Annotated in this window: 55 protein-coding genes (1 of these 55 running past the window's edge); 26 read left to right on the top strand and 29 right to left on the bottom strand. The window is 64.0% G+C overall.

All coding sequences use genetic code 11. From position 1 onward, the window contains the following. Together hutC and IVB47_RS02490 are read right to left on the bottom strand one after the other, a co-directional pair. Positions 1-518, bottom strand: the 5' portion of a protein-coding gene (gene hutC / locus IVB47_RS02495; RefSeq protein ID WP_247459640.1) for a histidine utilization repressor. The gene continues 211 nt to the left of window position 1, outside the view; only the first 518 of its 729 coding nucleotides appear in the window; it begins with the start codon at positions 516-518; the stop codon falls past the left edge of the window. After that, positions 515-1,873, bottom strand: a complete 1,359-nt coding sequence (locus tag IVB47_RS02490; RefSeq protein WP_247459638.1) for a formimidoylglutamate deiminase — start codon at positions 1,871-1,873, stop codon at positions 515-517. The genes hutC and IVB47_RS02490 overlap by 4 nt, the downstream gene beginning before the upstream one ends. An 84-nt stretch (positions 1,874-1,957) precedes the next feature. On the opposite strand from IVB47_RS02490, the gene hutI reads away from it, so the two are divergent. From hutI to hutU, 3 genes are read left to right on the top strand one after another with little or no spacing between them, the layout of a single operon-like run. After that, positions 1,958-3,172, top strand: coding sequence for an imidazolonepropionase (gene hutI / locus IVB47_RS02485; RefSeq protein ID WP_027566505.1), 1,215 nt, complete (start codon positions 1,958-1,960; stop codon positions 3,170-3,172). After that, positions 3,169-4,728, top strand: a complete 1,560-nt coding sequence (gene hutH, locus IVB47_RS02480; protein ID WP_247459636.1) for a histidine ammonia-lyase — start codon at positions 3,169-3,171, stop codon at positions 4,726-4,728. The genes hutI and hutH overlap by 4 nt, the downstream gene beginning before the upstream one ends. Positions 4,729-4,741: 13 nt before the next feature. Beyond that, positions 4,742-6,412 carry a urocanate hydratase gene (gene hutU / locus IVB47_RS02475; RefSeq protein ID WP_247459634.1) on the top strand — a complete coding sequence of 557 codons (1,671 nt, stop codon included), beginning with the start codon at positions 4,742-4,744 and terminating at the stop codon, positions 6,410-6,412. 6 nt (positions 6,413-6,418) lie between these two features. Here the strand turns inward: hutU and IVB47_RS02470 are convergent, their stop codons facing one another. After that, the gene (locus tag IVB47_RS02470) at positions 6,419-7,039 is read right to left on the bottom strand and encodes a TetR/AcrR family transcriptional regulator (RefSeq protein ID WP_027519406.1); all 621 of its coding nucleotides are present in this window, start codon (positions 7,037-7,039) and stop codon (positions 6,419-6,421) included. Positions 7,040-7,293: 254 nt separating this feature from the next. Between IVB47_RS02470 and IVB47_RS02465 the strand changes: the two genes are divergently transcribed. The 8 genes from IVB47_RS02465 to IVB47_RS02430 are packed head-to-tail and all read left to right on the top strand — an operon-like array spanning position 7,294 to position 15,656. Continuing rightward, positions 7,294-8,154, top strand: a complete 861-nt coding sequence (locus tag IVB47_RS02465) for a xanthine dehydrogenase family protein subunit M (protein WP_247436412.1) — start codon at positions 7,294-7,296, stop codon at positions 8,152-8,154. Continuing rightward, positions 8,151-8,675 (top strand): (2Fe-2S)-binding protein, encoded by a 525-nt coding sequence (locus tag IVB47_RS02460; RefSeq protein ID WP_247459631.1) that lies wholly within the window; start codon positions 8,151-8,153, stop codon positions 8,673-8,675. The genes IVB47_RS02465 and IVB47_RS02460 overlap by 4 nt, the downstream gene beginning before the upstream one ends. Beyond that, positions 8,672-11,047 (top strand): xanthine dehydrogenase family protein molybdopterin-binding subunit, encoded by a 2,376-nt coding sequence (locus IVB47_RS02455; RefSeq protein ID WP_247459630.1) that lies wholly within the window; start codon positions 8,672-8,674, stop codon positions 11,045-11,047. The genes IVB47_RS02460 and IVB47_RS02455 overlap by 4 nt, the downstream gene beginning before the upstream one ends. 22 nt (positions 11,048-11,069) lie before the next feature. Then, positions 11,070-12,311, top strand: coding sequence for an ABC transporter substrate-binding protein (locus IVB47_RS02450; RefSeq protein WP_027566512.1), 1,242 nt, complete (start codon positions 11,070-11,072; stop codon positions 12,309-12,311). 10 nt (positions 12,312-12,321) lie between these two features. Beyond that, complete coding sequence (locus IVB47_RS02445; protein WP_027519401.1) at positions 12,322-13,197, top strand: branched-chain amino acid ABC transporter permease; 876 nt, start codon at positions 12,322-12,324, stop codon at positions 13,195-13,197. After that, a complete protein-coding gene (locus tag IVB47_RS02440; RefSeq protein ID WP_247459629.1) occupies positions 13,194-14,192 on the top strand; it encodes a branched-chain amino acid ABC transporter permease in 999 nt (332 codons plus the stop codon). The genes IVB47_RS02445 and IVB47_RS02440 overlap by 4 nt, the downstream gene beginning before the upstream one ends. Next, positions 14,189-14,944, top strand: coding sequence for an ABC transporter ATP-binding protein (locus IVB47_RS02435; protein ID WP_247459627.1), 756 nt, complete (start codon positions 14,189-14,191; stop codon positions 14,942-14,944). Before IVB47_RS02440 ends, IVB47_RS02435 begins: the two co-directional genes overlap by 4 nt. Then, positions 14,937-15,656 carry an ABC transporter ATP-binding protein gene (locus IVB47_RS02430; RefSeq protein WP_247459625.1) on the top strand — a complete coding sequence of 240 codons (720 nt, stop codon included), beginning with the start codon at positions 14,937-14,939 and terminating at the stop codon, positions 15,654-15,656. The genes IVB47_RS02435 and IVB47_RS02430 overlap by 8 nt, the downstream gene beginning before the upstream one ends. A gap of 2 nt (positions 15,657-15,658) precedes the next feature. Here the strand turns inward: IVB47_RS02430 and IVB47_RS02425 are convergent, their stop codons facing one another. Both IVB47_RS02425 and blaBJP read right to left on the bottom strand, forming a co-directional pair. After that, positions 15,659-17,668 carry an EAL domain-containing protein gene (locus tag IVB47_RS02425; protein ID WP_247459623.1) on the bottom strand — a complete coding sequence of 670 codons (2,010 nt, stop codon included), beginning with the start codon at positions 17,666-17,668 and terminating at the stop codon, positions 15,659-15,661. 319 nt (positions 17,669-17,987) lie between these two features. Continuing rightward, positions 17,988-18,872, bottom strand: a complete 885-nt coding sequence (gene blaBJP, locus IVB47_RS02420; protein ID WP_247402730.1) for a BJP family subclass B3 metallo-beta-lactamase — start codon at positions 18,870-18,872, stop codon at positions 17,988-17,990. Positions 18,873-19,150: 278 nt separating this feature from the next. On the opposite strand from blaBJP, the gene IVB47_RS02415 reads away from it, so the two are divergent. Then, a complete protein-coding gene (locus IVB47_RS02415) occupies positions 19,151-20,467 on the top strand; it encodes an alpha/beta hydrolase-fold protein (RefSeq protein WP_247459621.1) in 1,317 nt (438 codons plus the stop codon). Between the two features lie 10 nt (positions 20,468-20,477). On the opposite strand, the gene IVB47_RS02410 is transcribed toward IVB47_RS02415, so the two are convergent. The 3 genes from IVB47_RS02410 to IVB47_RS02400 all read right to left on the bottom strand — a co-directional run bounded on the left by IVB47_RS02410 (position 20,478) and on the right by IVB47_RS02400 (position 22,417). Continuing rightward, on the bottom strand, positions 20,478-20,750 hold the full coding sequence (locus tag IVB47_RS02410) for a TonB-dependent receptor plug domain-containing protein (RefSeq protein WP_247459619.1): 273 nt from the start codon (positions 20,748-20,750) through the stop codon (positions 20,478-20,480). Between the two features lie 62 nt (positions 20,751-20,812). Continuing rightward, positions 20,813-21,850, bottom strand: coding sequence for a hypothetical protein (locus IVB47_RS02405; protein ID WP_247459617.1), 1,038 nt, complete (start codon positions 21,848-21,850; stop codon positions 20,813-20,815). A 294-nt stretch (positions 21,851-22,144) separates the two neighbouring features. Next, positions 22,145-22,417: a hypothetical protein gene (locus IVB47_RS02400; RefSeq protein ID WP_247459615.1), complete on the bottom strand. Its 273-nt coding sequence runs from the start codon at positions 22,415-22,417 to the stop codon at positions 22,145-22,147. Between the two features lie 173 nt (positions 22,418-22,590). On the opposite strand from IVB47_RS02400, the gene IVB47_RS02395 reads away from it, so the two are divergent. Next, positions 22,591-23,400, top strand: a complete 810-nt coding sequence (locus IVB47_RS02395; protein ID WP_247459613.1) for a substrate-binding domain-containing protein — start codon at positions 22,591-22,593, stop codon at positions 23,398-23,400. On the opposite strand, the gene IVB47_RS02390 is transcribed toward IVB47_RS02395, so the two are convergent. Together IVB47_RS02390 and hisC are read right to left on the bottom strand one after the other, a co-directional pair. Next, a complete protein-coding gene (locus IVB47_RS02390; RefSeq protein ID WP_027566524.1) occupies positions 23,374-24,072 on the bottom strand; it encodes an ABC transporter permease in 699 nt (232 codons plus the stop codon). The two genes, IVB47_RS02395 and IVB47_RS02390, sit on opposite strands and share 27 nt — an antisense overlap. Before the next feature lie 237 nt (positions 24,073-24,309). After that, positions 24,310-25,362, bottom strand: a complete 1,053-nt coding sequence (gene hisC / locus IVB47_RS02385; RefSeq protein ID WP_247459610.1) for a histidinol-phosphate transaminase — start codon at positions 25,360-25,362, stop codon at positions 24,310-24,312. Between the two features lie 223 nt (positions 25,363-25,585). Here hisC and IVB47_RS02380 point away from each other — a divergent pair, with 223 nt between their 5' ends. The 5 genes from IVB47_RS02380 (at position 25,586) to IVB47_RS02360 (ending at position 31,542) form a co-directional block, all read left to right on the top strand. Beyond that, on the top strand, positions 25,586-27,064 hold the full coding sequence (locus IVB47_RS02380) for an FAD-binding oxidoreductase (RefSeq protein ID WP_247459607.1): 1,479 nt from the start codon (positions 25,586-25,588) through the stop codon (positions 27,062-27,064). Positions 27,065-27,264: 200 nt separating this feature from the next. Then, complete coding sequence (locus tag IVB47_RS02375; RefSeq protein WP_346730780.1) at positions 27,265-28,176, top strand: 3-hydroxybutyryl-CoA dehydrogenase; 912 nt, start codon at positions 27,265-27,267, stop codon at positions 28,174-28,176. A 137-nt stretch (positions 28,177-28,313) separates the two neighbouring features. Further along, positions 28,314-28,778, top strand: a complete 465-nt coding sequence (locus tag IVB47_RS02370; protein WP_247359099.1) for a group III truncated hemoglobin — start codon at positions 28,314-28,316, stop codon at positions 28,776-28,778. 266 nt (positions 28,779-29,044) lie between these two features. Further along, entirely contained in the window at positions 29,045-29,698 is a 654-nt protein-coding gene (locus IVB47_RS02365; protein WP_247459603.1) for a Rieske 2Fe-2S domain-containing protein, read from the top strand. A 116-nt stretch (positions 29,699-29,814) separates the two neighbouring features. Continuing rightward, on the top strand, positions 29,815-31,542 hold the full coding sequence (locus IVB47_RS02360; protein ID WP_027566530.1) for a methanol/ethanol family PQQ-dependent dehydrogenase: 1,728 nt from the start codon (positions 29,815-29,817) through the stop codon (positions 31,540-31,542). Between the two features lie 305 nt (positions 31,543-31,847). Here IVB47_RS02360 and IVB47_RS02355 read toward each other — a convergent pair whose 3' ends face one another. The 7 genes from IVB47_RS02355 to xoxF5 form a co-directional block, all read right to left on the bottom strand. Continuing rightward, positions 31,848-32,108: a hypothetical protein gene (locus tag IVB47_RS02355; protein WP_247459601.1), complete on the bottom strand. Its 261-nt coding sequence runs from the start codon at positions 32,106-32,108 to the stop codon at positions 31,848-31,850. A 57-nt stretch (positions 32,109-32,165) separates the two neighbouring features. Beyond that, positions 32,166-34,478 (bottom strand): molybdopterin cofactor-binding domain-containing protein, encoded by a 2,313-nt coding sequence (locus IVB47_RS02350; protein WP_027566532.1) that lies wholly within the window; start codon positions 34,476-34,478, stop codon positions 32,166-32,168. A 1-nt stretch (position 34,479) separates the two neighbouring features. Beyond that, complete coding sequence (locus IVB47_RS02345) at positions 34,480-34,932, bottom strand: (2Fe-2S)-binding protein (RefSeq protein ID WP_007601363.1); 453 nt, start codon at positions 34,930-34,932, stop codon at positions 34,480-34,482. 653 nt (positions 34,933-35,585) lie between these two features. Further along, positions 35,586-36,149 (bottom strand): S-(hydroxymethyl)glutathione synthase, encoded by a 564-nt coding sequence (gene gfa, locus IVB47_RS02340; protein ID WP_027519384.1) that lies wholly within the window; start codon positions 36,147-36,149, stop codon positions 35,586-35,588. A gap of 33 nt (positions 36,150-36,182) precedes the next feature. Beyond that, complete coding sequence (locus tag IVB47_RS02335) at positions 36,183-37,292, bottom strand: S-(hydroxymethyl)glutathione dehydrogenase/class III alcohol dehydrogenase (RefSeq protein ID WP_247459599.1); 1,110 nt, start codon at positions 37,290-37,292, stop codon at positions 36,183-36,185. Between the two features lie 61 nt (positions 37,293-37,353). Then, complete coding sequence (locus tag IVB47_RS02330; RefSeq protein WP_027566534.1) at positions 37,354-37,842, bottom strand: c-type cytochrome, methanol metabolism-related; 489 nt, start codon at positions 37,840-37,842, stop codon at positions 37,354-37,356. A gap of 109 nt (positions 37,843-37,951) precedes the next feature. Next, positions 37,952-39,757: a lanthanide-dependent methanol dehydrogenase XoxF5 gene (xoxF5, locus tag IVB47_RS02325; protein ID WP_027566535.1), complete on the bottom strand. Its 1,806-nt coding sequence runs from the start codon at positions 39,755-39,757 to the stop codon at positions 37,952-37,954. Positions 39,758-40,268: 511 nt separating this feature from the next. On the opposite strand from xoxF5, the gene IVB47_RS02320 reads away from it, so the two are divergent. Then, a complete protein-coding gene (locus tag IVB47_RS02320) occupies positions 40,269-41,237 on the top strand; it encodes a helix-turn-helix domain-containing protein (RefSeq protein ID WP_027566536.1) in 969 nt (322 codons plus the stop codon). Between the two features lie 56 nt (positions 41,238-41,293). On the opposite strand, the gene IVB47_RS02315 is transcribed toward IVB47_RS02320, so the two are convergent. The 6 genes from IVB47_RS02315 to IVB47_RS02290 form a co-directional block, all read right to left on the bottom strand. Beyond that, positions 41,294-41,719 carry a hypothetical protein gene (locus IVB47_RS02315; protein ID WP_027566537.1) on the bottom strand — a complete coding sequence of 142 codons (426 nt, stop codon included), beginning with the start codon at positions 41,717-41,719 and terminating at the stop codon, positions 41,294-41,296. Positions 41,720-41,849: 130 nt separating this feature from the next. After that, positions 41,850-42,839 carry a tripartite tricarboxylate transporter substrate binding protein gene (locus tag IVB47_RS02310; RefSeq protein ID WP_247290613.1) on the bottom strand — a complete coding sequence of 330 codons (990 nt, stop codon included), beginning with the start codon at positions 42,837-42,839 and terminating at the stop codon, positions 41,850-41,852. A 110-nt stretch (positions 42,840-42,949) separates the two neighbouring features. After that, the gene (locus IVB47_RS02305) at positions 42,950-43,960 is read right to left on the bottom strand and encodes an FUSC family protein (protein WP_247459597.1); all 1,011 of its coding nucleotides are present in this window, start codon (positions 43,958-43,960) and stop codon (positions 42,950-42,952) included. Between the two features lie 126 nt (positions 43,961-44,086). Further along, entirely contained in the window at positions 44,087-45,010 is a 924-nt protein-coding gene (locus IVB47_RS02300; protein ID WP_247459595.1) for a transporter substrate-binding domain-containing protein, read from the bottom strand. Further along, positions 45,007-45,363: a cytochrome c gene (locus IVB47_RS02295; RefSeq protein ID WP_247436598.1), complete on the bottom strand. Its 357-nt coding sequence runs from the start codon at positions 45,361-45,363 to the stop codon at positions 45,007-45,009. The genes IVB47_RS02300 and IVB47_RS02295 overlap by 4 nt, the downstream gene beginning before the upstream one ends. Positions 45,364-45,373: 10 nt before the next feature. Then, a complete protein-coding gene (locus tag IVB47_RS02290; protein ID WP_247459593.1) occupies positions 45,374-47,038 on the bottom strand; it encodes a methanol/ethanol family PQQ-dependent dehydrogenase in 1,665 nt (554 codons plus the stop codon). Between the two features lie 343 nt (positions 47,039-47,381). Here IVB47_RS02290 and IVB47_RS02285 point away from each other — a divergent pair, with 343 nt between their 5' ends. From IVB47_RS02285 to IVB47_RS02270, 4 genes are all read left to right on the top strand, one after another. Next, positions 47,382-47,774 (top strand): EF-hand domain-containing protein, encoded by a 393-nt coding sequence (locus IVB47_RS02285; RefSeq protein WP_247459591.1) that lies wholly within the window; start codon positions 47,382-47,384, stop codon positions 47,772-47,774. A 170-nt stretch (positions 47,775-47,944) separates the two neighbouring features. Continuing rightward, a complete protein-coding gene (pqqA, locus tag IVB47_RS02280) occupies positions 47,945-48,025 on the top strand; it encodes a pyrroloquinoline quinone precursor peptide PqqA (RefSeq protein ID WP_018460299.1) in 81 nt (26 codons plus the stop codon). A gap of 36 nt (positions 48,026-48,061) precedes the next feature. Next, the gene (locus IVB47_RS02275) at positions 48,062-48,967 is read left to right on the top strand and encodes a hypothetical protein (RefSeq protein ID WP_247459589.1); all 906 of its coding nucleotides are present in this window, start codon (positions 48,062-48,064) and stop codon (positions 48,965-48,967) included. A gap of 132 nt (positions 48,968-49,099) precedes the next feature. Continuing rightward, positions 49,100-49,309, top strand: a complete 210-nt coding sequence (locus IVB47_RS02270; RefSeq protein ID WP_027566545.1) for a hypothetical protein — start codon at positions 49,100-49,102, stop codon at positions 49,307-49,309. 169 nt (positions 49,310-49,478) lie between these two features. Here the strand turns inward: IVB47_RS02270 and IVB47_RS02265 are convergent, their stop codons facing one another. Genes IVB47_RS02265 through IVB47_RS02250 form a run of 4 tightly spaced genes read right to left on the bottom strand, consistent with a single transcriptional unit; the run spans position 49,479 to position 52,298 of the window. Then, positions 49,479-49,832 (bottom strand): hypothetical protein, encoded by a 354-nt coding sequence (locus tag IVB47_RS02265; RefSeq protein ID WP_007601387.1) that lies wholly within the window; start codon positions 49,830-49,832, stop codon positions 49,479-49,481. Between the two features lie 46 nt (positions 49,833-49,878). Beyond that, complete coding sequence (locus IVB47_RS02260; RefSeq protein ID WP_247459588.1) at positions 49,879-50,589, bottom strand: ABC transporter ATP-binding protein; 711 nt, start codon at positions 50,587-50,589, stop codon at positions 49,879-49,881. Beyond that, positions 50,579-51,316: an ABC transporter permease subunit gene (locus IVB47_RS02255; RefSeq protein WP_027566548.1), complete on the bottom strand. Its 738-nt coding sequence runs from the start codon at positions 51,314-51,316 to the stop codon at positions 50,579-50,581. Before IVB47_RS02255 ends, IVB47_RS02260 begins: the two co-directional genes overlap by 11 nt. A gap of 1 nt (position 51,317) precedes the next feature. Then, the gene (locus IVB47_RS02250; protein ID WP_247459646.1) at positions 51,318-52,298 is read right to left on the bottom strand and encodes an ABC transporter substrate-binding protein; all 981 of its coding nucleotides are present in this window, start codon (positions 52,296-52,298) and stop codon (positions 51,318-51,320) included. 87 nt (positions 52,299-52,385) lie between these two features. Between IVB47_RS02250 and IVB47_RS02245 the strand changes: the two genes are divergently transcribed. Next, on the top strand, positions 52,386-52,745 hold the full coding sequence (locus IVB47_RS02245) for a hypothetical protein (RefSeq protein ID WP_027566550.1): 360 nt from the start codon (positions 52,386-52,388) through the stop codon (positions 52,743-52,745). Positions 52,746-52,812: 67 nt separating this feature from the next. Here the strand turns inward: IVB47_RS02245 and IVB47_RS02240 are convergent, their stop codons facing one another. Together IVB47_RS02240 and IVB47_RS02235 are read right to left on the bottom strand one after the other, a co-directional pair. Next, positions 52,813-53,631, bottom strand: coding sequence for a quinoprotein dehydrogenase-associated SoxYZ-like carrier (locus tag IVB47_RS02240; RefSeq protein WP_247402766.1), 819 nt, complete (start codon positions 53,629-53,631; stop codon positions 52,813-52,815). A gap of 50 nt (positions 53,632-53,681) precedes the next feature. Then, positions 53,682-54,608, bottom strand: coding sequence for a quinoprotein relay system zinc metallohydrolase 2 (locus tag IVB47_RS02235; RefSeq protein WP_247459587.1), 927 nt, complete (start codon positions 54,606-54,608; stop codon positions 53,682-53,684). 130 nt (positions 54,609-54,738) lie between these two features. Between IVB47_RS02235 and IVB47_RS02230 the strand changes: the two genes are divergently transcribed. After that, a complete protein-coding gene (locus tag IVB47_RS02230) occupies positions 54,739-55,620 on the top strand; it encodes a substrate-binding domain-containing protein (RefSeq protein ID WP_247459586.1) in 882 nt (293 codons plus the stop codon). Positions 55,621-55,630: 10 nt separating this feature from the next. Then, the gene (locus tag IVB47_RS02225) at positions 55,631-56,188 is read left to right on the top strand and encodes a PQQ-dependent catabolism-associated CXXCW motif protein (RefSeq protein ID WP_247359118.1); all 558 of its coding nucleotides are present in this window, start codon (positions 55,631-55,633) and stop codon (positions 56,186-56,188) included. Positions 56,189-56,197: the final 9 nt, after the last annotated feature.

Below are 56,197 nucleotides of genomic sequence, written 5' to 3'. Positions count from 1 at the left end.
AGCCACGAGCCGGGTGGCTCACGCGAAAAATCCGCGGTCGCTGCGTCCGGCACCGACGCGAGATCGATCAACCTGTCCTCGACGGCGAAAGGTACGTTGTCGGCGCTGTGGCGGCAGGTGATCGCGACCACCTTGTCGGCCTTCTTGACTCCCAGGCGGTCACGGTCGGCCGCGGTCGCGGCGCGGAGCTTGCGACCGATCAGCTCGTAACCGTAAGCGCGCCCGAGCGCGGTGATCTCGGCGCGCATGTCGGCGATCTTGAGCACGGCAGACTGATGTTGCGGCCGGCGCACGAAGGAGCCGGCACGTCGCCGTCGCTCGATCAGGTCGGCTTGCGCGAGCTCCGACAGCGCCTTGTTCACGGTCATGCGCGAGCAGCCGTAACGCGCGACCAGTTCATGCTCGAACGGGATGCGATGCCCGGGCGGCCATTCGCCGGTCAGGATGCGCTTCTCGATGTCGGCGCGAATCCGTTTGTAGAGCGTCGGCTGGTCCGGTGTATCAGTGGCGAGACTCATGCAACGAGCCTCCGCACCGATGCGTTGAAGTGTTCGCGCGCGGCCTGGCGCAGTCTGTGCCGGCCGCCTTCGACGACCTTGTCGCCGCCGGCCCAGACGCAATCGATCGCGCCGCTGCCCGCAGCAAAGATCCAGCCGTCGATGGCGGCGTCGCGCGCGCGCCCCGCCAGCGAGGGATGCGTGGTGTCGAGCGTGACGATGTCGGCGCGCGCACCTGAGGTGAGACCGATGGACATCTGTGCCAGTGCCCGCGCGCCGCCTGCAAGCGCATGATCGAACAGCGTGCGTCCCGTCGAGCGCCCCGCGCCGGCAGAGAGCACGTTGCGCTCGCGGTGCTTGAGCCGTTGGCCATATTCGAGCTGGCGCAGCTCGTCGGCGACGCCGACCAGCACGTTGGAATCCGTGCCGATGCCAAAGGCACCGCCGGTACCGACGAATTCGCGAGCCGGGAAAATGCCATCGCCAAGGCTCGCCTCGGTAACGGGGCAGAGGCCGGCGACCGCGCCGGTCTTGGCGAGGGCGGCCAGTTCCTCATTCGTCGTATGGGTGGCGTGAATGAGGCACCAGCGTTGATCGACGGGCGCGTGCTCCAGCAACCATTGCACCGGACGTCGTCCGGACCAGGCCAGGCAATCCTCGACTTCCTTCACCTGCTCGGCGGCATGAATATGGACCGGGCCGCCGTCCGCGAGCGGAAGGATTGCCGCAAGCTCGGCCGGCGTCACAGCGCGCAAACTGTGCGGCGCGACGCCGATGTTGGCACCCGGCAATGTTGCGAGCGCCTTGCGCGAGGCGCTCACCAGCGCGGCGAACTGATCAACCGTGCAGATGAAGCGGCGCTGGCCGGCATGCGGTGCTGCGCCGCCAAATGAGCCATGCGCATAAAAACTCGGCAGCAACGTCAGCGCAATACCCGAGGCTTCGGCGGCCTGCGCGATGCGTGCGGCCATTTCGCCGATGTCGGCGTATGGCGAGCCGTCGCGATCGTGATGCAGATAATGGAATTCGCCGACGCGGGTAAAACCCTGCTCCAACATCTCGACATAAAGCAGTGTCGCGACCGCTGCGACGTCGTCAGGCGTCATCGCCAGCGCAAAGCGATACATCGTCTCGCGCCAGGTCCAGAAAGTGTCGGTGCTATCGCCGCGCAGTTCTGCGAGACCCGCCATGCCGCGCTGGAAGGCGTGGCTGTGCAGGCTCGCAAGTCCCGGAAGCGCGATTTGGTGGCGTTCGTCGCCGGTGGCCGGGGCCACGCCCGGCGTCACCTCGGCGATCGCGCCGGCGGTGATCACCACCTGCACGTCATTGGCCCAGCCCGAAGGCAGGAGCGCGGAGGCGAAATGCAGTCGTGTCATGTTTCCATGCCGGCTGGACAGAACCGCGACACGATTATATGTCTAGACATATAAGTCAAGCATCCCACGCGAAGGGACAGTTGCATGGCAGAACGCTTCGACCGGATCTGGCATAACGCCCGGCTCGCCACGATGCGGGCCGATCGTCCCGATCTCGGCGAAATCGAGCACGGCGTGATCGCCTCGCGCGCCGGCCGTATCGTCTATGCGGGTGCGCAGGCCGATTTTCCGGCGAATGCCGATACAGCCGAACGCATCGATTGCGAAGGGCGTTGGATCACGCCCGGTCTCGTCGATTGCCACACGCATCTGGTCTATGGCGGCAACCGCGCTCATGAATTCGAGCTGCGCCTGAAGGGCGCGAGCTACGAGGAGATCGCGCGGGCCGGCGGCGGCATCGTCTCGACAGTGGCCGCGACGCGCAAGGCAAGCGAGGCCGAGCTCGTAGCACTCGCGCTGCCGCGGCTCGATGCGCTGATTGGCGAGGGCGCCACCACGGTCGAGATCAAATCCGGCTACGGCTTGGACACCGAGACCGAGATGCGGCAGCTGGCCGCCGCGCGAAGCCTGGGTCGTCAGCGGTCGGTCGCGATCCGAACCTCGTTTCTCGGTGCGCATGCCCTGCCGCCGGAGGCCGATGGCGACAAGGATCGCTACATCGATCTCGTCTGCAGGGAGATGTTGCCGGCGGTCGCGAAGGCGGGTTTGGCCGATGCCGTCGATGCCTTTATGGAGGGGATCGCATTTTCCGGCGAGCAGACGACGCGGGTGTTCGAGGCAGCGAGGCGGCTTGGCCTGCCGGTCAAGCTGCATGCCGACCAGCTCTCGAACCTCGGCGGCGCTGCGCTCGCCGCAAAATTCTCGGCGCTCTCGGCCGATCACCTCGAGCACACCGACGAAGCCGGTGCAGCGGCGATGGCAAAAGCTAAAACGGTGGCCGTGCTGCTGCCCGGCGCCTTCTACTTCATCCGCGAGACGCAAAAACCGCCGGTCGAGGCATTCCGCAAGCACGGCGTTGCCATGGCGCTGGCGACCGACTGCAATCCGGGCAGCTCGCCGCTGACATCGCTCCTGCTCGCCATGAACATGGGCGCGACGCTGTTCCGGATGAATGTGACCGAGTGCCTTGCCGGTGTCACTCGCGAAGGCGCGCGAGCGCTCGGCGTGCTCCATGATATCGGCACCCTCGAGGCCGGCAAATGGTGCGACCTTGCGATCTGGCACATCGAGCGCCCTGCCGAGCTGGTCTACCGCATCGGCTTCAATCCGCTGCACCGCCGGGTGTGGAGGGGACAGTGACGGAGCCGCGCGCGCCGATCGTTGTCAAGCCGGGAACGGTCAGCCTCGATGATCTCGCGCGCGTGCTCGAAGGCGCATCTGTCGTTCTCGATCCCTCGTTCTGGCCGCGCGTCGACGCGGCCGCGGAGATCGTAGCAAGGGCCGCGCGAGCGGATGCTCCCGTCTACGGCATCAACACCGGCTTCGGGAAGCTGGCGTCGAAGCGCATCCCGCCCGATCAGACCGCGCTGCTCCAGCGCAATCTTATCGTCTCGCATTGCTGCGGCGTCGGTGCGGCGACGCCCGAACCGATCGTCCGCCTGATGATGGCGCTGAAGATCATCTCCCTCGGGCGCGGCGCCTCCGGCGTGCGCCGCGGGGTGATCGAGCAGCTGCAGGCCATGCTGGCGCGGCGCGTCTCACCGCTGGTGCCGCAGCAAGGTTCGGTCGGTGCTTCCGGCGATCTCGCGCCGCTCGCGCATATGACCGCTGTGATGATCGGCGAAGGGCAGGCGATCGTCGACGGCAAGACAGTGTCGGGCAGCGAGGCGCTCGCGGCCGCCGGCCTGCCACCACTGACGCTCGGTCCCAAGGAAGGGCTCGCGCTGATCAACGGCACGCAATTCTCCACCGCCTACGCCGTCTCCGGCGTGCTGCGCGCATTTCGCATGGCTCGCGCTGCGCTGGTCACCGGCGCGCTGTCGGTCGATGCGGCGATGGCCTCGACGGCGCCGTTCCGCCCCGAGATCCAGTCGCTGCGCGGCCATTCCGGACAGGCCGCGGCTGCGGCAACCCTGATGGCGCTGCTCGACGGCAGCGACATCCGCCTGTCGCATCTCGAAGGCGACGAGCGCGTGCAGGATCCCTATTGCCTGCGCTGCCAGCCGCAGGTTGCGGGCGCGGCGCTCGACCTGATCGTGCAGGCGGCGCGGACGCTTGTCGTCGAGGCCAATGCCGTCACCGACAATCCGCTCGTGCTGGTCGAGACCGGCGAGATCGTCTCCGGCGGCAACTTCCATGCCGAACCGGTGGCTTTTGCCGCGGATACCATCGCGCTCGCGCTGTCGGAAATCGGTGCGATCAGCGAGCGGCGCATCGCGACGCTGGTCGATCCCGCGCTCAATTTCGGCCTGCCGCCGTTCCTCACTCCCGATCCCGGTATCAATTCCGGATTCATGATCGCCGAAGTGACGGCGGCCGCGCTCTATGCCGAGAACAAGCAGCGCGCCGCCGCCTGCTCGATCGACTCGACCCCGACCAGTGCCAACCAGGAAGACCATGTCTCGATGGCCGCGCATGCTGCGCGGAGGCTGTCGGACATGGCCGACAATCTCGCCACCATCCTGGGCATCGAGCTGCTGGTCGCCGCCCAGGGCATCACGCTGCGCGCGCCGCACGCAACCAGCGCGCCGCTCGCTGCCGTCATCGCCGCACTTCGCGAGCAGGTGCCGCCGCTCGGCGCCGACCGCTACATGGCCGGCGATCTCTCCAAGGCTGCAGCGCTGGTCGAGGCCGACGCGCTGCCGGCTGCGGCGCTCGCCGTGCTTTCAACCGACCCGTTTCCGACACTTGCCTGACGAGGTGTTCCGCATGAACCGCCGACTGGACAATGACCGCACCATCCGCGCACCCCGCGGCAGCGAAATCAGCGCCAAGAGCTGGTTGACGGAAGCGCCCCTGCGCATGCTCATGAACAATCTCGATCCCGACGTTGCAGAACGTCCGAGCGAGCTCGTGGTCTATGGCGGCATCGGCCGCGCTGCGCGCGACTGGGAGAGCTTTGACCGGATCGTTGCTTCGCTGCGCGAGCTCGAAGATGACCAGACGCTGCTGGTCCAGTCCGGCAAGCCGGTCGGTGTGTTCCGCACCCATGCCGACGCGCCGCGTGTCCTGATCGCCAACTCCAACATTGTGCCGCACTGGGCGACGCTCGACCATTTCAACGAGCTCGATCGAAAGGGCCTGATGATGTACGGCCAGATGACGGCCGGTTCCTGGATCTATATCGGCAGCCAGGGCATTGTGCAGGGCACCTACGAAACCTTCGTTGAAGTTGGCCGCCGCCACTATGGCGGCAGCCTTGCCGGCAAATGGATTCTGACCGCCGGTCTCGGCGGCATGGGCGGCGCGCAGCCGTTGGCCGCGACCATGGCCGGGGCTTCGATGCTGGCGGTCGAATGCCAGCCGAGCCGCATCGAGATGCGTCTGCGCACCGGTTATCTCGATCGCCAGGCCGCGACGCTCGACGAGGCGCTTGCGATCATGGCGGAGGCGACGAAGACGATGAAGGCCATCTCGGTCGGCCTGCTCGGCAACGCCGCGGAGATTTTTCCCGAGCTGGTCCGCCGCGGTGTCAGGCCCGACATCGTCACCGATCAGACCAGCGCGCACGATCCGATCAACGGCTATTTGCCGAAGGGCTGGACACTCGCCGAGTGGGAAACCAAGCGCGCCGCCGACCCCAAGGCCGTGGAGCGCGCCTCAAAGACCTCGATGGTCGAGCACGTCCAGGCCATGCTGGATTTCCATGCGCAGGGCATTCCGACGCTCGACTATGGCAACAACATTCGCCAGATGGCGCAGGACATGGGCCTGAAGAACGCCTTCGATTTTCCCGGCTTCGTCCCCGCCTATATCCGTCCCTTGTTCTGCCGCGGCGTCGGACCGTTCCGCTGGGCCGCGCTGTCGGGCGATCCCGAGGACATCTTCAAGACCGACGCCAAGGTCAAGGAGCTGATGCCTGACGACAAGCACCTGCACAATTGGCTCGACATGGCCAGGGAGCGCATCAAGTTCCAGGGCTTGCCGGCGCGGATCTGCTGGGTCGGGCTCGGCGATCGCGATCGCCTGGGCCTTGCCTTCAACGAGATGGTGGCGCGTAGCGAATTGAAGGCACCCATCGTGATCGGCCGCGACCATCTCGACAGCGGCTCGGTGGCGAGCCCCAACCGCGAAACCGAAGCGATGAAGGACGGTTCGGACGCTGTGTCCGACTGGCCCTTGCTCAACGCGCTGCTCAATTGCGCCAGCGGCGCGACCTGGGTGTCGCTGCATCACGGCGGCGGCGTCGGCATCGGCTATTCCCAGCATGCCGGCATGGTGATCGTCGCCGACGGTACGCCGGAAGCGGCGAAGCGGATCGCGCGCGTGCTCTGGAACGACCCTGCCAGCGGCGTCATGCGCCACGCCGACGCGGGTTACGAGACCGCGATCGAATGCGCCCGCGACAAAGGGCTCAATCTGCCGAGTCGGGCGACGTAGCCAGGCTCAGTCGCGCGCCAGGAGCCTCGGCATTGTGGTCTTCGCGCCATCCATGAAGGTCTGGACGGCATCGCGAACGATCGCGTCGAGATCTGCCGGGATTGGCGTCGCGTAGATGAATTTGCGGATGGCGAGATAGAAAATCCGGCCGTGCAGGCCCCAGAACAGCTCAGTCTCGCGCTCGCCGAGCGGATGTGTCTTTGCTTCGGGCAGTTTCAGATCGTGGCGCAGTTCGCCGGCCGCCGGCTCGATGATCTCGCGCCTGATGATGTCGAGATAGCGGCCGGTGATGCCGAACGACTTCATGCCGGAGAAGACGAAGATCCGCACCCAATTGTATTCGAACACGCGTTCGACATAGTCGAGATAAAAGCGCGTCAGCCGGGCCTCGAGCGATAGCGAGCGGTCGCGGATCATCGGACCCCAATCGGGCGACCAGCGGCTGAGATAAACCTCTTGGTAGACACGCTCGATCAGCGCTTCCTTGCTCGGGAAGTGGCGGTAGATCGCCGAATGCGTGATTCCCAGGCGCTTGGCGAGCTCGCGCGTCTGCCCCTCGAAGCCGCGCTCGGCAAAGAATCGGATTGCCTCGTCCAGGATGGCGCGCTCGCGGTCGGCCGCACGCATGTTGCGGCGCTTTGGCGCGGACTTGCTGCCTGTCTCGGCCCGCTTCCGGACCGGTCGCTTCGCCGTTTTCTGCGCTTTGCGGGCCATTTCGTCGCTGAATCGCACGTCCCGTCGTCTTCATAGCCCAACGCGCATTTGTAACCAAATGGTCATTTCCTGTTGACCGACTTCCGATGGCGTGTCAGGATTTTGAGACCAGATGGTTACAAATCTGGCGTCCCGGCTGATGAGCCGAGGAATCCGAGGAAACGGCGGTGAAGGCGAGGGCTTTCAGCTATTTTCGCGCTGCGACGATCGACCAGGCGTTGGATGCTCACGCGCGCGCCGGCGACGATGCGCGTTTCATTGCCGGCGGCCAGAGCCTCGTGCCGGCGTTGTCGCTGCGGCTGCAGGCGCCGCGGCTGCTGATCGACATCACTCATATCTCCGAGCTGCGTGGCGTCAGGCGTGCGGGCGGATATTTGCGCATCGGTGCGTTGACGCGCCATTGCGAGATGCTGAGCGAGCCGCTGATCGCCGAATTCGCGCCGCTGTTGCATGCGGCTGCGCCCTTCGTCGCCCATCCCGCGATCCGCAACCGCGGCACGTTCGGCGGCAGTGTCGCGCAGGCCGACCCGGCTTCCGAATTTCCGGCGATGACGCTGGCGCTCGATGCCGAGATCGAGATTGTCGGCCCTTCGGGCAGCCGGCGCGTCAAGGCCGACGACTTCTTCGTCGACCTGTTCGAGACGGCTTTGCAGCCCGGCGAGCTCATCACCGCGGTCTTCGTCCCGCTGTTCAAGGCCGATCAGCGCTTTGCGTTTGACGAATTGGCCCGGCGGCGCGGGGACTATGCCCTGGTCGGTTGCGGCATGCTCGCAACCTGCACCGGCGAGCGCATCGATGACATAAGAATCTCGTTCTTTTCTGTCGGCAATACGCCGACGCGGGTGAAGGGAACGGAGGCTACGCTCATCGGCTCGAGCCTTGGCACCGAACGCATCGCCGCCGCGCAAGCTGCGCTAGAAGGTGATCTGACGCCACCGGATAGCGACGAGGTGCCGCCGGCGATGCGGCTGCATCTTGCCCGCGTATTGCTCGGACGCATGCTCGGACGTCTCGGAGCGGGCGGATGAGCGGCTTCGAGGGATCCCTCCTGGATGATGCGGACGAGACCGTGCGCGTTAGCTTCACCGTCAACGGCCGCAAGGTGGCCTGTGAGGTCGCGCCGCGCGAGACGCTGGTCGATTGCCTGCGCAACGCGCTCGAGCTGACAGGCACGCATGCCGGCTGCGAGATGGGCGCCTGCGGCGCGTGTCTCGTCCAGCTCGACGGCAAAGCCGTGCACGCCTGTCTGATGTTCGCGGTGCAGGCTGACGGCGCCACTATCGATACGATCGAAGGTCTCACGGAGAGCGGCGTGATCGCCGACCTCCAGGCCGAATTCCACCGCCGCAACGCTCTGCAATGCGGCTTTTGCACGCCGGGCATGCTGGTCAACGCGCACGAACTCCTCTCGCAGGTGACGCGGCCAAGCCGCAAGGACATTCGTGACGCGCTGTCGGGCAATTACTGCCGCTGCACCGGCTATGAAGCCATCGTAGATGCCATCGACGCGGTGGCAAAAGCCCGCAGCGAAAGCGGAGGCGTGACATGAGCGCGCCGCTGACCTCACTGGATCGCCCGAATTCCTATATCGGCCGCTCCGTGCCGCGCCCGAACGCCAAGCGGCTGCTCGCCGGGCGCGGGCGCTATGTCAGCGATCTCAGGCTGCCGCGGATGCTGTATGCCGCGTTCCTGCGCAGCCCGCACGCGCATGCGAAGATCATCTCGATCGATGCCGGGCGGGCGAGCGCGCTCGAAGGCGTGCATCTCGTTGCGACCGGTGCCGATCTCGCCAAGATCTGCTCGCCCTGGACCGGCACGCTCGACCATTTCAAGGGGATGATCTCGGCACCGCAATTACCGCTGCCGCTCGACCGCGTGGTCTGGGCCGGGCAGGCGGTGGTTGCAGTCGTTGCCGAGAGCCGTGCGATCGCCGAGGATGCGCTGGAACTGATCGAGATCGACTACGAAGACCTTCCGATCGTCGCCGATATCGATAGCGCGCGTGAGGGCGGCGGGCCGCTGATCAATCCTGGCAGTGCCAACAATGTCTGCTTCCGCAGCCAGCTCGACAACGGCAGCGTCGACGACGCCTTTGCGCATGCTGCCCATGTGGTGGAGGAGGAGTTGTCCTTCGGCCGCCATACCGCGGTGACGCTGGAGCCGCGCGCCATCGTTTCCGATTACGATCCTTCGGCCGAGATGCTCACCGTGCATCACGCGACACAGACGCCGTATCAGTTCCAGGACCTCTATTCGCGCCACTTCGGCATTCCGGAGGCCCGCGTTCGCGTGATCGCGACCGACATCGGCGGCTCCTTCGGGATGAAGCTGCATGTCTATCATGAGGACATGGCCGTGGTCGGCCTCTCGATCCTGCTCGGCCGGCCCGTCAAATACGTCGCCGACCGCATCGAATCGTTCGTCTCCGACATCCATGCCCGCGACCACCGCGTCCGCGCCCGGATGGCGCTTGACGCCAAGGGCGAGATCCTTGCGATGGACGTGCTGGACCTGACCGCAATCGGGGCGTTTTCGACCTATCCGCGTACAAGCGTGGTGGAGGGCAACCAGGTCATCCGCCTGATCGGCGCGCCCTATCGCTTCAAGAACTACCGCGCGACGCTCGAAGTGCTCTTCCAGAACAAGGTGCAGACCAGCCAGTATCGCGCGGTCGGCCATCCCATCGCCTGCGCCGTCACCGAGCGGCTGGTCGACATGGCCGCGGCGAAGCTCGGTCTCGATCCCTTCGCGATCCGAGCGCAGAATGTCATCGCCGATGAGGCCTATCCGCAGACCTCGCCGACCGGCTACCGTTTCGAGGCGTTGTCGCATCAGGCCTGCCTGAAGCGGCTGCACGAGATGATGGATTATGACGGGCTGCGCGCCGAGCAGGCGGAGTTGCGCAAGGGCGGCATCTATCGCGGGATCGGCATCGCGGCCTTTGTCGAGATCACTAATCCAAGTCCCGCGTTCTATGGTGTTGGCGGAGCCCGTATCTCCTCGCAGGACGGTGCGATCATCAGCCTGACGCCATCAGGCGAAGTGCGCTGCCTGATCTCGGTCACGGAGCAGGGGCAAGGCACCGAGGCGATCATCAGCCAGATTGTGGCAGACCAGCTCGGCCTCGCGCAGGAGCACGTCAAGGTCATTACCGGCGATACCGAGGTGACGCCGCATGGCGGTGCGACCTGGGCCTGCCGCGGCGCCGGCATCGGCGGCGAGACTGCGCTCCAGGCCACGCGCGCGCTCAGGCGCAATATCCTGGAAATCGCCGCGCTCATCCTCCAGGAGCAGCCATCGGCACTCGACATCATCGATGGCGAGGTCGTCGATGCTGGCACGCGAAACCAGCGGATGCCGATCTCCGAGATCGCGCGCATTGCCTATTTCCGTTCCGATACGCTACCGCCGGGCACGCAGGCCCAGCTCACCGTGAGCCATCACTTCGCGCCACAGGGCTATCCGTTCGCCTTCACCAACGGCATCCAGGGCTGTTCGCTGGAGGTGGACGTCGAGACTGGCTTCATCAAGATGTTGAAGCATTTCATCGTCGAGGATTGTGGCCGGGTCATCAATCCGATGCTGGTAGACGAGCAGCTCCGCGGTGGCATCGTGCAGGGATTGGGCGCGGCGCTGTTCGAGGAGTGTCGCTACAGCGAGACCGGCCAGCTCGTGAACGGCTCGCTCGCCGACTACCTCGTCCCGATGCCGATGGAGATGCCTGACATCGTCATCGCCCATGTCGAGACACCGACCGCCGACACCGAGCTTGGCGCTAAGGGATGCGGTGAGGCGGGGACGGCGGCGGCGTCGGCCTGTGTGCTGAACGCCGTCAACGACGCGCTCACACCGTTCGATGCGACGATCAATTCGATCCCGATCACGCCTACAAAAATCCTGAAAGCCCTGAAGCGATTCTAGAAAAAGACAACTGGAGGAAATCATGCCCAAGTCCGCTTCCACCTCGAAAATATCCCGCCGCACCGCGCTCGCCGGTCTCTCGGCAAGCGCGGCACTGCTCGCCATGCCGCGGCTCGGGCGCGCTGCCGACGAAACGATCCGCATCGGCTTTCCGACCCCGCTGACCGGCCCGTTCGCTGCGGAGGCGCGCGACCAGGTCAAGTGCGCCGAGCTCGCGGTCAAGCTCGCCAACGACAAGGGCGGCATCGGCGGCCGCAAGGTCGAGCTGTTGGTGCGCGACGACAAGCTCAATGCCGGCGAGGCCGCGACCCGTACGCTGGAGCTGATCGAGAAGGACAAGGTTCACGCCGTGGTCGGCGCGCTCTCCAGCGCCGTGCAGCTCGCGGTCAACGAAGTCACCCGCGCCCGCGGCGTGATCTACGTTTCGATCAGCCAGTCCGACACCATCAACGAGGTCAAGGATTTCAGCAAATACACCTTCCACGAGGCGCTGAACCCGCACATGACGACCGCCGCCGTGGCACGGCAGACCCTGAAGAAGGGCATGAAAGTTGCCCATCTCGTCGCAGATTACGCGTACGGGCATGAGATGCTGCGCGGCTTCAAGCGCGCGCAGGCGGCGATCGGCGCGGATAGCGTCGGCGAGATACTGCATCCGTTTGGCGCTGCCGACTATTCCACCTTCATGCCGCGCCTGATGTCGCTGCGGCCCGACGTGCTCTGCATCTCCAATTTCGGCCGTGATCAGGCCAATGCGATCAAGCAAGCGGTGGACTTCGGCGTCAAGCAGCAGATGAAGATCGTCGTGCCGGTGATCCTGCACAACCAGCGGCTCGCGGTCGGCCCCGACGTGTTCGAGGGCGTGGTTGGCGGCGCCAACTATTACTGGGGCCTGGAGACGCAGAGCAAGTCCGCCGCCGCTTTCAACGCCGCCTTCAAGGCAGCCAATGGCGGCGCCATCCCGACCGACTACGGCGCCTACGGTTATGCCGGCGTCGGGTCGCTGCTGGCGGCCATGCAGACCGCGGGTGGCACCGATACCGACAAGGTGGTCGATGCGCTGGAGAAGCTGCAATACGACCTGACCAAGGGTCCGCAGCATTACCGCAAATGCGATCACCAATCGGTGCAGCCGGTGCTGGTGCTGGAGTCCAAGAAGAAGTCCGCCATGGCCAACGACAACGATCTGTTCGCCATTCTCGCCAACGACACTGGCTCCGACGACATGCTGCGCAGTTGCAGCGAGCTGGGCCACGCGACCTGAAGCCCGGGCAATGGACCTGTCGCTGATCATCATGCAGCTTCTTTCCGGGATCGCTCTTGGGGCGGTCCTGGTAATCACTGCGCTTGGACTGACGATCGTGTTCGGCATGCTCGGGGTGGTCAATTTCGCTCATGGCGCGCTGTTCATGATCGGGGCCTATGCGGGGCTGTATCTGGCGTCTCTCACCGGAAGCTTCTGGTGGGGATTGCTGCTGGCGCCCATCCTGATCGGCGCCTTTGGCATGCTGATCGAGTTCGTCCTGATCCGAAGGCTCTATGGGCGCTCGATCGACGATCCACTGCTCCTCACTTTCGGCCTCAGCTACATCCTGGTCGAGGGCGTCAGGATCGTGTTCGGCAGCGACGGCATCCCGTTTCCGACCCCGCCGCAGCTGATCGGTGTGCTCGATCTCGGCATCGGCTTCTTCCCGCGCTACCGCCTGTTCGTCATTGCGCTGGTGGCGGTGGTGCTCCTGGTGCTCTGGCTGACGCTGGAGAAGACGCGGATCGGCTTGATCGTGCGTGCGGGCGCCCGCGATCCCACCATCATGCAGGTGCTCGGTGTCGACATCGGCCGGGTCTGGCTCGCGATCTTCGGGCTAGGCGTCGGGCTGGCCGCGCTCGGCGGCGTGCTCGCGGGTCCTATGCGCAGCGTCAATCCGGAGATGGGATCGCTGGTGCTGGCGGAAGCCTTCGTGGTGACCGTGATCGGCGGTCTCGGGTCGATCGTCGGGGCTGTCGTCGCAGGCCTCATGGTCGGCATCTCGATCAGCCTGGTCGCGCTGTTCGCGCCGGAGATGGCGACCATCGTCATGTTCGCACTGATGGCCGTGGTGCTGCTGATCCGCCCGCAGGGCTTGTTCGGCATCAGAGGGAGGACCGCGTGACCTCACCATCGAGCGGCGAAGCGGTCGCCAAACTCTCGTCCGTCGGGCTCGGCCGGCTTCTCGACCAACGCGTGTTGCTCTCGATCGCGGTGCTGGCTGTGTTGCCTTGGCTGTTGCCGTCCCAGGCGCTGGCCGTCAACGTCCTGATCTACGGCGTCGTGGTGATGGGCTACAATCTGCTGTTCGGCTACACGGGGTTGTTGTCGTTCGGCCAAGCCGCGTTCTTCGGTGCGGGCGCCTATTTCACCGGCATTGCGATCGGCCGTTACGGCGTGCCCTGGTTCGCCGCGGTCCCGATCGCCGTCCTCCTCAGCACAGGCCTCGCCGCCGCGATCGGCATCGTCTCGACGCGCACGCGCGGCATCTATTTCTCCATGGTGACGCTTGCGCTGGCTCAGCTCGTTTATTACGTCGCGCTCCAGGCCTCGTCCTTCACCGGTGGCGAGAATGGCCTGCGCGGCTTTACCGTCGATCGCATCAGCCTGTTCGGCTTCCCCGTCAATTTCCTCGACCCCGTCAACAAATATTATGTGCTGGTGGCCTTCGCCGCATTGGCGATGTGGTTCCAGTCGCGCATCCTGAACTCGCCCTTCGGCGCCGTGATCGAGGCAATCCGCGAGAACGAGCAGCGGGCGCGGGCCTGCGGCTATGACGTCGAGCGCAGCAAGCTGATCGTGTTCATGCTGTCAGGCGCGATCTCCTCGCTCGGTGGCTGCATGCTGGCGCTACATCTGTCGATCGTGCCGCTCGACATCCTGCACTACCAGACCTCGGGCATGATCGTGATGATGGTGCTGCTCGGCGGCGCGCGCAGCTTCTTCGGGCCGTTCGTTGGCGCGGCGGCGTTCCTGATTCTGGAGGACGTCATCTCGGTCTGGACCCCGCACTGGCAGCTCTTCGTCGGCGCGATCTTTGTCCTGTTCGTGCTGTTCCTGCCCAAAGGCATCTGGGGCACGCTGCTCGACACATTGGGTGTCGGAAAGGCGCGGCCATGAGCGGCGAATTGCTTCGTGCCGAGGGGATAGGCAAGCACTTCGGCGGCTTCGTCGCGCTCGAAGGCATCACCGTGTCTTTTGCGGCCGGACAGCTCACCTCGATCATCGGGCCGAATGGCGCTGGCAAGAGCACGTTCTTCAACATCCTCTCCGGCGCGCTGACACCGACGTCAGGCAAGCTGCATTTCAGAGGACGCGAGCTGAACGGCCTTCCGCAGCATCGGTTCGTGCATCAGGGCATCTCGCGCTCTTATCAGATCACAAACATCTTCCCGGACCTGTCGGTGCACGAGAACGTCCGCGTGGCGGCGCAGGCATTGACCGTGAGTTACGACATTTGGCGTAACCGCGCCCGACTTACAGAGCTCAATGCCCGCGCCGATGCTGCACTCGACGCAGTCGGGCTATCTGGCAGGCGCGCCGAACTGGCGAAGTTCCTGTCGCATGGCCAGCAGCGCGCGCTGGAGATCGCGATTGCGCTGGTCTCGGAGCCGGAATTGCTTCTGCTCGACGAGCCGACCGCCGGTATGGGGCCGGAGGAGACCAAGGACATGGTCGCGCTGCTCGAACGGCTCGCCGAGAAGCGCACCGTGCTTCTCGTCGAACATAAGATGAAGATGGTGCTGGGCCTATCCAAGCGCGTCGTGGTGCTGCATCATGGCCGCCTGCTTGCGGACGGCGCGCCCGATGAGATCAGGAGCAATCCGGAGGTCCGCCGGGTCTATCTCGGACAGAGCGAAGGCTATGGCTGAGACTGCACTGCTCGAAATCAGGGATCTCCACGCCTGGTATGGCGCGAGCCACGTCCTTCACGGCATTTCCTTGCGTGTGCAGCCCGGCGAGGTCGTTGCCCTTGTCGGCCGCAACGGGGCCGGGAAGACCACCACGCTGCGGTCGATGATGGGCCTGATGCCGAAGGCGACGGGTCGCGTGCGGTTTGCGGGCCGGGAGCTTCTGCAGCTGCGCGCCCATCAGCGCTTCCATCTCGGCCTTGCTTACGTCCCCGAGGAGCGCCGCATCGTCCCCGGTCTCTCCGTGCGCGAGAACCTTCGTCTCGGCCTCGTCGCGGCAGAAAGCGACATCGATGAGCGCGTCGCGATCGACGAGATCGCCGAGACCTTTCCGCGCCTGAAGGAGCGCCTCGACCAGGAGGGTGTCACGCTGTCAGGCGGCGAGCAGCAGATGCTGGCGATTGCACGCGCCTTGATCGCAAAGCCCAAGATGCTTCTGCTCGACGAGCCGTCGGAGGGCATCATGCCTGTCCTGGTCGAGGAGATGGGCGTGCTGTTCCGTCGCCTGCGCGACGAAGGCAAGACGCTGCTCCTGGTCGAGCAGAACGTCGAATGGGCGCTGCGGCTCGCTGACCGTGCCGTGATCATCGATCAGGGTGAAGTCGTGCATCAAAGCAGCGCCGCGGCGCTGCTGGCGGACAAGGACATCCAGGAGCGCTACTGCGCGGTCTGACTTTAGGCCACGACCCTGGATACGGCGCCGCCGAGGCGCTGGCGTTCCCTGGCGAGATACTCGTCGATGGCGTCGCCATGCATGGGCTTGGCGAAGTAGTAGCCCTGGATGAAGTCGCATCCCAGCCGGCGCAGGGTGTCGAGCTGAGCGCGGGTCTCGACGCCCTCGGCGACGCAGGCGATCTCCATGTCGTCACAGAGGCCCGTGAGGGACTTGATGATCTTGTGGCTCACTGGATTGTCGTTGACGTCGGCGATGAAGCTGCGGTCGATCTTGATTTTGTCGAGCGGCAGCCAGTGCACGTGGCTCAGCGAGGAGTACCCGGTGCCGAAATCGTCCAGCGAAATGCCGCAGCCCATCGCCTTCAATGCCGCGATCGACTGTTGTGCGCGTACGAAATCGAAGGTGACGGCGGTCTCGGTGATCTCGAAGTCGATCCGGTGCGGCGGCAGCCCGCTCTTCTCGATGATGGTGATCAGCGGCAGGATGCCCTCGGGCGAGCAGACGTCGTGGGCGGACAGGTTGAACGACAGGCGGATGTGGTCGGGCCAGGTCCTGGCCGTCGCGAGCGCGCCTACCAGGAGCGCCTGCGTCAGCGGCCGGATCAGGCCAATGCGCTCGGCGGCCGGAATGAAATCGGCCGGCGAAACCAGGCCGAGGCGGGAGCTGTGCCAGCGCGCCAGGACCTCGAAGCCGGCGGTATGCTCGCTCATGGCGTCCACGATCGGCTGGTACACCAGGTCCATCTCGGTGCTGAAATCGGCAGTGCGCAGCAAATTCTCGATGACGCCGCGGCTGCGGATCTCGGCCTCGAGCTCGCTCGAGAAGATCACGGTGCGGCCGCGCAGATGGCGCTTGGCGTGATAAAGCGAATAGTCGGCGCATTCATAGAGCGCTTCTGCCGTCGTTGCCGATTGCGGGAACAGCGCGAAACCGATCGAACAGGACAGCCCGGTATGGGCGGTGTCGAGCTGGTAGGGCAGCTTGACCTGGTCACCAACCCGTTCGCCGAGCCGCATCAAATCCGCATCGTCAGGGTCGCCGCACACGACGAGGCCGAACTCGTCGCCGCCGAGCCTGGCGAATTCCACCCGCTGCGGGCCGAAGCCCTCGCAGACCTCGCGGATGCGCCGGCCCGCCTCGATCAGAACGCGGTCGCCAACCGAATGGCCGTAATTGTCGTTGATCGGCTTGAAGCCATCGAGGTCGATGATCCCGACCGCGACGCGAACGTTTCTGCGCTCGGCATCGGTGAACGCGCTCGACAGCTCGGCGAAGAAGCGGCGGCGGTTCGGTAGTTCGGTCAGGGAATCGAGGTTGGCGAGGCGGAAGTTCTCGTCCGATAGGGCTTGGGTGGCCGCCTGCTGCGCCAGCAGCGATTTGCGGCTGGCGACGAGGTCGGCGAAGTCGCGATAATAGATGAACAGCACCGTCACCATCGCACCGGTGACCAGCAGATTGTTGACGGCCATCGCCTCCAGCGTCGGTTCGCCCGTGGCGAAGTAGAACAGCACGTAAGGCACGTCAACGACCAGCGTCACGATCAGCGCTGCCGAGCGCAGATGCATCAGCGAGAAGATGCAGCCGATCACGGTCACCGCCATATAGAAGGCAACCTGACTCTTGGCGAAAGCGTCGCCGTAGGGATACAGGGCAAACGACCAGAGAGTAAAGCCGGCGGCGATCGGCGCTGCAATCCAATTGGTGAGGCGCAGGTTGCGCAGGATGTCGGCATCGTTGCGGACGACACCGCGCTGGCGCAGCCACCAGAATGTGCGAAAGCCTGTCACCGCGATCAACACGGCCGGCACGATCATACTGAGCGAGGCCGGTGCCAGCGGCACATAGGTATAAGCCACCGCGATCGTGTTTGTGATCAGGATGAAATAGAGTAGCGGGATCTGTTTCGAGAAGGCGTCGAATTGCGCGCGCATCAGCTCCGGATTGTCGGCCGGCACCCGAAACAGCTCTGCAACGGCAGCTAGATGTGACTTCAAATTGGTGACAGGCATTGCAATATCAGCCCTGAATTTCCTCAAAACGCGGGCGATCTTGCACGGCGGCGGTAAAGGGGGCGTTAGATTGGAGTCCTCGCGAGAGGTTCGACGCGCCGCGGATCTTCTCGATCCGCGCACCGGTGAGGCCGCGTTAACGATATCCGGCGGCGGAAGTGCGGGGATTGGCTGAAAGAGAGTTTGCATAAATTGCGGCTACGCTCTGCTAACCATATGCGCCAGCGGAGCGTATTGTCGCATCGACACAGTGCGAGCCGGCATGCCGGCTTCACCTCTCCCCCGGAGAAGGAGAGGTGAAGATAGCGCGAGACGATCGCTATTTCTTCTCGAGCGCGGCGGTCTGCTTGGCGAGCTGCTTGTCGAAATCTTCCGACAGGGTTGTGGAGTAGGCTGCGAGTTCACCCGGCTTGACGAACGGGTTCGGTGCGCCGTCCTTCATTTCGGCGCGCTTGGCCTGCATGCCATAGACCTCCGGATGCGGCCCGAGCAGCACGTCGATCTTCATCGCCTTCACTTTGGCGTAGGTCGCACGGTAGTCGTCGACGATTCCGGCGTGGGTCGGCTGGCCGACCAGCCGGTTCAACGCCACCGTGCCGCTACAGAAGAACAGCACCTCGCGGTCCTGATTGCCGTCCTTGACGGTCATCTCCCAACTCGTGCAGCCGGGCGAATGGCCGGGGGTGGCGTGAGCCGTCAGCGTGGTGTCGCCGAGCGTGATCTTGTCGCCTTCCTTCACGGCGCGATCGACCTTCACTGCGGGGAAGGCGAGGTCCTCGTTCTTCTCGTCGCCAGGATAATAGCCGCCTTCCAGCAGCGGCTTGTCGCGGTCGCCGGCGATCAGCTGCGCGCCGGTCTCCTTCTTGATTTCGGCGAAACCGCCGGTGTGGTCGAAATGCGCGTGTGTGTTGAGGATGATCTTGATGTCGGAGACCTTGAGACCGAGCTTGGCAATGTTGTCCTTGATCATGCCGGTGGATTCCGGAAGCGCCGTATCCATCAGGATCAGGCCTTGTGAGGTCTTGATGATGTAGACGGCGATGCCGTCAGTGCCGACATAGTAGATGTTGCCGATGAGCTGGAACGGCTCGAACGGCGTGGTCCATTTCTTGGTGACCACCGCCAGGAAGTCCTTGACGGTCTGCGCCTGCGCGCCGGTTGCGAGGAACGCCAGCGCGCACAGCGCGGCCGTGAGCTTCTTCATGGTTTGTCTCCCGGGATTGTTCTTGCAGATTGTTCTTGTCGTCTTGATCGGGCGCGGCCTTCGCGCGGCCGACCGGCAAGCTACGTCGTGCGAGGTGCGGCAGCAACGGCCACGTGTCTGAAAAAGTTCGTGGCATGCGCGGAATAGCCGTGTCTGTCCGTTTTGAGCATGGCGGCCATTGCGGTAACGCGGCCGGGCGGGATTTGACCGCGCGCAGGCGGCTCGTCATACTTTGCGCCAAGGCGAGCCAGAAAGACTCGTCGGCATCGGGAGCTGAAATGACCAATTCGTTGTCCGTCCTTGCGGGGACTCTGATTTCCCTCATCTCCTTCACGTCGATTGCCTTCTCGCAGCCGGCCTGCGTCACCCAGAACATGGTGGTGCCGCCTGGGGCCAACAGCACCGACAACGCGGGCCCGTTCTTCATCGATACGACGGGTCTCGACTTCAAGACGGCGCCTCCGACGCGTGATCCCTCCAATCCCAATTATCCACGCGCCACGGAGCTTCCTGACGGAACGCTGCCGCCACCGGATGCCGAGGGGAATTTCATCATTGGTCCCACCCACAATCCTGCGCCGGAGACGATCGCGAAGGAGGGCGTGCCGCGTGGGACGACAAAGTCCTTCACGTTGTCGTCGAAGGAGAGCACCATCTACAATCCGGGTCTGATCCGCGACGATCTTGCCGGTTGCACCAATTCCTCGATCATGACGACCGTCACGGCGCCGGACGACAAGTCGCACATGATCGTCACCACCAGCCATCCCGGCGTCTGGTCGCGCACCATCGACGTCTATGTGCCGGCGCAATATGTGCGCGGCAGCGAGGCGCCGTTCATCGTGGTCGGCGACGGCGGCTCCAACGCCTACAAGGATCTCGCCGTCACGCTCGACAATCTGATCGCGCAGCGCCGCGTGCCGCCGATGATCGCGATCCAGATCGGCAATGGCGGGCAGGACGCGCAGGGCAGTCAGCGCGGCCGCGAATATGACGCGGTGTCAGGCGCCTACGCGCAATTCGTCGAGCGTGAAGTGCTGCCGCTGGTCGAAAAGAACGCCGAGGTCAGGCTGACCAAAAATCCCGATGGGCGTGCGACCATGGGGCTGAGTTCGAGCGGCGTGGCAGCCTTCACGATGGCGTGGCTCTATCCCGATCTCTATCACCGCGTGCTGGCGTTCTCGCCGACCATGGTCAACCAGCAATGGCCGTATGACCCGTCGCTGCGCGGTGGCGCCTGGGAATATCACAGCGCATGGACGGGGCCGGCCACACCCAATCTCATCTCCAAGGCGGGCGTGCTTACGCCGGCCGAGCCGCCCGGCGTGCCCCTGATCGTCGCTGCGCCGACCAAGCCGATCCGCTTCTGGTTCTTCGGCGGCGACCAGGATCTGTTCTATCCGAACCCCACCATCCCCGACGGCATGCACGACTGGACCCTCTCCAACGCGCTGATGGCCAAGGTGCTGGCGGAGAAGGGCTACCACTATCAGTTTCTGTTCGTACGCAACGCCAAGCACGTCGACCGGCCCACGATCGCGCAGACGCTGCCGTCGGCGCTGGAGTGGGTCTGGAAGGGCTATCCGCTCCCCTGAGCGAAGTGGCCTAGCGTCCGATCGTCACGCCGGCGGTCGAGCGCATGGCATCTTTGAGGCTCGTAGCGTTCTTGTCGTCGAGGACCTCTCGCGTCAGCACGGTGGTCTGGCCGGGCGTGTTGAGGATCGTCTCTCCGCGCGAAGAGGAGAGGCGGTCGGCTTTGTAGGGTGACGCCTGATCGGTCGCGGGCGCATGGCGCGGCAGCTTGCCGGCCTCTGCAAACGATGTCTGCGAGACACAGAGGGCGGCAATCACAACCAGTCGCAATGATTTTGTGGGCATGCGATCTCCCAAATCAAGGCGTCACCCTATCATATGGGCTGGTCGTCGCAGGAAATAAAGGGTCAGGCGAGAGCTGCCTGGCGTTCCCGCATTGGTTCGCGGACCCGATCCGGTTTCCCCGGCTCCGCGAGCCGCGTAAAACTGCGCTGGCTCGCATGCGCGGGTGCTTCGACGATCACGCCCTCGCAGACGATTTGTCCGCCGAGCATCCTGAATTCCAGCTTGTCGTAGCGCGGCATTGTCTCGCCAGGCGCGGGCGGCAGCAACCCGACGCTTCCTTGGATGTTCAGCGTGGCATCACCGGCGCCGTGGACGCGCGGATTCCACATCCTGCTTCCGGTCTCCGTCCAACGCTGCCGGATCAGCGCGGCGCGGTCGGCGGGTTCTGCGATCTTTGCACGAATCTTCGGCGCGCTGGTGATCTCCGCAGCGGGAGCCTCGAGGGCTGGCTCCGACGCAACATCCGTGACGACGCTGGGCGTGCTGGCGACGACTTCCGCCGCGCTGGAGGCAAGCGCGACACGCGTGTCGTCGAGAGTTGAGCAAGTATCCACGTCGACGGCGGAGGAATGCTCGTCGTTGATGGCGAGAGCGGGAGCATCAACCGGGACGAGCTCGACATCGACGGAGGAGGCCTTCTCCACGACAACGGGCTCAACGTCGTCCGCGAGTTCGGGAGATGGATCGCTGTTGATGGTGAGTTTGGGGACGTCGACCGTCTCACGCTCGACATCGATGGTCGCGACCGAAGCTTCCTCCACGACGACCAGCTCGACTTCCGCCGCCGTCTCCCGGGATGAATCGTCGCTGCCGCTAACATCGGCTGGCGCTTCCGACGGGCTCTCCGCGATGACGGGTCTGGCGGTCCCGTCTTCGGCGGCTGAAGCGGCGGCCGCAACGTCGCAGTTTGACGTATCCGCGCTGATGCTGGTGTCCAGAGCCGGAGCGGCTTCTAAAATCTCGGCAACGAGGGCGGGCGAGGCGTCCGCGGCATCAGCTGCGACGTCGATGCTGCCGCCGTGCGGCGCGGGCCGGAGCCGGTTGAACGCCCATTTCACCGCGGGGATGCGGCGCAGCAACGATATCAGTCTCGAAAGCACTGGGAGTTATCCAAGAGGTACTCGGCTTGAGGCCATCGCTGATTCGCCAGCAATGTAAAAATCCCCGGCTGTCACACTGATGTCAATGTAGGTGGGACCAATTGCAGAACATCCACGCTTTCAGAGCGCGAAGCTGCGGTTTCGCTGGCGTGACTGCAATCAAGGTGCAGCTTCGCCAATACGCTTTGTTCGACACCAACACCTTTGCGGACGACGTCGACAAGCTTTTGACGGCATGAGACATCTGGGAGAGGGGACGATCGCCCCCTCTCCAGATTTCCGATCGATGCCGGCCTACTTCCCGGAGCCCGCGCCGCCGCCGGCCTGGCTGCCCATGTTATTGGTGTTACTGCCACCGGCGCTCGGAGCCTGCTTGCCCTTGCTGTCGGCGGCCTCGTTCTGCATGTTCGATGACGTGCCGGTCGTCATGCCCTTGGTCGCGGGGCCCCGGGACGAGGGCCCGACGTCGCCCTGACCGGATGCGCCTGGGGCGGGTTGTGTCTGTGCGAAGGCGCCGCCGTTCGCCAGCGCCATGATGCATGCGGATGCCAAAATGATCTTCTTCATCTGGTTTCCTCCTGGGTTGACTTGATGACAACTTGCGCGCGGAGCGGACGTTCCTCACAGGGGAGCGTCGCGACGATCATGACCAAGCGCGTTGCGGCGCTTGTTGGGGTTCCCTGTGCGTCTCTGTCGACGGTAGAGTTTGGAACATCCGGCATCTGGTGTAGGGACGAGGCATGAAAAGGATAATGACTCTCGGAGCGATTCTGCTCTGGTCCACGATCGCAGTCGCGCAGGAGCGCGCCATCACCGTGGCCTCGACGACGTCGACGGAACAGTCGGGGCTGTTTGGCTATCTGCTGCCGCTATTCTCGAAGGCCGCGGGCATCGACGTGAAGGTCGTTGCCGTCGGCACCGGCCAGGCACTCGACATCGGGCGGCGCGGCGATGCAGACGTCGTGTTCGTCCATGACAGGCCAGCCGAGGACAAGTTCATGTCCGAAGGAGAGGGCGTGAAGCGCTTCGATGTCATGTACAACGACTTCGTCATTGTCGGGCCGAAGAGCGATCCCGCGAAGATCGCCGGCGGCAAGGACGTGGCCGAGGCGCTGCGCAAGATCGCGGCCGCGAAGGCGCCGTTCATCTCGCGCGGTGACAAGTCCGGCACGCACGCGGCCGAATTGCGGCTTTGGAAGGAGGCAGGCGTCGATCTCGGTGCCGCCAAGGACGGCTGGTATCGCGAGATCGGCCAAGGCATGGGTCCGGCCCTGAACATGGCGTCGTCGTCGAATGCTTATCTGCTGTCGGATCGCGGCACCTGGTTGTCATTCAAGAACCGCGGCGAGCTCGCCGTCCTGACCGAAGGCGACAAGCGGCTGTTCAACCAGTACGGCGTCATGCTGGTCAATCCGGCCAAGCATGCGAACGCGAAGGCGCAGGACGGGCAAGCCTTCATTGACTGGCTGATCTCTTCGAAAGGGCAGGAGGCCATCGCCGGCTACAAGGTCGGGGGCGAGCAGCTATTTTTCCCCAACGCGTCCCACTAGCAGGAAGGCGACGGTCGACACTGCGACGCTGAGTGCGAGCAGGATCAGCCCGAGTCCGAGCGCCAGCGGCAGGTCGCCCTTGCTGGTCTCCAGAGCGATCGCCGTCGTCATCGTGCGCGTGAAACCGCGGATGTTGCCACCGACGATGAGGATGGCGCCAACCTCCGCAATCGCGCGGCCGAAGGCTGCGAGAAAGGCCGTCAGCAGCGAGGTCCGGCCCAGCGCGAACAGCAAGCCGATGCTGCGTAGTGTTGAGAGCCCATCGATCCGCGCCAGGTCGCCATACTCCGCCCACAGCAGGCTCGCCGGCCGGTGCACCAGTGCGACCACGATCGGTGTGGCGAGCAGCGTCTGCGCGACCACCATGGCCGCCGGCGTGAACAACAGGCCGGCGGCCCCGAGCGGCCCTGACCGCGACAGCAGAAGATAAAGCGCGAGCCCGACCACGACTGGTGGAAGACCAAGCAAGGCATTGGTCAGGACGATGATGACCTGCCGCCCGCGGAACCGGGTGATCGCAAGCAGGACCCCGAACGGCGCCCCGATCAGAAGCGCGAGGATGCTGGCGGTCAGGCTGACGCGCACCGACAGTCCGACGATGCCCAGAAGCTCTGCATCGGCCTCGCCGATCAGCGTGAATGCGGCGCCGATGGATCGCGCAAAGTCGTTCATCCGTGCCTGAGCTTCGGCGCCCGCCACGACGTCTTGGGTGCGTCGATTTCAGGACTGCGGAGGTGTTTCACGTATATTTCCCTGAGGGTATCGTCGGGCAAAGCAGCGGCGCGGTCGCGCTCCGCAGGCAGGTTTGGTAACCCGAATTTGGCCGGAAATCAAAGCCGCGGGTGGCATGGCACGATGCCGCGTTTGGGCTTATCGTTTGATGCTGGCCGATGCAGGGACTGTCGGGGCTCAGATCAACCCACGCAGCACCTCAACAAGCCGGGCACACTCCGCCTCCGTTCCGACCGTGACGCGCAGGAAGTCCTCGATGCGCGGCTTTCCGAAATGACGGACCAGAACGCCACGCTGGCGAAGCGCTGCCGCGAGATCTGCTCCGCTCCGGCTTCGATGGCGCGCGAAGACGAAGTTGGCGAGCGACGGCAACACCTCGAAGCCAAGTTGTCCAAGGTCTCGGGCCAAGGTTTCGCGGCTTGCGATGATACGAGCACGGGTGTCTCTGAACCAGCCCTCGTCCTTGATCGCGGCGACGGCGCCGGCGATCGCGAGGCAATCGACGGGATAGGAGTTGAAACTGTCCTTCACCCGTTCCAGCGCTTCGATCAGCGGTCGTTGGCCGATGGCAAAACCAACCCGTAGGCCAGCCAGTGAGCGCGACTTCGAGAAGGTCTGGATGACCAGCAAATTGTCGTGGCGTGCAACCAGCGGCACGGCGCTCTCGGCGCCGAAATCGACATAGGCCTCGTCCACCACCACCAGCCGGTCCGGCCGTTCGGCCAGCAGGGATGCGATTGCGTCGCGCTGAAGGGCGATACCGGTCGGAGCGTTCGGATTGCAGAGCAGGATGGCGCTCGATGGTCGACTGTAGTTGGAGATATCGATCCTCATCGCAGCATCGAGCGGCACCTCGTCATGCGTTATTCCATAGAGGCTGCAATAGACGGGGTAGAAGCTGTAGGTGACGTCGGGGAACAGAAGCGGCGTGTCGTGCTTCAGAAGGGCCTGGAAGGTGTGGGCCAGAACCTCGTCGGAGCCGTTACCGACGAACACTTGCTCGGGCACCACATCGCAATGGGCCGCGATCGCCTCGCGCAGGCGCGTTGCGCGCGGATCGGGATAAAGGCGCAGCCGCTCCGCGGCCGATGCGATCGCCGCCAGCACGCGCGGCGAGGGCGGGTAGGGATTCTCGTTGGTATTGAGCTTGACGATGCCGTCCTGCTTGGGCTGCTCGCCGGGGACATAGGGCGAAAGCGTGTGGACGACCGGACTCCAGAAACGGCTCATGAGCTCCAATCCGAATTGATCGGGGCACAGTAGGGTATGCGGGACCTCGGCGGAAGTGCGCCTGCATTCAGCATTCCACGCAAATCCGCACGAGCCTTACTGCCGGGGACGTTCCCGCAACCGCGACCCCTGTGCTAGGGTCGTTGCACCACCGCCCAGAATGAAAACAAGAACGAAGCCTTGCGCGCCCCAAGGCGCTGAACGGCCGAAAAGAGAGGAACACATGCCGGGTGCAGCCCTTCCCACCGCTCCCTCGATTCCGACCGCACCCGTGACCTCAGCCGTTCTCGACCGCTTGCGGGCTATCGTCGGCGACAAAGGCCTGATCCTGGACGAGCACGACAAGCGGCCCTTCGTGACCGACTGGCGCGGCGAACTGGCGGGGCAGGCCGCGGCGGTCGTGCGTCCGGCCAGCACCGCGGAAGTCTCCGCTGTCGTCGAGCTCTGCTACGACAACGGCATTGCCATCGTTCCGCAAGGTGGCAACACCGGGTTGATGGGCGGCGCCACGCCGTGGCCCATGCACCGCGGCATCGTGCTGTCGCTCGGTCGCATGAACCAGGTGTTGAACGTCGATCCCGTCGGCTACGCCATGACTGTGGAGGCAGGCTGCATCCTCGAGACGCTTCAGGACACAGCCGCGCGCCACGACCGCCTGTTTCCGCTCAGCCTGGGTGCTCAGGGCTCCTGCATGATCGGAGGTAATCTGTCCACCAATGCCGGCGGCGTGCAGGTGCTGCGTTATGGCAACGCGCGAAATCTGGTGCTGGGTCTCGAGGTCGTGCTGGCTAACGGCGATGTCTGGGACGGCCTGCGCGCACTCAAGAAGGATAACACCGGCTACGACCTCAAGCACCTGTTCATGGGCGCCGAAGGGACGCTCGGCATCATCACCAAGGCGGTGCTGAAACTCTGGCCGGCGCCGAAAGACGTGTGCACAGCATGGCTCGCAATCCGCGATCCCAAGGCTGCCATCGACCTTCTGTCGGAGGCGCATGCCGCTTCCGATGACAATGTCGGCTCCTGTGAGCTCATCAGCCGTGCGTGCACCGACATGGTGCTGCGCCACATTCCCGGCACTCAGGATCCTCTCAAGGCTGAGACCGAATGGTACCTCCTTCTCGAATGGTCGTCGGCCCGGCCCCGGCAGGACGGTGGCACGGGCATGTCGGACAGGATGGAGCAGTTCCTGGCGGACCAACTCGAGGCGGGCCGGGTGCTGGATGCTGTGATCGCGCAAACCGAAGCGCAGTCGCGCAACATGTGGCGGATTCGCGAGAGCGTGGCCGAGGCATCGCGCACCGAAGGTCCGGGCTTGAGCTACGATGTGTCGGTTGCGGTCTCCAGGATTCCCGAGTTTATCGACAGCGGTCTCGAGGCCGTGCTCGCCATTTTGCCGACGATCCGCCCCTATCCGCTCGGCCACATCGGAGACGGCAATGTGCACTTCTCCTTCATGGGCCCGAAGGGCATGGACCGCGATACGCTCTCCCAGTATTCCGCGGCGATCACACGGGCCGTCAACGACCTCGTCACCTCCATGGGCGGTTCGATCTCGGCGGAACATGGCATCGGCATCGAGAAGCTCGACGAGCTCCAGCACTACCGTTCCCGGACCGAGCTCGACATCATGCGCACGATCAAGCGGGCGCTCGATCCCAAGAACATCATGAATCCGGGCAAGGTGCTTCGTCTCGGTTAAGCCGCTACCGCCTCGAGCCCGGTGCTCCCCGCACACTCGCGCCCTCCGGGGACGGGATGCCGCAGATAGGCCGGGCCAAACAGGCCGGGGCACCAAATCACGCCGTTTGGCGGCCGAAAGGCGGCTTTATTCCCGCCTTGGATGCTTTAAGGAAGGGAGAGGATCAGGTCGCACCCGCCCGGGGGCGGTGCTAGACCCTGGTGCAGGAACAAAGGGGCGGGCCGGTATGGCACGTCCGCAAGGATGAAGGATTTGAGGCAATGATCCAAACCGTTGGCATCATCGGGGCAGGCACCATGGGGAACGGCATCGCGCAGATTTGTGCCGCGGCCGGGCTTTCGGTCGTGATGGTCGATATTTCCGATGCGGCAGTGAACCGCGGGATTTCAACTGTTGGCGGCAGCCTCGAGCGCCTGGTCAAGAAGGAGAAGATGTCGGCGGGCGATCGCGACGCCACGCTCAAGCGCATCACCGGCACCACCGACCGCGCCAAGCTCGTCGATTGCGATCTCGTCATCGAGGCCGCGACCGAGAACGAGGAACTCAAGGTCAAGATCCTGAAGGATCTCTGTGCGACGCTGTCGCCGCGGACACTGCTCGCCACGAACACCTCGTCGATCTCGATCACGAAGCTCGCTGCGGCGACCGACCGGCCCGACCGCTTTATTGGCATGCACTTCTTCAATCCGGTTCCGGTCATGGCGCTGCTGGAGCTCATCCGCGGCTTGCAGACCTCCGACGAAACCCACGCCAAGGCGTTGGATTTCGCCAAGCGCGTCGGCAAGGTAGCGATCACGGCGAAGAACAGCCCGGGCTTCGCCGTCAACCGTATCCTTTGCCCGATGATCAACGAGGCGATCTTCGCGCTGCAGGAGGGGATTGCGACGGCGGAAGAGATCGATGCCGGCATGAAGCTCGGCTGCAACCACCCGATCGGGCCGCTGGCGCTCGCCGATCTCGTCGGGCTCGACACCATGTTGTCGGTGATGGAGGTCTTTTACAAAGGCTTCAACGACCCCAAATACCGTCCGGCCCCCTTGCTCAAGGAAATGGTCGACGCCGGCCATCTCGGCCGCAAGACGGGACAGGGCTTCTACACCTACAGCGCCTGAAAATGGCGCAGGCGGCGGGCGTTTAGTGCTCGCCGCGACACCCCGCAATTTGCGCTGCGACAAAGACGCCGCGCGCAATTGACCCGACAATGTCGAACGGGCGGCCTGCGGGAACAACGGAACGGATAACAAGGGACATGTCGGATCGACTGAAGGCCGAGCGCGAGGCTGCGACCGCGCGGCGGAACCTGCTGACCCAGGACGCGATCGAGCGCACGGGGATCACCGAAGAGATGATCGGGGAACTCGTCACCCGCTTCTACGGGCGAGTCCGCGAGGATGCGCTGCTGGGGCCGGTGTTCGCGATCGTGCAGAATTGGGACGAGCATCTCGCCAAGCTCAGGGATTTCTGGTCGTCGGTCGTGCTGATGAGCGGCCGCTACCATGGCTCGCCGATGCGGGCGCATATGCCGCTGAGCCTGGCTGGCCATCATTTCGATCGCTGGCTCGAATTGTTTGAACAGACCGCGCGCGAGGTCTGCCCGCCGGAAGCGGCCGCGCTGTTCATCGACAGGGCGCGCCGCATCGCCGACAGTTTCGAGATGGCATCGGCGACCTTGGCCGGGCACATCGCTGCGCCGCGTCACGTGCTCCGCTCCTAGAATACAAAATGCCTGCCTGAGAAATGCGCAAGCCGCACTGATGTCGCCGTCGATCGCGCCGTGCGTTGGCGCGTTGCACCAATACCGATAGCTTTTACCTGATCTGCAAAATCATTATGCCGGTCGCGTGGCGTGACGTTGCAATCGAGAAAATGCGCGTGAATGCGCGTGTTCGCGTTCAATCAGTGCGAGCAAAGCCGTATTGATGCACTGCGGGAAAAATCTCTGCCTTTTTTTCGGCAGAGTTCCAGCGCCTGCTTGCGAACATGTCACGTGCATCGTTCAACACATCCTCTTCATCCTCCGACAACACAGCGGAATCCGAAGCTGACGCGTGCACGGAGCAAACCCGGCGGGCGCTGTTGATGAGTGCTTTGGCCACCACGGCGTGCCTCGCTTGTTCCACGCAGGTCCACGCGGGCGAGGATGCGCCCGGCTCCGACGAGCGGCCTCAGAAGGGCGATCTGCTCGTGTTCTCCGAAGGCGATCAGGAGGGAAAGCCCGTGACAGCGGCCGATCTGTCGGCCGGCGGCCCGCCGGTGCATGCCTGGCCGAAAGACCCGAAGACGTCGGTCGTGCGCAGCGCCTCGCGCCTCAACGAGATTCTGATCATCCGCCTCGACCCCGCCGAGCTCGACGAGCAGACGAAAGCGCGCGCTGTCGACGGCATCCTCGCCTATTCGGCAATCTGCTCGCATGCCGGCTGTCCTGTCACGGCCTGGGTGAAGAGCGATGTCGGCGACAAGGAAGTGCTCAAATGCATGTGCCACAACTCCGAATACGATCCTCGCGCGGCCGCGCAGGTCGTGTTCGGGCCGGCGCCGCGACGTCTCGCTGCGCTGCCGCTGGCGCTGGCTGACGGCTCGCTCACCGTCGCCGGAAACTTCGTCGGAAAGGTAGGTGGCGCGCAGCCGGGATGATGGACGTGCGGGTTGTGCCCGCGTCACGAGAGGCCGCATCCGCCGATGGGCGGACGACGGGACGAACGACAAGAATTCAAAACAAGAATTCAAACGGATGAAAAAGGGGAACGTCCATGACCAGGAAGCAGTGGTTACTGTCCGGCTTCGTCGCCTTCACGTGTCTTGCGTCGACCGCCGCCGTATCAGGCCCGGTCGAGAACTACGCGCCGGTCACCGCGCAGCGGTTGGAAAACCCGGAGCCCTCCAACTGGATGCTGTACCGGCGGACCTATGACGGGCAGGGCTACAGCCCGCTAGACCAGATCAACACCTCGAATGTGAAGAACCTCACCCCGGTCTGGACCTTCGCGACCGGCGTCGTCGAAGGCCACGAGGCGCCGCCGATCGTCAACAACGGCGTGATGTTCGTGGCAACCCCGATGGGGCAGGTGATTGCGCTGAACGCCAAGACCGGCGACGAATATTGGCGCTACAAGCGGCAGCTCCCCGACGATCTGTTCCAGCTGCATCCGACCAGCCGCGGCGTCGGCCTCTGGGAGGACAAGCTCTATCTCGCCACCACCGACGACCATGTCGTCGCGCTCGACGCCAAGACCGGCAAGGTGGTGTGGGACACCAAGGTGCAGGACTACAAGAAGGGCCAGTACATGACCCTGATGCCGCTGATCGTCGACGGCAAGGTCATCGTTGGCGGCTCCGGTGGCGAGTTCGGCGTGCGCGGCTATGTCGCCGCCTATGATGCCAAGGACGGCAAGGAGTTGTGGAGGACTTATACGATTCCGGGCGAAGGCGAACCCGGCCACGACACCTGGCAGGGCGAGGACTGGAAGAACGGCGGCGGCTCGGCCTGGATGACCGGCAATTATGACAAGGACACCAAGACGATCTATTGGGGCGTCGGCAACGCCGCGCCGTGGCCCGGCGAGATGCATCCCGGCGACAATCTCTATACCTCCTCGGTACTCGCGCTCGATCCGAACACCGGCAAGATCAAGACTTATCACCAGTATCACCAGAACGATTCCTGGGATTGGGACGAGGTCGAAGCGCCGATGTTGATCGACCTGCAACGTGACGGTCGCAACATCAAGAGCCTGGTCCATCCGGGACGCGATGCGATCTTCTGGATACTCGAGCGCACGCCGACCAAGATCAACTACGTCGCCGGTTGGCCGTTCGTCTCCACTGACGTCTGGAAGGGCATCGACGCCGAGAGCGGCAGGCCGATCGTCGACCCCGCGCACAAGCCGATGGTCGGCAAGCGCGTGGAGTTCTGTCCGTCGCTGTGGGGCGGCAAGGATTGGCCGTCGGCGGCCTACAGCCAGAAGACCGGCCTCGTCTACGTACCCGCCAACGAGAATTTCTGCGGCGGGTTCACCGGCGAGAAGGTTCCGCTCAAGCCCGGCGAGCTCTGGCTCGGCACCAAGCCGGAGGACATCGGGCTGAAGACGAAGCCCGGGGCGGATCATTTCGGCGAGCTCCAGGCCTGGGATCCCGTTACGGGCAAGAAGATGTGGCAACACAACTTCCCGAAATCGCAGCTGTTCGGCTCGGTAACGGCGACCGCGGGCGATCTCGTTTTCGTGGGCGGCACCAACGACCGTAACTTCCGCGCCTTCAACGCGAAGTCCGGCGAGCTGTTGTGGGAGCAGAAGACCAACTCCGGCATCATGGGAATGCCGGTGTCCTATGAGATCGACGGCACGCAATACATCGCAATCCAGTCGGGATGGGGCGTGGATGCGCAGCGCATCCAGGATGCACTCGTGACCAACAATATCGGCATCGAAGCCAACGTGCCGCAAGGCGGCGTGATCTGGGTGTTCGCGCTCAAGAAATAAGCTCCGCTGGCGGATCGAAAGAAGCGGAGTGTCAGGGGGCAAATGCGGCGGACGGCAACGTCCGCCGCATTTTGCGTTGGCGTCTTCCCTTCGCTCCTTGCGGGAGAAGGTGGCGCGAAGCGCCGGATGAGGGGCTCCATCCGCGCATCTCAACGTGCGAGGCTCGCGCAGGCATACCCCTCACCCAGCGTGATCGTGGCAACCGGCGTCGCTGCCCTCTCCTGCAAGGGAGAGGGCACAACGATGCGGTTCGGCGAAGAAGTAGAGCCGATAATCACGGACGTCAAACGCCGATGCGCAGATCGCTACTTCCCCTCGCGCTCGACCTTGTCCTTTTCCTTCTGGTTCATCTCGCGAACCTTGGGATCTGGATTGTGCTGCCCGGTGGTCTGGGTGGTCGAGGGCGGCGTGGCATTGGCGTTGGGCAGGGAGTTCTGGTCCGGCGTGCTGGGGCGCGTCGCCGTTGTCGGCGGCGTGGTGTTGCTCTGGGCGTATGCGCCAGTGGCCGTCAAAAGAAAGGCGCTCGACAGAAATGAGACTGCGAGCGCCTTTGAGATATGGGTCATCGATCTGCTCCTGTCAGATCGATGCAAACGGCGCGAGGCCGCCTTGTGTTCCCGCCTTTACGCTTCCAATTGCTTGCCGAGCGGAAGGCTGCGGATGCGCTTTCCGGTCGCGGCGAAGATGGCATTCATCAGCGCCGGCGCGAATGGCGGGACGCCGGGCTCGCCCACGCCGCTCGGCGGCGTGTCGGGTCCGGGCGGCACGATGTAGACGTTGGTCACCGCAGGGGATTCGTCGATCCTGAGGACCTGGAAGTCGTCGAAGTTCTTCTGCTGCACCTTGCCGTCCTTGAAGGTGATCTCGCCGTATTTCGCGAGACTGAGCCCCATGATCGCCGCGCCCTCGATCTGCGAGGCGATGCGCTCGGGGTTGACATAGGTGCCGCAGTCGATGGCGGTGTCCACCCGCGGCACCGTCAGCTTGCCCTTGTCGTCGACGGCCACCTCGACGATGGTCGCGATATAGCTGACGAAGCTGCGGTGCACGGCGATGCCGAGGCCATGGCCCTTCGGCACCTGTCGGCCCCATTCGCCCTTCTCGGCGACCAGCTCGACCACCTTGCGCAGGCGCGCGGTGTCGATCGGATAGCTGTCCAAGGGCTCGCCGTAGTTCCACATGTCCTTCACAGCAGGCTTGACGATGCGCGGGCTGCCGATCAGCGCGAGCAGCGTCTCCTTCTGGTCGCGGCCGGTTGCATGGGCGATCTCACCCACCATCGACTGCACCGCGAAGGCGCGCGGGATGTTCGAGACCGAGCGGAACCAGCCGATGCGGGTGAACGCCGCGGCCTCCGGGTTCTCGCAGGAGATGTTGGCGATCTCGAAGGGCATGTCGACGAGGCCCATGCCGAGCTCGAAGGGCGCCTCATGCTTTGCACCCGCCGCGAACGTCGAGGCGATGCTCGGGGCCACGCTGCGATGGCGCCAGGCGATCACCTTGCCGCTCTTGTCGAGCCCCGCCTCGATCCGTTCCACGGAGACCGTGTGCAGGAAATCGTGGCGGACGTCGTCCTCGCGCGTCCACTGCACCTTGACGGGCACGCCGAGCTCCTTCGACAGCAGCGCGGCCTCGAGCGCAAAGTCGCATTTCGACTTGCGGCCGAAACCGCCGCCGAGCAGCGTGACGTTGACCGTGACATTGCCCTCGGGAATGCCGAGCGTTTTCGCGACGTCCTCGCGCGTGCCGCCCGGGCTTTGCACCGGCGCCCAGATCTCCGCTTTGTCACCCTTGACGTCGGCGACCGCCACCGGCGGCTCCATGCTGACATGGGCCAGGTGCGGTAGATAATATTCGCCGACAACGATCTTGTCGGCGCCCTTCAGAGCAGCCTCGGCGTCGCCTTCCTGGCGCACGACAAGGCCCGGCTTGCGCGAGGCCTCCTCGAGCTCCTTGCGGTAGGCGACGGAGTCGTATTTGCCGTTGGCGCCGTCGTCCCAGGTCAGCTTCAGCGCGTCGCGGCCCTTGATCGCCGCGCCGGTGTTGCGCGCGATCACGGCAACGCCGCCGAGCGGCTGGAATTTCGACGGCCACGGCCATCCGCGCACCTGCATCACCTTCTCGACGCCGGGGACCTTCAACGCCGCGTCCGGATCGAACTTGACCAGCTTGCCGCCGGTCACCGGCGGGCGCGCGATCACGGCATACTTCATGCCTGGCAGCCGCACATCCGCGCCGTAACGCGCCTTGCCGGTGGTGATGTCGTGAAGATCGACGATGCCGATCTGGCCCTTGCCGAGATAGCGGAAGTCCTTGGGGTCCTTCAGCTTGAGCCCTTCGATGCTCGGCACCGATTCCTTGGCGGCGTCGGCTGCGAGCTCGCCGAAGCCGAGCTTGCGGCTCGTCGCGCTGTGGACGACCTCGTGATTGACGGCCTTGACCTCGGTTGCCGGCACACCCCAGCGTTTCGCGGCGGCTTGCTCGAGCATGGTGCGTGCGGAGGCACCGATCTGGCGCATCGGCATCAAATAATGCCGCGTGCTGCGCGAGCCGTCGGTGTCCTGGTTGCCGAACTTGACCTCGTCGCCATGGGCCTGTTCCACCTTGACCCGCGACCAGTCGGCTTCCATCTCCTCAGCCACGATCAGCGGCAGGCTGGTGCGCACGCCCGTGCCCATCTCGGCGCGGTGGGCGAGGATGGTGACGGTGCCGTCGGGTGCGACCGCGACGAACACGCGCGGATCGACCACGACGCCGTGCGGCATCTTTCCGGCGCCGGTCTCGTAGGCGAACGCCTGGCGCGACATCACGGGAGCAGCGAGCACAAAGCCGCCGGTGATGCCGAGCCCCTTCAAGATGCTACGGCGCGAGACCTTTTCGACCCTGATGTTCTTCTCGAAGCCACGAAGCTTCCTCGGATTGTCGATGAAATTCATGTCACACTCCCGTCGATGCGAGATGGACCGCATTCTCGATGCGCTGGTAGCAGCCGCAGCGGCAGATGTTGCCGGACATCGCTTCGCGGATCTGGTCGTGCGACGGCTTTGGATTGTCCATTAGCAGCGCAGCCGCCTGCATGATCTGGCCTGCCTGGCAGAAGCCGCATTGGGGGACGTTGACCTGCCGCCAGGCCTTCTGCACCGGGTGATCGCCGTTCGGATGCAGTCCCTCGATCGTCGTGATCTCGCGGCCGGCGACGTCGTTGATCGACGTGATGCAGGCGCGCACAGCTTCCTTGTCGACGATGACGGTGCAGGCGCCGCACAGGGCCTGGCCACAGCCGAACTTGGTGCCGGTCAGCCCGGCCTCGTCGCGCAGGAACCAGAGTAGCGGAAGATCCGGGTCGCCGTCCCAGCTCTGTTCCTGGCCGTTGATCTTCACCTTGATCATGATCGTCCCTCGCTCTTCATAAGCTTGTCGATTTCAGATTTTCCAGATGCCGGTCGGTGCAATGTCCGCTGCGCGGCGTCGCATTCCTGCGGTCATCCCGCGCGGGCAGATCCCGGCAGGACTCAGGAATGCCAATTCATGTCCGGATGTGCTCGATACCTCCCGTCGTGTTCTTGATTATTGAATTTCACGCGGCATCGTCACGACGCGATCTTAGTGGGATCGCTTCGGTCCGGTCACAGCCAAGTGTTCTCTCGTCAGCTGTTCTCGATGGGAAAAGATTGCAACGAAGGTTTGTCAAAAGCAGGGCGCCGCATCACGCCACGCGCCTCTTGAGATGGGCACAATGAAAAAAAGCTTCGTCCGCCAGAAGACCTGTGCGGACGAAGCAGGATGCCTCAGTCGAGGGAGGGAGAAACGCAGGGGCCGCGGACTTCAAGCAGGAAGCCGGCGGTCCTGCGCAGTCATTCAGAGACCAGGACTGAGGGAGCTGAGGGTCCCACACAAGTGCAGTCGAGAAGCGGCGGCATCGCCGCGATTGTCCCGGGTCGGCTCCGTCCGCTCGCTGGGTGTGGTGGAACCAGCGAGCGGGCGGGGTGCGGCAAACGTCAGGCGGCCTTTGCTCAGGCGGCCTTTGCTTAAGCGGCCTTTACTTAGGCGGCCTTGGCCTTCGCCACGTGGGTCGCGATGGCGTCCATCAGCGCCGGCGACAGGCAGTCATAGGGCTCGAGACCAAGCTCCTTGAACCGAGCCCGTATTCCGCCCATCTGCTCCGGCTTCACGCCCGATTCGATCACCGACGAAACGAAGGCGGCGAATTGCGGCGCCTGCGAACCCTGTTCCTGGAACAGTTCGGGGTGAATGAAGTCGAGGCCGTAGAACGGGTGACCCTTGTTCTCGATGCGGCCGTACATGTGCGTGCCGCAGGCCTTGCAGGCGTAGCGCTGGATCACCGCCGATGGATCGACGATCTGGAGCTTGTCGCCGTTCTCGAGCACGGTGACGTTCTGGCGGGGCACCACGGCGACGACGGAGAAATTCGCGCCCTGCGGTTTCCAGCACTTGGTGCAGCCACAGGCATGGTTATGCGCGACGTCGCCCTTGACGGCGACCTTGACCTGATGGTCGCTGCATTTACATGCGAGCGTGCCGCCGGCGAAGCTGCCGCTGCCCTGTTTGATGCCGTTATCGATCGAGGGATGGAGTGCAACAGTCATGGGTCGATCCTCCTTGGGGTGACGCTTTTCGAGTTAGAACACGACGACTGAACGGATCGATTTGCCCTCATGCATCAGGTCGAAGCCTTTGTTGATGTCTTCGAGCTTGAGCGTGTGGGTAATCATCGGGTCGATCTGGATCTTTCCGTTCATGTACCAGTCGACAATCTTCGGCACGTCGGTGCGGCCCCGCGCGCCGCCGAAGGCGGTGCCGCGCCAGTTTCGCCCGGTGACGAGCTGGAACGGGCGGGTCGCGATCTCCTTGCCGGATTCGGCAACGCCGATGATGATCGAGGTGCCCCAGCCGCGATGGCAGGCTTCCAGCGCCTGGCGCATCACTGTGGTGTTTCCGGTGCAGTCGAAGGTGTAGTCGGCGCCTCCGTCCGTCAGGGACACGAGATGCGGGACGATGTCCCCCGTGATCTTCTTGGGATTGACGAAATCGGTCATGCCGAACCGGCGTCCCCATTCCTCCTTGGAATCGTTGATGTCGACGCCGATGATCTTGTCCGCGCCAGCCATCTTGGCGCCCTGGATCACGTTCAGGCCGATGCCGCCGAGGCCGAACACGACCACGTTGGAGCCCGGTTCGACCTTGGCGGTGTTGACGACGGCACCGACGCCGGTGGTGACGCCGCAGCCGATGTAGCAGCTCTTGTCGAACGGCGCGTCCTCGCGGATCTTGGCGACCGCGATCTCCGGCAGCACGGTGAAGTTCGAGAAGGTCGAACAGCCCATGTAGTGGTAGATCGGCTTGCCCTTGTAGGAGAAGCGGCTTGTGCCATCAGGCATCACGCCCTTGCCCTGCGTCGCGCGGATCGCGGTGCAGAGATTGGTCTTCTGGCTGAGGCAGCTTTTGCATTGCCGGCATTCCGGCGTGTAGAGCGGGATGACATGGTCGCCCGGCTTCACCGAGGTCACGCCAGGGCCGATCTCGCGGATGATGCCCGCGCCCTCATGGCCCAGGATCGACGGGAAGATTCCTTCGCTGTCGAAGCCGTCGAGCGTGTAAGCGTCGGTATGGCAGATGCCCGTCGCCTTGATCTCGACCAGGACTTCGCCGACCTTCGGTCCTTCCAGATCGACTTCGACGATCTCGAGCGGCTTCTTGGCTTCGAAAGCCACGGCGGCACGTGTCTTCATCTTAAGCTCCTCAAATTCCGGCAGGGCGCCAAGAACCAGGTCCTGGTCGGGCTCCGCACGTTCACTTCTTGCCCATGCACGAATCTTCGTTCTTGGTATAGGCGTCGTTCTTGTCGTCGTGCTTGCCAGGTCTGGTGCGGCCCCAGGCCTCGTTGGAGCGGGCGCGCAGATAGACGTAGAGATCGTCCATGTAGCAGGCGACGTTCGGGTTATCGCCGAAGGCCGGCATCACGTTCTCTGCGGCAGTCGAGATGTTCTTGCGGCCGGAGGCGACGACGCCGAGAAAATCGGCATAGCTCATCGTCTTCAGCGAATCCTTCAGCGCCGGGGCGTAGGTCGAGCCCATGCCATCCGGGCCGTGACACACATGGCAGTCCGAGTGATAGCGGCGGTATCCGGAATAGGTATACCAGTCGACGGAGCCGTCGGTGATCTTGTAGGTTGGGTTGCCTTCCTTGTCGGACCATTCGCCGGTTTCGTTCTGCTTGACGGCAGTCGGGTCACCTGAGCCGTCCGCGACGGCAATTCCCCCGGACGCGATCAAGAACATCGCGGCAATGGCAGAGCAGATTTTACGCAAGAGATTTTCCTCGGAAGGCATTCGGTGAGACGAGCCGGCGCGTGGAGTTGATCCACGCGCCGGAGCGATGCTGAGAGGCCTAGTTGGGCAGCGAGAACACGGTCAGCGTACCGCCGAGTGCCGTGTAGTTGCTGAGCGCCGCGTAGCCACCGACTGCGCCGAGACCGGCGGTCGGATCGGTCAGACCTGCCGCCAGACCAATGCCAGCCCAGCCGCCCACGCCGGAGAGCACTGCGACATACTGCTTGCCGCCGTTCTCATAGGTGGTGACGTTGCCGATGATGCCGGAAGGAGTCTTGAACTTGTAGAGCTCCTTGCCGGTCTTGGCGTCGACTGCCTTCAGGTAGCCTTCGAGCGTTCCGTAGAACACCACGTTGCCTGCGGTTGCGAGCGCACCCGACCAGACCGAGAACTGCTCCTTGTTCGACCAGACGATCTTGCCGGTCTTGCCGTCCCAGGCGATGAAATTACCCATGTGGGTTTCACCCTGCGGCGGATACATCGAGAGCGTCGCACCCACATAGGGCTGGCCCGCGGTGTAGCTCACCTTGAACGGTTCATAGTCCATGCAGACGTGGTTGGTCGGGACGTAGAACAGCTGCGTGTCCGGCGAGTAGGCTGCCGGCTGCTCGTCCTTGGTGCCGAGCGCGGCCGGGCAGATGCCCTTCACGTTGTGGTCCTCGCCCGCCTTGTCGGTCGAAGCTGCGTCGAGCACCTTCGGGCGGCCGTAGGTCGGTGAGTTCTTGTCCATGTCGACGCCAGAGGTCCAGTTCACCTTCGGATCGTACTTTTCGGCGACCAGGAGCTCACCGGTGGCACGATCGAGCGTGTAGCCGAGGCCGTTACGATCGAAGTGCGTCAGCAGCTTGCGCGGCTGGCCGTTGATCTGCTGGTCCGAGAGGATCATTTCGTTGACGCCGTCATAGTCCCACTCGTCGTGGGGCGTCATCTGATAAACCCACTTGGCCTGGCCGGTGTCAGGGTTGCGAGCCCAGATTGTCATCGACCATTTGTTGTCGCCGGGACGCTGCTTCGGATTCCAGGTCGAGGGATTGCCCGATCCGTAGTAGACGAGGTTCAGCTCGGGGTCGTAGGAGATCCAGCCCCAGGTGGCGCCGCCGCCGATCTTCCACTGATCGCCTTGCCAGGTCTTCAGGCTGGAGTCCTTGCCGACCGGCTTGCCGAGTGCGGTGGTCTTCTCGGCGTCGACCAGGATTTGATCATCCGGTCCTTCAGAGTAGCCGCGCCAAGCCAGCTTGCCGGTCTTGATGTCGTAGGCGCTCATATGCGCCTGAACACCGAACTCACCGCCGGAAATGCCGATCAGCACCTTGTCCTTGACGACGAGCGGCGCCGAGGTGCCGGTCTCGCCCTTGCCGGGATCGCCATTCTTGGCGGTCCATGCAACCTGACCGGTCTTGGCATCGAGCGCGACCAGGGTAGTGTCAGCCTGATGCAGGAAGATCTTGCCGTCGCCGTAAGATACGCCGCGGTTGACTGTGTCGCAGCACATCACGGGGATGACGTTCGGATCCTGCTTCGGCTCATACTTCCAGACGATCTTGTTCTCGTTCGAAAGGTCAATAGCGTAGACCTTGTTCGGGAACGGTGTGTGGACGTACATCATGTTGCCGATGATCAGCGGGCCGCCTTCATGGCCGCGCAGCACGCCGGTCGAGAAGGTCCAGGCGACCTGGAGCTTGCCGACGTTTTGAGCATTGATCTGGTTGAGCTTGGAATAGCGGGTATTGGCATAGTCGCCCGCCGGCATCACCCAGTCTTTCGGGTTCTGCGCCATCTTGTTCAGCTCGTCATTGGCTGACGCGCTGCCTACGGCGAGAGCCGCAGCGGACCCAAGAAAGGTCGCCAGTAGTACCTTGCGCATAGTCATTCCTCCGTTGTCTCGTTTATTTTTCCGAAGCATTGCTCAATCACCGGGCTTCTCGTCCGGTGTCTGCTCGTGCAGGGCGGTCACATTTGGGACCAGAAACGATGCTGGGTGCTTTCTCCTCCTGATGAGAGCTACGGGTCCACGTGCAGGAGCGGCCCGTTTTTGTTGTTCCTGATGCATCCGTAGCGACTTCGCCATCGGGAAACTTGCCCAAGAGAGAAGCTGGTTTGCTTGACAGCGCACGGCCGCGAAGATTTTGATTTTGCAGTAGCGAATTCAGCGGCTTCCGCAGCGCTTTGGGACTGTCTTCCACGCTTAGGTTCCCCTTGACGGCGCTGCAACTAAGGCGGAGGATTAACTTCCAAGGGTGGCAATGGAACGATGGCGCTCGTTCCAGAAGATCGCTCAAAATCGAGGTAAACGTCACGCAATCACGGTTCAGGGCTCCGGCAGCGCGGCTCGCGATTCGCGTCAAAATCTCCGGATCAAACCAGTGGCTGGATTAATGTCCGACACAATTCACACGCTCTCGACGACGGGAATGACGCCGAAGCGGCAGATCCAGAGCTGGATTGACGGGCTGACGAGCCTGTGTGGGCATTTCGACGTCGATCCGCTGGAAGCGTCTTCGCTCGAAGGCCGCATCGACTACACCAGCGTCTCGCGCCTGAAGCTCTGCCAGATCGAAGTCAGCCAGCATCGCATCGCGCACACACTGGCGCGCGCCAAGGCCAACGAACACCCATATATCAAGATCCACTTCCAGACTTACGGCGTGTCCTATTTCGAGCAGGAAGGCCGCCACATCGAGATCAACCCGGGCGACATCATCGCCTATGACGTCTCCTGTCCGCATTCGATCATCAGCCCTGCTTTCACGCGCCACGACGTGGTGATCGTACCCAAAGCGCTGCTGCGCGACCGCGGGTTCCCGTCGCAGCGAATGCCGGCCTGCAAATTGACCTCACGCACGGGAACGGGGCGGATCGCCCACGATTTCGTCCATGCGACCTTCGACGAGGCGGCCAAGCTGTCCGCGAATAGTGCGGTCGGCGTCGCCGATTCGCTGATCGACCTCTTGCTGCTGCCGCTGCGCGAGGCGGACACGATGCTCGATCGCGTCGGTCCCGAAGCGACCTATGTGCGCGCGCAGTTCTTCATCCGCGAGCATTTGCGCGATCCGGATCTGTGCATCGACCAGATCTCCGGCGAGCTCGGCTGCTCCAAGCGTTATCTGCACATGCTGTTCTCGGAGCGCGGCACCACGGTGAGCGACTACATCTGGCAGGCGCGTCTTCAGAATTGCCGCCAGGAGCTCGAGGCCCACGCCGGCAAGACCATCACCGACGTCGCGTTCTCCTGGGGCTTCTCCAGCTCATCGCATTTCAGCCGGGTGTTCCGGAAATATTTTGGCGTAGTGCCGTCCTCGATCCACAAGGCGCAACAGGGCGCGGTTGCCGCGGACGAGCATTAGGCAAACGCCAGGTTCGGCGACGACGACGGTTGACCGTCGCGCGCCCGCGATGTCTCTCACGCCGATATGGCGATGTAGGGAATGCTGGTCAGGAGAGCGGCGAGCAGCACCGCATTGCCGAGCATTCCACTCCAATGTAGTCGGCGTAGCCGGCGCGGGGCCTCGGCATCGCCGGCGTCCCTGGCGCTGAGCTGTTCGTCCATCCGTTGCATGAACCAGCGGCGTCCGTAGATCGCCAAGGCTGCAAGAAGGCCGACGCCCATCGCGGCGACCAGACGACCGTCGAGCAGGAAAGCGACCGCTCCGATGAGTCCGGCAACGCGCATCACCAGAAAATGCGCATTGAACATTCCGCGCAAAAGCTGGGCGACGGGCTGGATATCCAGCTTCACCAGCAGGAAGGCCGGAGACGCCAACGTGAAATAGCCCATCGGAAAGAGCAGGATGATCATGACGGCTACGGCAACGCCATCCGGTGTCATGGGATCGGCCTTTCTCGTCCGCGCCGGTGAGAGCTTCCCGGCAGCGTCGCACAATCATAGCGGGAAAATACGTTTCCGGCACTAGGCTTTGGTCGAATGCTGCGCCGCGAAGAGCGTCTTGTCTCGCGGTTCAGGAGGGCTCGAGGCCGAGCGACCGCGCGCTATCGATCCAGATCGGCAGCTCGCGCTGATACAGCGCGTTGGTGTCCTTGAAGCCGATCGCGGGTTCGAGCACGAACGTGTTGAGAACCTCCTTCACCTTCGGATCGTTGTTGGCAGCAACGCAAAGCTCCGCCAGGCGGTCGACGACCGGTTGCGGTGTCGCCTTCGGCACGGCCCAGCCGGAGAAGCCGCTGACGGTGAAGAATTTCGACGTCGCGCCCTGCTCGGGGAGGGTCTTGATATCGGGGATGGCGTCGACCTTCTTCGAATGAACCGCGAACACTGTGCCGCGATCGCTCTGCAAAACCGATTGCGCTGCCGTGTAGCTGCCCATGGCGACATCGAGCGTACCTTCCAGCATGCCCGTCCACATCGGGGCTTCGCCGCGATAGTGGATCGGCTCGATGGCAAGGCCATACTGCTTGTTGAGCTCGTGGACCGTCATATGCGGGGCCGAGCCCGCGCTATAGGTGCCGAAGTTGACCTTGCCGCTCTTGCGCGCAAAGGCGACGAAATCCTCCAGCGTCTTGACGCCGGTTTTCGGGTTCGCCACCAGCAACAGGCCGGCGCCCGGAATGACGCTGACGAGCGTCAAATCCTTGTCCATGTCGTAGCCCGGAGTCTTCATCACCACCCGGTTCATGATGTAGGTGGTCGAGATCGAGCACAGGATGGTGTGGCCGTCGGGCTCCGCGCGGGCGACCTCCGCCGTCCCGATCGCGCCCGCGGCACCCGGCTTGTTCTCGACGACGACGGTCTTTCCGACCTGCTTGGCAATGAATTCGCCATAGGCGCGTGCGAGCAGGTCAGTCTGTCCGCCGGCGGGATAGCTGCAAATCATGCGGATCTGCCGCGATGGCCACGCAGCCTGCGCCGAGGCGTTGCGCGAGACGAAGGGCGTCGCGAGTGTGGCGGTGCCGGCGGCAATGAAGTGGCGGCGATCGAGTTTTGGGGACATGATTCTCTCCCGGGTTGTCGCCGACGGTACTGCATCGGGTCGCCTCTGCCATGGGTGGCAGGCGAGACAGATTGGCGCATTCGAAGGGCCGCGCTGTGCCTATTCGGGCGTCATCCGGACAATCGCACTTTTCGCATGACCCGCAACCAGACGATTTCGGTCAGGGCTACCGCAAGCAAGCCAAAGGTGCCGCCGATCAGCACGTTGACGACGCGCTCCTCCGCGATGCCGCTGGCGCTGCCGGCGAAAGAGGCGGCCAGCGCGATGAAGAAGCAGCGCAGGCCGAAGCCGATGATGTAGCGGGAGAACGAGATCAGCGTGAGGGTGGCCGCGAGAACCGCGAGCGCATAGCCGACCCGGCCTTGCGGCAGCACCATGCCGGCGAGGAAACCGAGCGGCACGCCGGCGACGGCGCCGATCGCCCGCTGCTTCAGCTTGCCGGTCGAAGCGGCGAGATCGCCGACCACGACGCTTGCGGCCGACCACATCACCCATTGGCCCTGCGCGAGATCGAGGATCTCGACCAGAGCCGCCGCAGCGAACACCGCAAGGGCGGTTGCCGCCGCGGGCACAAACCATTCGGCCGCGGGCGCTCCGAACGAGGTTGCGGCATCGCCGCACCGTCGCTGGTCGTAAATCCGGATGGCGCAGACCAGAGCCAGCGCGATCGGAGAGGACACGATTATCATGCCGGCATGGCGCAGTGCTTCCGAGGCGCTCACGCCCTCCCGCACCTCGCAGGCAAGATACACGGCGGGGATGAACACCCAATTCCCGAGCGTGCGGAAATGTTCGCCGTGGCGCGTCACTGCGACCGCAAGGAATCCGGCGAGCGCCGTCAGCACTGCGAATAGCGGCTTGATCGGGTTCGCGAGGAACAGCGCGGCAAAGGTGAGGAGGATGGCGAGATAATGCCACGCGACGACTTTCGGCGGCAGGTGCAGCCTGAGTGCGGGAATGAGCAACGAGACCGCGACCAACCCGAGATTCAGCAGCGCCGTCTCGCGCGCGATGAAATAGGCGGCGACCATCGGGCCGACGACAATCAGCGCCCGCACCAGCTCGCCGGTCTTGATTTCGCGCGAGAGGAGATCGCGCAGGCTTGCGGCGGAAGGATTCACGATGCCACCAGATGGCCGAATGAAAACGGCCGCATCATAGGGTGCAGAATGTCGCCGAGCTAGCCTTGGTTGTAGCGGCCCATCGCCGACCACTTTATCCGTCATTCCGGGAGCCGGACGCTCCGGTCAACGCTGAATGATCTTCATCCAGACGTCGCCGAGGATCGCGGGCTCACGCGGCGGCAGATAGGTCAGCCCCGCCTGCCTGCCGAATTCGGCGATCTTGCCCTCGGCAGCAAGCCCGGTCAGCGCCTTGTTGACGGCGTCGGTCAGCGCGGGATCGCTGGCGAGCCCGACATAGCCGCGATTGGCCCCGATCGGATAGTAGTAGCCGGACGCGGTGATCGCTGTATCGGGGTGCGCGGCGCGATGGGCGTCGAGGCGGCCGAGGTCGATCAGCGTCGCGTCATAGTCGCCGCGGGCAAGTGCACCGAGGAGATCATCGCGGCCGGGGACGAGATGGGTGATGTCGTCGATCAGGCGCCCCTTGTCGAAGGTCATGAGGATCGCATCGCCGAGCGAGCCGCTCTCGATGACGAGGCGCAGGCCCGCGAGGTCGCCGATATCGGCGATCTTGCGACCCCGCGCCTTCGGTCCGAGCACGACCGTGATCGGCGAGTAGACATAGGGCTGGCTCGGCACGAGCACGCCGAGTGCGACACGGCGGCGCCGGTCGTCGCGCGTGGCGCCGGCAAAATCCGGCAGGCGCGCCGTTTTCATGCCGGGCTTTACGAGGGAGTCCGTCGTCAGCGCATAGCCGCCGACGAGCGAGCAGCGCCCGTCGGACAGCAGCGCATTGGCCTCGAGCTGCGGGCTCGAATCCTCATCCAGCTTGCCTTCGAACCACTGGATCGTCAGGGGCCGTCCGAGCCGGTCGGCGATCGCCTGCGCCAGCAGCACGTCGAACCCAGAGCCCGGCTTGCCTTTGTGATGCACCGAGAGCGGCGGCCGGTCCTCGTCGAGACAAATCTTGAGCGGATCGTCGGCCGCGCGTGCGGCCGTCGCCGCGAGGATCGCGGCAATGCTCCACGCGGCCAGCCAGTGCTTCATGGCTTTCTCCGGCTCGAGATGAAGGCCCAGAGATTTCCGATCTCGTCGTCGCTGAGAATGTCGGCCCAGGGCGGCATCCTGTTGTTCTTGCCGTTCTTCACGGTAGTGACGAAACGCGTCTTGTCGTCGGGGAAGGCGCGCAGGTCCGGCGTGATGGTGCCGGGGTTCATCATGTTGGGGCCGTGGCAGTGCGAGCATTTCTCGGCATAGGTCGACTTGCCATGGTCGATCTGTGCCTGCACGGGATTGCCGGTTGAATCATCCGCGGCACGAACGGTCGCCGCAAGCGCGACCATCGGCACCGCGACGGTGGCGAGGATCGCCACCGTCTTGTGAGATAGCTTTCTCAGCATCGTGCCGTGGTTATTGCTTGACCGCAAAAACCCAAAGCGAGCCGCCGGGCGGGACTTTGGCCAGCCGTTCGTCGCCGGAGAACAGCGAGTAGACGCCGCCGTAGCCGCTCGTCACCGCGACATACTGCACGCCGTCCTGCTGCCAGGTCACCGGTTGTCCTTCGATGCCAGAGCCGGTCTGGAACTGCCAGAGCTTCTTGCCGGTGTCGGCATCGAAGGCCTCGAACTCGCCGGTCAGCGCGCCCGAGAACACGACGCCGCCCGCGGTCGACAACACGCCGGAGAAGCGCGGGATGTCGCTTGGTGCTTCCCACTTCGCCTTGCCGGTCATGGGATCGATCGCCTTCAGATGACCGCGCGGGCCATCACCCCATTCCCAGAGATCGGTGAGGTCCATGCCGAGATACCATTCACCCTGCTTGAAGGTGGCGGGTTCGGTCTTGTACCTGCCGCCGAAGGCGAGCGTGTTGGCGTAAGCGAGGCCGGTCTGCGGATTGAACGACATCGGCTCCCAGTTCTTGCCGCCGAGGATCGACGGATAGACTGTCACCTTCTTGCCCTCACGCGCCTCCTTCGAGACGTCGGTCTCGATGGGACGTCCGGTCTTCATGTCGATTCCGGTCGCCCAGTTGACCTTCACGTAGGGATTGGCCGCGAGCAGCTTTCCGTTGGTGCGGTCGAGCACGTAGAAGAAGCCGTTGCGGTTGGCGTCCATCAACACTTTGGTCGGCTTGCCCTCGACGTTCATGTCGGCGAGGACCATCTCGGCCACGCTGTCATAATCGAACGGATTGTTGGGCGAGAACTGGTAGTGCCACTTGATCTTGCCGGTCTTGGGGTCCATCGCCAGCACGGAGCAGGTGTAGAGGTTGTCGCCCGGGCGCACCGCCGAGTTGAATGGTCCGGGATTGCCGATACCCCAATAGACCGTGTTCAGCTCGGGATCATAGGAGCCCGTAATCCAGGTCGAGCCACCGCCGAGCTTCCAGGTATCGCCCTTCCAGGTGTCGCCGCCGGGCTCGTCGGGGGAGGGGATCGAATGGGTGCGCCACAAATGCTTGCCCGTTACGGGATCCCAGCCGTCGATGAAGCCGCGGGTGCCGAACTCGGCGCCGGAGATGCCGGTGATCACGACGCCGTCGGCGACCAGCGGCGCCACCGTCATCGAATATCCTTCCTTGATATCGGCCGCCTTCTGCCGCCACAGCTCCTTGCCGTCCTTGGCGTCGAGCGCGATCACGTTGGCGTCGAGCGTGGTGCGGAACACCTTGCCCTCATAGAGCGCGGCGCCGCGATTGATGATGCCGCAGCAGACGATGCGCGGCGTTTCGGCAGGATACTCGACCTTGGATTTCCAGATCTGCTTGCCGGTCTTGGCGTCGACCGCCATGGTCGCGTTGTGCGACGTCACGTAGATCACGCCCTGGTACACCAGCGGCTGCGATTCCTCGCTGCGATCGTCGTTGAAAGAGTAGTTCCAGACCGGGACAAGGTTCTTGACGCTGTCCTTGTTGATCTGGTTCAGCGTCGAGAAACGCTGGAGATTGTAGCCCATCCCGTAATTGAGAACGTTCGATGTATCGGTCGCGCCCTTGACCAGCTGCTCGCTGGTTTGTGCATTTGCACAAGTCGATGCAAGCATGACGAGGCTCGCGGCCATCGCAAAGCGTTTCATCCGTTCCTCCCAATATGCGCGCTTATTGACGCTGCGACAGCAACACTCCGCCCGAATGCAAAACGCGTCAATACGAAAGTCGTAATTGCGATGCCGATATGGTGGGCGGCGCGGGATGCCGGTCATCTGACGGAGAGCTGACAAGCAACTCTCACTTGTGCGCAGGCGCTGAAGAAATTCCGCGACACGGAGCAGGAGCGCGTGCGCCACGGCAATGGTCGGGCCGACGGGTTCCGCAAGTTGTACGGGCGCAGGCTGCAATTCGGGGCTTGAACCGAGGCTCGCTTGTGGACTTATGTCGTCGATCTGGCTCGAATCGGAGCTCTTGGTTTGGGAGGTTTTCATGATATCGCGTCGCTCTGTTGCACTTGCGCTCACGATTGCACTGCTGTCCGGTCCGGCATGGTCGGCCTCCGGCAATGCGGTCAAGACGTTCGATACCGACAATGACGGCACGCTCGATCTGGCCGAGGTGAGGAAGGCGGCGGCCGCGTTGTTCGCCAAGCTCGATCCCGATCACGACGGCACGCTCGACGCCCGCGAGTTGCGCGGACGGTTAACGGCGAAAGAACTCGCCGCCGCCGATCCCGATCGCGACGGGACTCTCACGCTCGACGAATATCTCTCGGTGGCGGAGCAGCGCTTCAACGCAGCGAATCCCGACAAGGACGGAACGCTGGATGCGAAGGAGATGAACTCGCGCGCCGGCCGCGCGCTGCTGCGCTTGTTGCGGTGAGAACCGCGCCGCTTGACTGAGAGCGAAGGCGAGTTGCCCGAGAGAGAAATTTGCAAGCGCGATGCGACAGTTCGCTGTGTCAACGGCGCGATTCCAGACTTGCGCTGTGCCTGACGCAGCCCTAGGTTTTGGCCGGCGCGATGTCGCGCTCAATCCCTTGGGAGTCCCGAATGGCCTGGAAAGCTCCGAAGATCGTGGAAGTGCCGGTCGGCATGGAAATCAACATGTACGCCTGCGCTTTGCGCAAGTAGGACTGCAAGTAAGACTGACGACCTGCCGCGGCTTCGATGGCAACCACCGTCGAAGCCGTGGTAGTGTCGGGGATGCGCGCGAGAGCCCATACATTCTGGACCATAGCCGCCTGCATCGTCGCGCTCGCGCCGGTATGCGTCAGCGCCGAAGAGGGCTTCGATACCGAGCACATTTTCGGCTTCATGATCGGCACCGATGTCGGCAATCCCGGCGAGCGCGAATTCCAGACCCAGACGACAGGTCGATTCGGCAAAGGCGGCGGGACCTATCGCGCGCTGTCGCAGGAGGTCGAGATCGAGGTGGTGCCGCTGCCGAACTTCCGCGTCGAGGTCGGCGGCACTACCACCCTGCACGACATCACCGGCGTCCCCGATATCGGCGACCGTCGCCAGTTCAATTTCCAGGGCGCCTCGCTCGACCTGCGTTACCGCCTGCTCGATCGCGAGCGCGCGCCATTCGGGTTGACTGTCGCCGCCGAACTCCATGGCGACCGCATCGACGAGACCTCCGGCGCAAAAGGGCGGATGTACGGTACCGATTTCACGCTCGCTTTCGATCGCGAGCTGATCCCGAACTTTGCTATCGGGGCGCTCAACCTGATCTATCAGCCGGAATGGGCGCGCTTCGAGATGACGGCGCTGTCCGAAAAGAGCTCGACCATCGGCGCGGCGTTCGCCGGCCTCGTGCGCGTGCGGCCCGATGTGCTGCTCGGCGGTGAGGTGCGCTACTTCCGGCAGTACGAAGGCATCGGCCTCGGCGAGTTCGCAGGCCAGGCCCTCTTCGTCGGTCCGACCGCCTATTTCCAGCTTTCGGAGCGCTCGCGCCTGACCATGAGCTGGAGCATGCAGGCCTGGGGCCGTCCGGCCGGATCGGGCGGCAATCTTGACCTCGTCAATTTTGAGCGCCATCAGGCGAGGCTGGTGTTTGGGGTCAATTTCTAGCGCTCGCGCACCGGTTGCGGGGGCAGGCGACGGGCAATTCCCGCTGGATTTCGCGCGGCCGGATTGAAACTTCCCGCTCCTCGGAACGTAATCTCTTGTGCTAATCTTCATCGCTTCTGCGAGGATCCCGGCATGAACCCGATCGACCTGGTGGTGACTGTGTGTGCGGTGCTCTCGCCTGCGACCTGCGAGGAGCAGCATCTGGTGTTCAACTACGCGGGGTCGCCGACGCAATGCGCGATGGCTGCGCCGCCCTATATCGCGCAATGGGTTGGCGATCATCCGAAGTGGCAGGCGGTCCGGTGGCGCTGCGAATATCCGCACCCGAACGACAAGGCGTGAAGCCCTGAGCTGCGTTGCCGGTCGCGACTGGCTTAGGTCCTCATCCTGAGGAGCTTGCGAAGCAAGCGTCTCGAAGGATGGCCGCAGGCGACAGACGGGCCTGCATGGTTCGAGACGCGCGTTCCGCGCTCCTCACCATGAGAGGAAAACGCTCGTAACGCGGCCCGCGTTACTTGCTGCAATCCTTCAGATCCTTGTCGGCGATCGAGAACACCGCATCCGCCTTGATCTCGATGTCGCGCACGATGCACTGCCGTGCATTGGGATAGCTGACCCTGGCGTCGTAGCGGCCGGGCTCGACGCCGGTGATGCGCAGCCGCTCGTCGTGGTCGACCTCCTTGTCCTTGTCGTTCAGGCACTGGTTCGGCCCCCACTCGGTCTTCCCGGCCGGCGAGAGCTGGAAGCCGGAGATCGTCTCCGTCGTCAGATTCCAGAGCCGGATACCTTTGCCCTTGGCCTGCGCGAGCGCCGCGCCCGGCATCGCAACCAACAGGATGCCGATCGCAATCAGCGTACGTCGCATGGTGACCTCCCGCGAAGATTTCGTTGGTCCAGTTGACCATGAGTTCTCATTTTGATTCAAGCTGCAGCGCCGCGAGCTCGGCTCTGATCCTGCCGAGCTCGGCCTCGCTGCGCTCCGCGCGCGGGATGGCAATCGGCACCTCGCGCACGATGCGCGCCGGTCGCGGCGACAACAAGAGCAGGCGGTCGCCGAGCCGGATCGCGTCATCCAGGCTGTGGGTGACGAGCAACGTCATCACCGGACGGCGCGCCATCAGCGTCGCGATCTCGTCGCGCAAACGGCCGGCGAGTGCGTCGTCGAGCGAGGCGAGGGGTTCGTCGAGCACGAGCAGGTCGGGCTCCACCGCAAAGGCCCGGGCGAGCGCGACGCGCCGGGCGAGGCCGAGTGACAATTCGCCGGGAAAATGGCTGCGATGCGCCTCTAGCTCCAGGATCCTGAACAGCTCGGCGAGCTTGGCATCAGTGACATCGGGTGCCGCAAGCCGCACATTCTGCTCGACCGAGCGCCATGGCAGCAGCCGCGGCTCCTGGAAAACCATGCCGATCCGCGCTTCCGGCGGGCGCGAGACGCGCCCCGCGAAATCGCGGTCGAGCCCGAGGATGATGCGCAGCATAGTGCTCTTGCCGCAGCCGGACGGGCCGATCAGCACACCGACCTCGCCGGATTGAAGCGCGAAGTGGACCGGCGCGAGCACCTCCTGCGTTCCGCCGGCCGCACTTCTGAACGTCTTGCCTGTGATATCGACCTCAAGCCGCACGGGGGCGCCACCGGGTCGCACGAGCTTCGAACGGTTGCACCAGCGCGGTCTCGATCACGAGCACGACGGCGGCGAAGGTAAGTGAATAGGCCAGCAGCCGCGGCGTGTCGAACAGCTGGAAAGCGACGCCGATCTCGAAGCCGACGCCGTTCGGCCGGCCCAGGAGTTCGGCGACCAGTACGATCTTCCACACCAGCGACAATCCGGAGCGGGCTGAGGCTGCGATATAGGGCGCCAGTTGCGGCAGCACGACGTGGCGGAAGGCGCGCAAGCGCCGCATCGCGAACACGCTCGCCATCTCGTCGAGCGAGCGGTCGAGCGCGCGCGCGCCCTCGCGTAGGGTAACGATGGCGGTCGGCAGCTTGTTGATGGCGATCGCCGCGATCGCTGCGGCCTCGGTGAGCCCGGCCCAGATATAGGCGAGCACGATCACGACCAGGGCGGGCAAGTTCAGGAGCAGGATCAGCCAGGGATCGCCGAGCCGGTCGGCGAGCTTCACTCGTCCCATCAGATAGCCGATGGCGCTGCCGAGCGACATCGCCAGCACGAAGGCGAGGCTTACGCGGGCAAGCGTGGCGCCGAGATGCAGGAACAGCGCGCCGCTCGATGCTTCCGCGATGACGACGTCGAGCACGGCGGGCGGGGAGGGCAGCTTTGCGGCGCCGACGAACAGCGCGGCTGTCCACCAGATCGCGAGCAACAGGGCAAACGACAGAAGACGCAGCACCTCAGTCTCCGGGAACTGCGTGATAGAACGTGCCTGGCTCGAGTTCAGCGGCCGAGCCAACGAGGTCGCGTCCGCCGGTCTCGGCCAGCACGCGGTAGAGCACGCGCGCGTCCTTTTCTTCGTCATCGATGCTCCGGCGCGGAATGCCGTCGCGATAGCGCTCGCGATAGGTCTTGAGCAGGGTGGCATCGCTCGTGCCGGTGAGCGGTGCGATCTTGTCCCAGGCAGCATCCGAGGTCACCAGCAGTTGCTTGGCCTTGCGGGTCATCACGATGAAGCGCGCCACGGCCTCGCGATGGCTCGCCGCCCAGCTCTCGTCGAAGACATAGCCGACTGCGGAGACGGCGCCCTTGGCGCCGAGCTTCGGCAAAATGTCCTCGATGCCGGCGAGGCGTCTAAAGCCCTTCGCCTCCAGCTGTGCGCAGAAATTCCAGAAGTTGAGGCTTGCATCCATCTCGCCGTCGAGCGCCTTGGCGGCGATCAGGGGCGGAGCCCCATAGACGATAGTTGCCTCCGATTTCAGGTCGATGCCGTCCTGCTTCAAGCGCGCCTGGAGCAGCAGCCAGCTCTTGTCGATGGGACCACCGCCGACCGCGAGCTTGCGGCCCTTCAAATCGGCGAGCGACCTGATCGGCGAGGAAGCCGGCACCATCACCGCGCCGAGCGCGCTGGAATAGGGATAGAAGGTGAGCTTGGCGCCCAGCGTGCGCTCGCGAGACACCCACAGCCAGTCGGACAGGATGATGTCGGCGTTACCCGCACGCAACGCGATCTTACCGGCCTCGGGGCTCGCAAGCTCGGTGACGTCGAGCGACAGGTCAGCCACCTTGTCGAGGCCGCCGGCGCGGATCGCGGCCAGCTCCCAAGAGAATGTTCCGGTCTTCTGCACCGCAAGGCGGATTGTATCCGCGGCGCGGCCGGGCCCGGCTAGTGTCAGCGCCAGCGTCACCGCAAGTGCCAATGATCGACCAATTGCTCTCATCACCTTGTGAGCCGTTTCCTCAGACAGAGTGCTTTTCAGGACAATAGGCATAGCATAACTTCCGTCGCAACCAGCGGGAGGACGCGCATGAATCTGGCCGGACAGCTACGACCGATTGTCGCCGCATTGGCGGTGTGGGCTGCGACCGCGCTCGCCGCGCAGGCTGAAGAGGCCAATGATTATCCGACGTCGGCGCGTGCCGAGTATGTCTATGGCTGCATGAAGGCCAATGGCGAGAGCCGGCAGGCGATCGAGCAATGTTCCTGTTCGATCGACGTGGTGGCCTCGATCGTATCCTATGAGCGCTACGTTACCGCAGAAACCGCGCTCAGCATGTCCCAGGTCCGCGGCAATCTCGGCGTCCAGTTCCGCACCTCGGAGCAGGCGAACTCGGCCGTGAATGATTTGAGGCGAGCGCAGGCGGAAGCCGAGGTGAGGTGTTTCTGACCGCTTCGCGGCGCCTGTAGTGGTCGTCATGCGGCCGGGACAAGTCCGGCCATGACGACCAGGAGACCTACGTCCCCGGCTTCTCCACATCCCACTCGTTGCGGAACACGTGTCCGTCCGTGTCCTTGGCTTCCGCGCGAAAACGCCTGGCGCCGTTGGACACATAGGTGAAGCGCAGATTGGGATCTTCCGAGATCGAGATGCCGCCTTCCATCGAGAGTACGGGGCTGTCGTCCTGCGTCAGCTTGAGCTGGTTGACGAAGAAGGCGGGAATATAGAGCTGCGTGACCTGGTCCATCTGCAGCCCGGAATTATTGGGATGGCCGATCATGATCTGAGCCTCCCGCATGCGGCTCGCCGGTGCCTCCTGGCGCGCGAATTGCCGGTAACGCATCTGCCCGAGCCGGTTCTGGGCTTCCTCCGCATTCTTTCCTGCCGGGGCCGAGCAACCGCCGGAAGCCTTTACATAGACCTTCGAGACATAGAGCTGGCCGTCGCTGAGCTCGGCCACCGCATGGACGTCGGTGTAATTGTTGACGCGCACGCGCGTCGAGATTTCGGTGACGTTGGCATCCGGTCCGAGTTCGAACTTCGCCGCCATCGGCGCGGGATTACGATCGATCACCAGCGTGATCGAACGGATGCGGCGGGCATCGCCAGGCGAGAGCTTGCTGCGCAGAGTGACCGGCACGATGGCCGCGTCCTCGGCACGATACGGCATCTCGATGCCAATGACATTGCCGCCGTCATTCATCGGGCGGTTGCTGAAGATGTCCTGCACCAGGCCCGGCCAGGGATCGTAAGCGTCTTCCGCCTGCGCCGGCACGGCGAATGCAATGCCGAGGAGCAGGGCGATCAGAGGCAGGCGGCGCGTGCATCCCGTCATGGTCATGGTCTCGCGGACGAAGCAACGTTACGGACATCGTAGCGCGTCCGCTACTCCCATTCAATTTCCGAAAATGCTGCGGTTGCGTTGCGGGCATTGTAGTCGTCGAACAGCTCCCAGTGCGGCCGTTCGGAGGCGGCGGCCTTGTCTGCGGCGGTCCGGATCGGCTCGCCCTTCTTGTTCGACGCCCGGACGTCCGCCAACAGTGCCGTCAAATAGCGCCGCTCATCGGTCAGCGCCGCAGGCCATTCGCTCACGGGCCCGTGACCGGGAACGACGCGCTGCGCCGGAATGCTCTGGAGTTCCCCGAGGGTGCCGAGCCAGCCGCGAATGCTGCCGTCCATCACCGGAATATGGCGGAGGAAGACGAGGTCGCCAGTGAACAGCGTCTTCGTCATCTCATCGAACACGGTCAGGTCATTGTCGCTGTGCCCGGCCGGCCAGGCCCGCAAGGTCAGGCGGCGTGCGCCGAGATCGAGCGTCATTGTGTCCGTGACGAGCATTGTGGGCGGCACGATTTTCACAGGAGAGATCAATTCGTCGCCCATGATCCGTCTAAAATTATCGAGATAGTACGGGCCGCGCGCAGCCAGCGCCCGCGGCAGCCTGCTGTGACCGACGAAAACGGTGTCCCCGACTGCGAAGGCCGCATTCCCGAAAACATGGTCGGGATGGCCGTGGGTATTGATGACGTAGCGGATCGGCTTGCTGGTTCGGGCCCGCACCGCCGCCAGCAGCGCCTCGCCCTCGCGAACGCTACCGCCGGTATCAATCACAGCCACCGCATCCTCGCCCACGATGAAGCCGACATTGGCGATGTCACCCTCGTTCTCGCGGGTCATCAGGGCGATGGTCCCGGAGTGTACGAATATTCCCGGTGCGACTTCGCTCACAGGCAATTCGGCCGCTGCGGCGCATGCTAGCGTCGCTGTCACCAGCAGGGACAAGGCTGCGATCACGAGAGCGATGCGAGACACTTTTCCGCCTCAGTTCAAAGGGTTGTGCGCACTGCACTGCAATAAAGAAAAGCCAGCACACAGTCTGGCAAGACATGGCGCGTCATGCGTTGCATGGCTAGCATTCAAACAAGCCCAGGAGGAAGCGCGAATGACGGAGGCCGGACGACATCGTCGCTGGTTGTTTTCACTGAGTATCCTGGTTGCGTCTTGCGCATTCGGCGACGTCGCCATCGCGCAGACCAACGAGACGGGTGACCTCTCGTTCGAGCTGGTCGATCCCAAGGTGTTGCGCGTCTGTTCCGACCCACGCAATCTGCCGTTCTCAAATGAGAAGGGCGAGGGGTTCGAGAACAAGCTTGCCGAGCTGTTTGCGGACAAGCTCCAGAAGAAGCTCGACTATGTCTTTTTTCCGCAAGCCACCGGCTTCGTGCGCATGACGCTCGGCTCGCATCGCTGCGACGTCATCATGGGCTTCCCCCAAGGCGACGACCTCGTGCAAGGCACCAATCCCTATTACCGCACGAGCTATGCCCTGGTCGCGAAAGCAGGCAGCGGGCTGGACGAGGTCGACACGCTCGAGGATGCCAGGTTGAAGGGCAAGCATGTCGGCATCGTCGCCGGCACGCCGCCTGCCACCAACATGGCCATCGCGGGACTGATGGGTGATGCAAAACCCTATCCGCTGATGATCGACACGCGTTACGACAATTCAGCGCAGGCAATGATCAATGATCTCACGGCGGGCAAGATTGACGCCGGCGTGCTGTGGGGACCGATGGCGGGGTTCTACGCGAAGAAGGCGGGCTCGCTTCATGTCACCCCGCTGGTCAAGGAAACCACCGGGCCAAAACTGGTCTATCGCATCGGCATGGGCGTGCGTGGCGCCGACCAGAACTGGAAGCGGCAGCTCAACAAGCTGATCCAGGAGAACCAGGGCGAGATCAACAAGATCCTGCTCGACTTCGGCGTTCCGCTGCTGGACGAGAACGATCGGCCGCTCGGCGCGGAGACGGCCAAAAAGACGCCATGAGGCAGACGCCATGAGGCGGCACCTTGCCGTTGCGCTGGTCGCCGCCATGCTGGCGGCGCCGGGCGTTGCGCAGCAGCAGGAGCCGTTCGAGCCCGAGGGCTATCGCACCGACAATTACCGCGCGCCTGTGCCGGAGACGCTGGGCGGCGCGCGCGTGCTGTCGACGTCAGAGGCCGAGGCGATCTGGCACGCGAGGAGCGGCGCCTTCATCGACGTGCTGCCGCGCGCGCCGAAGCCGAAGAACCTCCCAGCGGGTACCGTTTGGCGCGAGGCGCCCCGCAAGAACATTCCGGGCAGCATCTGGCTGCCGGATACCGGCTACGGCACGCTGCCGCCCGTCATGGACGATTATTTCCAGCGCGGCCTCGCGCGTGCAGCACACGGCGACAAGACCGTGCTGCTCGTGATCTATTGCCTGGCCGATTGCTGGATGTCCTGGAACGCCGCCAAGCGCGCGCTCGCGTACGGCTACTCCAACATCGCCTGGTATCCCGATGGCACCGACGGCTGGGAGCGCGCCAAACTTCCGACCGAGGAGGCTCAGCCGGAGCCGCGGCCGGAGCAGTAGGCAAGAGAT

This window comes from Bradyrhizobium sp. 62 (assembly GCF_023073035.1).
In the GTDB taxonomy this organism is placed as follows: Bacteria; Pseudomonadota; Alphaproteobacteria; order Rhizobiales; family Xanthobacteraceae; genus Bradyrhizobium.
The sequence above is the reverse complement of the archived record's forward strand: the minus strand, read 5'-3'. Positions and strand labels throughout refer to the sequence as shown.

Coding starts and splice junctions, on each gene's coding strand:
- IVB47_RS02490 (WP_247459638.1), bottom strand. CDS start 1,873: ATGACACGACTGCATTTCGCCTCCGCGCTCCTGCCTTCGGGCTGGGCC.
- hutI (WP_027566505.1), top strand. CDS start 1,958: ATGGCAGAACGCTTCGACCGGATCTGGCATAACGCCCGGCTCGCCACG.
- hutU (WP_247459634.1), top strand. CDS start 4,742: ATGAACCGCCGACTGGACAATGACCGCACCATCCGCGCACCCCGCGGC.
- IVB47_RS02470 (WP_027519406.1), bottom strand. CDS start 7,039: ATGCGTGCGGCCGACCGCGAGCGCGCCATCCTGGACGAGGCAATCCGA.
- IVB47_RS02460 (WP_247459631.1), top strand. CDS start 8,151: ATGAGCGGCTTCGAGGGATCCCTCCTGGATGATGCGGACGAGACCGTG.
- IVB47_RS02455 (WP_247459630.1), top strand. CDS start 8,672: ATGAGCGCGCCGCTGACCTCACTGGATCGCCCGAATTCCTATATCGGC.
- IVB47_RS02450 (WP_027566512.1), top strand. CDS start 11,070: ATGCCCAAGTCCGCTTCCACCTCGAAAATATCCCGCCGCACCGCGCTC.
- IVB47_RS02445 (WP_027519401.1), top strand. CDS start 12,322: ATGGACCTGTCGCTGATCATCATGCAGCTTCTTTCCGGGATCGCTCTT.
- IVB47_RS02435 (WP_247459627.1), top strand. CDS start 14,189: ATGAGCGGCGAATTGCTTCGTGCCGAGGGGATAGGCAAGCACTTCGGC.
- IVB47_RS02430 (WP_247459625.1), top strand. CDS start 14,937: ATGGCTGAGACTGCACTGCTCGAAATCAGGGATCTCCACGCCTGGTAT.
- IVB47_RS02425 (WP_247459623.1), bottom strand. CDS start 17,668: ATGCCTGTCACCAATTTGAAGTCACATCTAGCTGCCGTTGCAGAGCTG.
- blaBJP (WP_247402730.1), bottom strand. CDS start 18,872: ATGAAGAAGCTCACGGCCGCGCTGTGCGCGCTGGCGTTCCTCGCAACC.
- IVB47_RS02415 (WP_247459621.1), top strand. CDS start 19,151: ATGACCAATTCGTTGTCCGTCCTTGCGGGGACTCTGATTTCCCTCATC.
- IVB47_RS02410 (WP_247459619.1), bottom strand. CDS start 20,750: ATGCCCACAAAATCATTGCGACTGGTTGTGATTGCCGCCCTCTGTGTC.
- IVB47_RS02400 (WP_247459615.1), bottom strand. CDS start 22,417: ATGAAGAAGATCATTTTGGCATCCGCATGCATCATGGCGCTGGCGAAC.
- IVB47_RS02395 (WP_247459613.1), top strand. CDS start 22,591: ATGAAAAGGATAATGACTCTCGGAGCGATTCTGCTCTGGTCCACGATC.
- IVB47_RS02390 (WP_027566524.1), bottom strand. CDS start 24,072: ATGAACGACTTTGCGCGATCCATCGGCGCCGCATTCACGCTGATCGGC.
- hisC (WP_247459610.1), bottom strand. CDS start 25,362: ATGAGCCGTTTCTGGAGTCCGGTCGTCCACACGCTTTCGCCCTATGTC.
- IVB47_RS02380 (WP_247459607.1), top strand. CDS start 25,586: ATGCCGGGTGCAGCCCTTCCCACCGCTCCCTCGATTCCGACCGCACCC.
- IVB47_RS02370 (WP_247359099.1), top strand. CDS start 28,314: ATGTCGGATCGACTGAAGGCCGAGCGCGAGGCTGCGACCGCGCGGCGG.
- IVB47_RS02365 (WP_247459603.1), top strand. CDS start 29,045: ATGTCACGTGCATCGTTCAACACATCCTCTTCATCCTCCGACAACACA.
- IVB47_RS02360 (WP_027566530.1), top strand. CDS start 29,815: ATGACCAGGAAGCAGTGGTTACTGTCCGGCTTCGTCGCCTTCACGTGT.
- IVB47_RS02355 (WP_247459601.1), bottom strand. CDS start 32,108: ATGACCCATATCTCAAAGGCGCTCGCAGTCTCATTTCTGTCGAGCGCC.
- IVB47_RS02350 (WP_027566532.1), bottom strand. CDS start 34,478: ATGAATTTCATCGACAATCCGAGGAAGCTTCGTGGCTTCGAGAAGAAC.
- IVB47_RS02345 (WP_007601363.1), bottom strand. CDS start 34,932: ATGATCAAGGTGAAGATCAACGGCCAGGAACAGAGCTGGGACGGCGAC.
- gfa (WP_027519384.1), bottom strand. CDS start 36,149: ATGACTGTTGCACTCCATCCCTCGATCGATAACGGCATCAAACAGGGC.
- IVB47_RS02335 (WP_247459599.1), bottom strand. CDS start 37,292: ATGAAGACACGTGCCGCCGTGGCTTTCGAAGCCAAGAAGCCGCTCGAG.
- IVB47_RS02330 (WP_027566534.1), bottom strand. CDS start 37,842: ATGTTCTTGATCGCGTCCGGGGGAATTGCCGTCGCGGACGGCTCAGGT.
- xoxF5 (WP_027566535.1), bottom strand. CDS start 39,757: ATGCGCAAGGTACTACTGGCGACCTTTCTTGGGTCCGCTGCGGCTCTC.
- IVB47_RS02320 (WP_027566536.1), top strand. CDS start 40,269: ATGTCCGACACAATTCACACGCTCTCGACGACGGGAATGACGCCGAAG.
- IVB47_RS02315 (WP_027566537.1), bottom strand. CDS start 41,719: ATGACACCGGATGGCGTTGCCGTAGCCGTCATGATCATCCTGCTCTTT.
- IVB47_RS02310 (WP_247290613.1), bottom strand. CDS start 42,839: ATGTCCCCAAAACTCGATCGCCGCCACTTCATTGCCGCCGGCACCGCC.
- IVB47_RS02300 (WP_247459595.1), bottom strand. CDS start 45,010: ATGAAGCACTGGCTGGCCGCGTGGAGCATTGCCGCGATCCTCGCGGCG.
- IVB47_RS02295 (WP_247436598.1), bottom strand. CDS start 45,363: ATGCTGAGAAAGCTATCTCACAAGACGGTGGCGATCCTCGCCACCGTC.
- IVB47_RS02290 (WP_247459593.1), bottom strand. CDS start 47,038: ATGAAACGCTTTGCGATGGCCGCGAGCCTCGTCATGCTTGCATCGACT.
- IVB47_RS02285 (WP_247459591.1), top strand. CDS start 47,382: ATGATATCGCGTCGCTCTGTTGCACTTGCGCTCACGATTGCACTGCTG.
- pqqA (WP_018460299.1), top strand. CDS start 47,945: ATGGCCTGGAAAGCTCCGAAGATCGTGGAAGTGCCGGTCGGCATGGAA.
- IVB47_RS02275 (WP_247459589.1), top strand. CDS start 48,062: ATGGCAACCACCGTCGAAGCCGTGGTAGTGTCGGGGATGCGCGCGAGA.
- IVB47_RS02270 (WP_027566545.1), top strand. CDS start 49,100: ATGAACCCGATCGACCTGGTGGTGACTGTGTGTGCGGTGCTCTCGCCT.
- IVB47_RS02265 (WP_007601387.1), bottom strand. CDS start 49,832: ATGCGACGTACGCTGATTGCGATCGGCATCCTGTTGGTTGCGATGCCG.
- IVB47_RS02250 (WP_247459646.1), bottom strand. CDS start 52,298: ATGAGAGCAATTGGTCGATCATTGGCACTTGCGGTGACGCTGGCGCTG.
- IVB47_RS02245 (WP_027566550.1), top strand. CDS start 52,386: ATGAATCTGGCCGGACAGCTACGACCGATTGTCGCCGCATTGGCGGTG.
- IVB47_RS02240 (WP_247402766.1), bottom strand. CDS start 53,631: ATGACGGGATGCACGCGCCGCCTGCCTCTGATCGCCCTGCTCCTCGGC.
- IVB47_RS02230 (WP_247459586.1), top strand. CDS start 54,739: ATGACGGAGGCCGGACGACATCGTCGCTGGTTGTTTTCACTGAGTATC.
- IVB47_RS02225 (WP_247359118.1), top strand. CDS start 55,631: ATGAGGCGGCACCTTGCCGTTGCGCTGGTCGCCGCCATGCTGGCGGCG.